General features: G+C 45.2%; 63 protein-coding genes and 1 riboswitch (1 of these 64 only partly in view). Of the genes, 59 read left to right on the forward strand and 4 right to left on the reverse strand.

What is annotated here, in order from left to right; all coding sequences use genetic code 11:
• Positions 1-650 precede the first annotated feature (650 nt).
• The 3 genes from J7I83_RS02385 (at position 651) to J7I83_RS02395 (ending at position 4,024) form a co-directional block, all read left to right on the forward strand.
• The gene (locus J7I83_RS02385) at positions 651-2,180 is read left to right on the forward strand and encodes a nitrate/nitrite transporter (protein WP_215099094.1); all 1,530 of its coding nucleotides are present in this window, start codon (positions 651-653) and stop codon (positions 2,178-2,180) included.
• Between the two features lie 70 nt (positions 2,181-2,250).
• Positions 2,251-3,267, forward strand: a complete 1,017-nt coding sequence (gene moaA / locus J7I83_RS02390; RefSeq protein WP_215099095.1) for a GTP 3',8-cyclase MoaA — start codon at positions 2,251-2,253, stop codon at positions 3,265-3,267.
• Between the two features lie 58 nt (positions 3,268-3,325).
• Positions 3,326-4,024 (forward strand): Crp/Fnr family transcriptional regulator, encoded by a 699-nt coding sequence (locus J7I83_RS02395; RefSeq protein WP_215099096.1) that lies wholly within the window; start codon positions 3,326-3,328, stop codon positions 4,022-4,024.
• Between the two features lie 81 nt (positions 4,025-4,105).
• On the opposite strand, the gene J7I83_RS02400 is transcribed toward J7I83_RS02395, so the two are convergent.
• Complete coding sequence (locus J7I83_RS02400; RefSeq protein ID WP_215099097.1) at positions 4,106-5,008, reverse strand: aldo/keto reductase; 903 nt, start codon at positions 5,006-5,008, stop codon at positions 4,106-4,108.
• Between the two features lie 79 nt (positions 5,009-5,087).
• Here J7I83_RS02400 and J7I83_RS02405 point away from each other — a divergent pair, with 79 nt between their 5' ends.
• The 7 genes from J7I83_RS02405 (at position 5,088) to J7I83_RS02435 (ending at position 12,027) form a co-directional block, all read left to right on the forward strand.
• Complete coding sequence (locus tag J7I83_RS02405; RefSeq protein WP_215099098.1) at positions 5,088-5,639, forward strand: NUDIX domain-containing protein; 552 nt, start codon at positions 5,088-5,090, stop codon at positions 5,637-5,639.
• A gap of 104 nt (positions 5,640-5,743) precedes the next feature.
• Complete coding sequence (gene fur / locus J7I83_RS02410) at positions 5,744-6,205, forward strand: ferric iron uptake transcriptional regulator (protein ID WP_049693200.1); 462 nt, start codon at positions 5,744-5,746, stop codon at positions 6,203-6,205.
• Positions 6,206-6,316: 111 nt separating this feature from the next.
• A complete protein-coding gene (xerD, locus tag J7I83_RS02415) occupies positions 6,317-7,219 on the forward strand; it encodes a site-specific tyrosine recombinase XerD (protein WP_215099099.1) in 903 nt (300 codons plus the stop codon).
• 67 nt (positions 7,220-7,286) lie between these two features.
• Entirely contained in the window at positions 7,287-8,477 is a 1,191-nt protein-coding gene (gene deoB, locus J7I83_RS02420; protein WP_215099100.1) for a phosphopentomutase, read from the forward strand.
• A gap of 314 nt (positions 8,478-8,791) precedes the next feature.
• Positions 8,792-10,096: a pyrimidine-nucleoside phosphorylase gene (locus J7I83_RS02425; protein ID WP_215099101.1), complete on the forward strand. Its 1,305-nt coding sequence runs from the start codon at positions 8,792-8,794 to the stop codon at positions 10,094-10,096.
• A 69-nt stretch (positions 10,097-10,165) separates the two neighbouring features.
• The gene (gene lysA, locus J7I83_RS02430; protein ID WP_215099102.1) at positions 10,166-11,488 is read left to right on the forward strand and encodes a diaminopimelate decarboxylase; all 1,323 of its coding nucleotides are present in this window, start codon (positions 10,166-10,168) and stop codon (positions 11,486-11,488) included.
• 179 nt (positions 11,489-11,667) lie between these two features.
• Positions 11,668-12,027 carry a GNAT family N-acetyltransferase gene (locus J7I83_RS02435; protein WP_215099103.1) on the forward strand — a complete coding sequence of 120 codons (360 nt, stop codon included), beginning with the start codon at positions 11,668-11,670 and terminating at the stop codon, positions 12,025-12,027.
• Position 12,028: 1 nt separating this feature from the next.
• On the opposite strand, the gene J7I83_RS02440 is transcribed toward J7I83_RS02435, so the two are convergent.
• Positions 12,029-12,529 carry a DUF309 domain-containing protein gene (locus J7I83_RS02440; protein ID WP_215099104.1) on the reverse strand — a complete coding sequence of 167 codons (501 nt, stop codon included), beginning with the start codon at positions 12,527-12,529 and terminating at the stop codon, positions 12,029-12,031.
• An 85-nt stretch (positions 12,530-12,614) separates the two neighbouring features.
• On the opposite strand from J7I83_RS02440, the gene J7I83_RS02445 reads away from it, so the two are divergent.
• The 11 genes from J7I83_RS02445 to J7I83_RS02495 all read left to right on the forward strand — a co-directional run bounded on the left by J7I83_RS02445 (position 12,615) and on the right by J7I83_RS02495 (position 23,944).
• Positions 12,615-13,388: a segregation/condensation protein A gene (locus J7I83_RS02445; RefSeq protein WP_215099105.1), complete on the forward strand. Its 774-nt coding sequence runs from the start codon at positions 12,615-12,617 to the stop codon at positions 13,386-13,388.
• Positions 13,366-13,956: an SMC-Scp complex subunit ScpB gene (gene scpB / locus J7I83_RS02450; protein WP_215099106.1), complete on the forward strand. Its 591-nt coding sequence runs from the start codon at positions 13,366-13,368 to the stop codon at positions 13,954-13,956. The genes J7I83_RS02445 and scpB overlap by 23 nt, the downstream gene beginning before the upstream one ends.
• Positions 13,957-14,219: 263 nt before the next feature.
• The gene (locus J7I83_RS02455) at positions 14,220-14,951 is read left to right on the forward strand and encodes a pseudouridine synthase (protein WP_215099107.1); all 732 of its coding nucleotides are present in this window, start codon (positions 14,220-14,222) and stop codon (positions 14,949-14,951) included.
• A gap of 91 nt (positions 14,952-15,042) precedes the next feature.
• Positions 15,043-15,603 carry a thiol-disulfide oxidoreductase ResA gene (gene resA / locus J7I83_RS02460; protein ID WP_215099108.1) on the forward strand — a complete coding sequence of 187 codons (561 nt, stop codon included), beginning with the start codon at positions 15,043-15,045 and terminating at the stop codon, positions 15,601-15,603.
• 13 nt (positions 15,604-15,616) lie between these two features.
• The gene (locus J7I83_RS02465; protein ID WP_215099109.1) at positions 15,617-17,275 is read left to right on the forward strand and encodes a cytochrome c biogenesis ResB family protein; all 1,659 of its coding nucleotides are present in this window, start codon (positions 15,617-15,619) and stop codon (positions 17,273-17,275) included.
• Positions 17,272-18,456 (forward strand): c-type cytochrome biogenesis protein CcsB, encoded by a 1,185-nt coding sequence (ccsB, locus tag J7I83_RS02470; protein WP_215099110.1) that lies wholly within the window; start codon positions 17,272-17,274, stop codon positions 18,454-18,456. The genes J7I83_RS02465 and ccsB overlap by 4 nt, the downstream gene beginning before the upstream one ends.
• 299 nt (positions 18,457-18,755) lie before the next feature.
• A complete protein-coding gene (locus J7I83_RS02475; RefSeq protein WP_215099111.1) occupies positions 18,756-19,472 on the forward strand; it encodes a response regulator transcription factor in 717 nt (238 codons plus the stop codon).
• Complete coding sequence (locus J7I83_RS02480; protein ID WP_215099112.1) at positions 19,465-21,246, forward strand: ATP-binding protein; 1,782 nt, start codon at positions 19,465-19,467, stop codon at positions 21,244-21,246. The genes J7I83_RS02475 and J7I83_RS02480 overlap by 8 nt, the downstream gene beginning before the upstream one ends.
• A 46-nt stretch (positions 21,247-21,292) precedes the next feature.
• The gene (gene sigX / locus J7I83_RS02485) at positions 21,293-21,826 is read left to right on the forward strand and encodes an RNA polymerase sigma factor SigX (protein WP_251047397.1); all 534 of its coding nucleotides are present in this window, start codon (positions 21,293-21,295) and stop codon (positions 21,824-21,826) included.
• Entirely contained in the window at positions 21,816-23,009 is a 1,194-nt protein-coding gene (locus J7I83_RS02490; protein ID WP_215099113.1) for a hypothetical protein, read from the forward strand. Before sigX ends, J7I83_RS02490 begins: the two co-directional genes overlap by 11 nt.
• Positions 23,010-23,084: 75 nt before the next feature.
• Positions 23,085-23,217, forward strand: a riboswitch (FMN riboswitch).
• 145 nt (positions 23,218-23,362) lie between these two features.
• The gene (locus J7I83_RS02495; RefSeq protein WP_215099114.1) at positions 23,363-23,944 is read left to right on the forward strand and encodes an ECF transporter S component; all 582 of its coding nucleotides are present in this window, start codon (positions 23,363-23,365) and stop codon (positions 23,942-23,944) included.
• A gap of 206 nt (positions 23,945-24,150) precedes the next feature.
• Here the strand turns inward: J7I83_RS02495 and J7I83_RS02500 are convergent, their stop codons facing one another.
• On the reverse strand, positions 24,151-24,402 hold the full coding sequence (locus tag J7I83_RS02500; RefSeq protein ID WP_142826477.1) for a ferredoxin: 252 nt from the start codon (positions 24,400-24,402) through the stop codon (positions 24,151-24,153).
• 106 nt (positions 24,403-24,508) lie between these two features.
• On the opposite strand from J7I83_RS02500, the gene J7I83_RS02505 reads away from it, so the two are divergent.
• The 36 genes from J7I83_RS02505 (at position 24,509) to J7I83_RS02680 (ending at position 55,347) form a co-directional block, all read left to right on the forward strand.
• On the forward strand, positions 24,509-25,534 hold the full coding sequence (locus J7I83_RS02505; protein ID WP_215099115.1) for a YpbB family protein: 1,026 nt from the start codon (positions 24,509-24,511) through the stop codon (positions 25,532-25,534).
• Positions 25,531-26,958 (forward strand): RecQ family ATP-dependent DNA helicase, encoded by a 1,428-nt coding sequence (locus J7I83_RS02510; protein ID WP_215099116.1) that lies wholly within the window; start codon positions 25,531-25,533, stop codon positions 26,956-26,958. Before J7I83_RS02505 ends, J7I83_RS02510 begins: the two co-directional genes overlap by 4 nt.
• A 337-nt stretch (positions 26,959-27,295) precedes the next feature.
• Positions 27,296-27,853: a LysM peptidoglycan-binding domain-containing protein gene (locus tag J7I83_RS02515; protein WP_251047398.1), complete on the forward strand. Its 558-nt coding sequence runs from the start codon at positions 27,296-27,298 to the stop codon at positions 27,851-27,853.
• Between the two features lie 70 nt (positions 27,854-27,923).
• Complete coding sequence (locus J7I83_RS02520; protein ID WP_215099118.1) at positions 27,924-28,553, forward strand: CBS domain-containing protein; 630 nt, start codon at positions 27,924-27,926, stop codon at positions 28,551-28,553.
• Positions 28,554-28,621: 68 nt separating this feature from the next.
• The gene (locus tag J7I83_RS02525; RefSeq protein ID WP_215099119.1) at positions 28,622-29,383 is read left to right on the forward strand and encodes a metallophosphoesterase; all 762 of its coding nucleotides are present in this window, start codon (positions 28,622-28,624) and stop codon (positions 29,381-29,383) included.
• Positions 29,384-29,449: 66 nt separating this feature from the next.
• On the forward strand, positions 29,450-30,418 hold the full coding sequence (locus tag J7I83_RS02530) for a YpdA family putative bacillithiol disulfide reductase (protein ID WP_215099120.1): 969 nt from the start codon (positions 29,450-29,452) through the stop codon (positions 30,416-30,418).
• Positions 30,419-30,485: 67 nt separating this feature from the next.
• Positions 30,486-31,454: an asparaginase gene (locus J7I83_RS02535; RefSeq protein WP_215099121.1), complete on the forward strand. Its 969-nt coding sequence runs from the start codon at positions 30,486-30,488 to the stop codon at positions 31,452-31,454.
• 88 nt (positions 31,455-31,542) lie between these two features.
• Positions 31,543-32,232 carry a glutamic-type intramembrane protease PrsW gene (gene prsW / locus J7I83_RS02540; RefSeq protein WP_215099122.1) on the forward strand — a complete coding sequence of 230 codons (690 nt, stop codon included), beginning with the start codon at positions 31,543-31,545 and terminating at the stop codon, positions 32,230-32,232.
• Positions 32,233-32,473: 241 nt separating this feature from the next.
• The gene (gene cmk / locus J7I83_RS02545) at positions 32,474-33,154 is read left to right on the forward strand and encodes a (d)CMP kinase (RefSeq protein WP_215099123.1); all 681 of its coding nucleotides are present in this window, start codon (positions 32,474-32,476) and stop codon (positions 33,152-33,154) included.
• On the forward strand, positions 33,151-33,741 hold the full coding sequence (locus J7I83_RS02550; protein ID WP_215099124.1) for a lysophospholipid acyltransferase family protein: 591 nt from the start codon (positions 33,151-33,153) through the stop codon (positions 33,739-33,741). The genes cmk and J7I83_RS02550 overlap by 4 nt, the downstream gene beginning before the upstream one ends.
• 68 nt (positions 33,742-33,809) lie before the next feature.
• Complete coding sequence (rpsA, locus tag J7I83_RS02555) at positions 33,810-34,955, forward strand: 30S ribosomal protein S1 (RefSeq protein ID WP_215099125.1); 1,146 nt, start codon at positions 33,810-33,812, stop codon at positions 34,953-34,955.
• A gap of 1 nt (position 34,956) precedes the next feature.
• On the forward strand, positions 34,957-36,012 hold the full coding sequence (gene fni / locus J7I83_RS02560) for a type 2 isopentenyl-diphosphate Delta-isomerase (RefSeq protein WP_215099126.1): 1,056 nt from the start codon (positions 34,957-34,959) through the stop codon (positions 36,010-36,012).
• Between the two features lie 93 nt (positions 36,013-36,105).
• Positions 36,106-37,416, forward strand: coding sequence for a ribosome biogenesis GTPase Der (der, locus tag J7I83_RS02565; protein WP_215099127.1), 1,311 nt, complete (start codon positions 36,106-36,108; stop codon positions 37,414-37,416).
• 20 nt (positions 37,417-37,436) lie between these two features.
• Positions 37,437-38,456: an NAD(P)H-dependent glycerol-3-phosphate dehydrogenase gene (locus tag J7I83_RS02570; protein ID WP_215099128.1), complete on the forward strand. Its 1,020-nt coding sequence runs from the start codon at positions 37,437-37,439 to the stop codon at positions 38,454-38,456.
• 87 nt (positions 38,457-38,543) lie between these two features.
• Positions 38,544-38,747, forward strand: coding sequence for a DUF2768 domain-containing protein (locus tag J7I83_RS02575; protein WP_215099129.1), 204 nt, complete (start codon positions 38,544-38,546; stop codon positions 38,745-38,747).
• A gap of 10 nt (positions 38,748-38,757) precedes the next feature.
• Positions 38,758-39,468 carry a hypothetical protein gene (locus J7I83_RS02580; protein ID WP_215099130.1) on the forward strand — a complete coding sequence of 237 codons (711 nt, stop codon included), beginning with the start codon at positions 38,758-38,760 and terminating at the stop codon, positions 39,466-39,468.
• A 171-nt stretch (positions 39,469-39,639) separates the two neighbouring features.
• Complete coding sequence (locus tag J7I83_RS02585) at positions 39,640-39,912, forward strand: HU family DNA-binding protein (RefSeq protein ID WP_006829858.1); 273 nt, start codon at positions 39,640-39,642, stop codon at positions 39,910-39,912.
• Between the two features lie 339 nt (positions 39,913-40,251).
• A complete protein-coding gene (gene folE / locus J7I83_RS02590; protein WP_215099131.1) occupies positions 40,252-40,836 on the forward strand; it encodes a GTP cyclohydrolase I FolE in 585 nt (194 codons plus the stop codon).
• 21 nt (positions 40,837-40,857) lie between these two features.
• Positions 40,858-41,079, forward strand: a complete 222-nt coding sequence (mtrB, locus tag J7I83_RS02595) for a trp RNA-binding attenuation protein MtrB (RefSeq protein WP_142826459.1) — start codon at positions 40,858-40,860, stop codon at positions 41,077-41,079.
• A gap of 77 nt (positions 41,080-41,156) precedes the next feature.
• Positions 41,157-41,933: a heptaprenyl diphosphate synthase component 1 gene (locus J7I83_RS02600; RefSeq protein WP_215099132.1), complete on the forward strand. Its 777-nt coding sequence runs from the start codon at positions 41,157-41,159 to the stop codon at positions 41,931-41,933.
• 5 nt (positions 41,934-41,938) lie between these two features.
• The gene (locus J7I83_RS02605) at positions 41,939-42,643 is read left to right on the forward strand and encodes a demethylmenaquinone methyltransferase (protein WP_215099133.1); all 705 of its coding nucleotides are present in this window, start codon (positions 41,939-41,941) and stop codon (positions 42,641-42,643) included.
• 17 nt (positions 42,644-42,660) lie between these two features.
• Entirely contained in the window at positions 42,661-43,635 is a 975-nt protein-coding gene (hepT, locus tag J7I83_RS02610; RefSeq protein WP_215099134.1) for a heptaprenyl diphosphate synthase component II, read from the forward strand.
• A gap of 85 nt (positions 43,636-43,720) precedes the next feature.
• Entirely contained in the window at positions 43,721-44,167 is a 447-nt protein-coding gene (ndk, locus tag J7I83_RS02615) for a nucleoside-diphosphate kinase (RefSeq protein ID WP_215099135.1), read from the forward strand.
• Between the two features lie 215 nt (positions 44,168-44,382).
• Positions 44,383-45,555, forward strand: a complete 1,173-nt coding sequence (gene aroC / locus J7I83_RS02620) for a chorismate synthase (RefSeq protein ID WP_215099136.1) — start codon at positions 44,383-44,385, stop codon at positions 45,553-45,555.
• A gap of 2 nt (positions 45,556-45,557) precedes the next feature.
• Positions 45,558-46,631 (forward strand): 3-dehydroquinate synthase, encoded by a 1,074-nt coding sequence (gene aroB / locus J7I83_RS02625; RefSeq protein WP_215099137.1) that lies wholly within the window; start codon positions 45,558-45,560, stop codon positions 46,629-46,631.
• Positions 46,631-47,014, forward strand: a complete 384-nt coding sequence (gene aroH / locus J7I83_RS02630; protein ID WP_215099138.1) for a chorismate mutase — start codon at positions 46,631-46,633, stop codon at positions 47,012-47,014. The genes aroB and aroH overlap by 1 nt, the downstream gene beginning before the upstream one ends.
• Positions 47,011-48,099, forward strand: a complete 1,089-nt coding sequence (locus tag J7I83_RS02635; RefSeq protein WP_215099139.1) for a prephenate dehydrogenase — start codon at positions 47,011-47,013, stop codon at positions 48,097-48,099. The genes aroH and J7I83_RS02635 overlap by 4 nt, the downstream gene beginning before the upstream one ends.
• A gap of 15 nt (positions 48,100-48,114) precedes the next feature.
• Entirely contained in the window at positions 48,115-49,407 is a 1,293-nt protein-coding gene (gene aroA / locus J7I83_RS02640) for a 3-phosphoshikimate 1-carboxyvinyltransferase (RefSeq protein WP_215099140.1), read from the forward strand.
• Between the two features lie 76 nt (positions 49,408-49,483).
• Positions 49,484-50,737, forward strand: coding sequence for a tetratricopeptide repeat protein (locus tag J7I83_RS02645; RefSeq protein WP_215099141.1), 1,254 nt, complete (start codon positions 49,484-49,486; stop codon positions 50,735-50,737).
• 14 nt (positions 50,738-50,751) lie between these two features.
• Positions 50,752-51,315, forward strand: a complete 564-nt coding sequence (locus J7I83_RS02650; protein ID WP_215099142.1) for a ReoY family proteolytic degradation factor — start codon at positions 50,752-50,754, stop codon at positions 51,313-51,315.
• Positions 51,316-51,320: 5 nt separating this feature from the next.
• Positions 51,321-51,773: a DUF2487 family protein gene (locus J7I83_RS02655; protein WP_215099143.1), complete on the forward strand. Its 453-nt coding sequence runs from the start codon at positions 51,321-51,323 to the stop codon at positions 51,771-51,773.
• Between the two features lie 140 nt (positions 51,774-51,913).
• Positions 51,914-52,417: a Rieske (2Fe-2S) protein gene (locus J7I83_RS02660; protein ID WP_215099144.1), complete on the forward strand. Its 504-nt coding sequence runs from the start codon at positions 51,914-51,916 to the stop codon at positions 52,415-52,417.
• 22 nt (positions 52,418-52,439) lie between these two features.
• Positions 52,440-53,114 carry a menaquinol-cytochrome c reductase cytochrome b subunit gene (qcrB, locus tag J7I83_RS02665; RefSeq protein ID WP_215099145.1) on the forward strand — a complete coding sequence of 225 codons (675 nt, stop codon included), beginning with the start codon at positions 52,440-52,442 and terminating at the stop codon, positions 53,112-53,114.
• Between the two features lie 38 nt (positions 53,115-53,152).
• Positions 53,153-53,935, forward strand: a complete 783-nt coding sequence (locus tag J7I83_RS02670) for a menaquinol-cytochrome c reductase cytochrome b/c subunit (RefSeq protein ID WP_215099146.1) — start codon at positions 53,153-53,155, stop codon at positions 53,933-53,935.
• 61 nt (positions 53,936-53,996) lie between these two features.
• Positions 53,997-54,608 carry a lipoprotein heptaprenylglyceryl N-acetyltransferase LhaT gene (lhaT, locus tag J7I83_RS02675; protein WP_215099147.1) on the forward strand — a complete coding sequence of 204 codons (612 nt, stop codon included), beginning with the start codon at positions 53,997-53,999 and terminating at the stop codon, positions 54,606-54,608.
• A 55-nt stretch (positions 54,609-54,663) separates the two neighbouring features.
• Entirely contained in the window at positions 54,664-55,347 is a 684-nt protein-coding gene (locus tag J7I83_RS02680) for a zinc metallopeptidase (RefSeq protein ID WP_215099148.1), read from the forward strand.
• A 354-nt stretch (positions 55,348-55,701) separates the two neighbouring features.
• On the opposite strand, the gene J7I83_RS02685 is transcribed toward J7I83_RS02680, so the two are convergent.
• Positions 55,702-56,568 (reverse strand): YitT family protein, encoded by an 867-nt coding sequence (locus tag J7I83_RS02685; protein WP_215099149.1) that lies wholly within the window; start codon positions 56,566-56,568, stop codon positions 55,702-55,704.
• A 107-nt stretch (positions 56,569-56,675) separates the two neighbouring features.
• On the opposite strand from J7I83_RS02685, the gene J7I83_RS02690 reads away from it, so the two are divergent.
• Positions 56,676-57,014 (forward strand): nucleotide pyrophosphohydrolase, encoded by a 339-nt coding sequence (locus J7I83_RS02690; RefSeq protein WP_215099150.1) that lies wholly within the window; start codon positions 56,676-56,678, stop codon positions 57,012-57,014.
• Positions 57,011-57,483: the 5' portion of a 4-hydroxy-tetrahydrodipicolinate reductase gene (gene dapB, locus J7I83_RS02695; protein ID WP_215099151.1), read on the forward strand. It continues 328 nt past the right edge of the window; the window shows 473 of its 801 coding nt (coding positions 1-473); it begins with the start codon at positions 57,011-57,013; the stop codon falls past the right edge of the window. Before J7I83_RS02690 ends, dapB begins: the two co-directional genes overlap by 4 nt.

Below are 57,483 nucleotides of genomic sequence, written 5' to 3' on the forward strand. Positions count from 1 at the left end.
CGCTTCCGCTTTTCTTAATTGTCCAGACTCTAGCGCCCAGATTCTAGGGACATAAGCCACTCTGGCTGTGCGGCTGAAAAAACGCCGCTTCGCCAGATCGTCTTATGCCCGTCGAATCTACACGGGCGCTTCCGCTTTTCTTAATTGTCCAGACTCTAGCGCCCAGATTCTAGGGACATAAGCCACTCTGGCTGTGCGGCTGAAAAAACGCCGCTTCGCCAGATCGTCTTATGCCCGTCGAATCTACACGGACGCTTCCGCTTTTCTTAATTGTCCAGACTCTAGCGCCCTGATTCTAGGGACATAAGCCACTCTGGCTGTGCGGCTGAAAAAACGCCGCTTCGCCAGATCGTCTTATGCCCGTCGAATCTACACGGGCGCTTCCGCTTTTCTTAATTGTCCAGACTCTAGCGCCCAGATTCTAGGGACATAAGCCACTCTGGCTGTGCGGCTGAAAAAATGCCACTTCGCCAGATCGTCTTATGCCCGTCGAATCTACACGGGCGCTTCCGCTTTTCTTAATTTAAGGGTTTCCCCTTGCAGTAGGAGGGTACTCCCCTATTAAAAAGATGGCTTTCTAGAGATACACTGAAGGCAGGGAATCAATATAAAAAAATCGTAAAGAAAACTTAGCGGAAAAGGTGATTTTGATGATCAAGAAACTGCAATTGCCCCTTCAAACAATGAATCTCGTGGTCGGTTTTATGGTGTGGGTGATTATATCTTCTCTTATTCCATTTATTAGCGAAGATATAGCCATAGCTCCGGAAAGATTGGCTATTGTAACGGCTGTACCTGTTGTTCTGGGTTCTATTCTGCGTATTCCACTTGGCTATTATGCCAATGTCTTTGGAGCGCGAATTATTTTTCTAGTAAGTTTTATCCTGCTTTTGTTTCCGGTCTTTTACTTAAGTGAAGCTTCCAGTTTTATAGATCTTATCATCAGTGGATTGTTCCTCGGTATCGGTGGAGCTGTTTTTTCAGTAGGGGTAACCTCGCTGCCGAAATACTATCCGAAGGAAAGACACGGATTCGTCAACGGAATTTATGGTGCTGGTAACATCGGTACAGCCGTCACCACATTTTCAGCTCCGTTGATTGCCACACAGATTGGCTGGTCAGACACTGTTAAACTCTACTTGATCCTGTTGCTGTTTTTTGCAGCTTTGAACTTTTTCATTGGTGACCGCCATGAACCGAAAGTGAAAACCCCTATTCTTGAACAGATTAAGGGCGTCTATAAAAATGAAAAACTATGGTTTTTTTCTTTATTTTATTTCATCACATTCGGTTCTTTTGTAGCATTCACGATTTATCTGCCCAACTTTCTTGTCAGCAATTTTGGGCTGGAAAAAGTGGATGCGGGCATGCGGACTGCCGGCTTTATCGCACTTGCGACTTTTCTCCGGCCGGTAGGCGGATGGCTTGCCGATAAATTGCAGCCTTTGCTGCTGCTGATGGGTACGTTCTTCGTCTATACCATCGCCGCTATTGTGTTGGCATTTTCTCCGACAATCGAGATTTACACAGTCGGTACTCTGGCTATTGCAGTAAGTGCCGGTATCGGCAATGGCGTTATCTTTAAACTTGTACCGTTTTACTTCAATAAGCAGGCAGGTATCGCAAATGGTATTGTCTCAATGATGGGCGGGCTCGGCGGGTTCTTCCCTCCAATCATGCTGTCGGTTATTTTTTCTGTAACTGGGCAATACTCGATCGGCTTCATGCTTCTTTCCCAAGTGGCATTGGCGAGCCTCGTTCTGGTTGTCTGGATGTACTACCAGGACCGCCTGCAGCTGGTGGCAGAAGTTTTCAAGTCTACCGGGCAGGGCATTCTGGTGACGGACATCTCCGGGGAAATCAAAACGGTGAACCCTGCTTTCACTAAACTGACTGGATTTGACGAGATGGATGTCGTCGGACAAAATCCAAGCATCATGAAATCCGACAGACAGCCAAAGGACTTCTATAAAGAAATGTGGCAGGAAATTGAGCAAACCGGTATGTGGCAAGGGGAAATTTGGAACCGGCGCAAAAATGGCGAAGAATATCTCCAATGGTTGAATATCAGTGCCGTAAAGGATGATACGGGTGAAGTCGTCCGTTATGTTGGAACCTTTACTGACATCACTTCTGAATACCAGAAAAAAACCGGCTCGATTCCACTAATGACTACATGAATGAGCGACGATAAATAAAGCGTGAAATTTCGAATAGAATTGAAGATAGCACGTAAGAGAGGAGGATGGGATGATGATGCAACCATTGACGGATCAGCTGGGACGTCCAATGAGGGATTTGCGGATTTCTGTTACAGACCGATGCAATTTCCGATGTTCTTACTGTATGCCGAAAGAGGTCTTCGGTGACGATTATGCTTTCTTGCCCAAACAGGAATTGCTGACCTTTGAAGAAATCCACAGACTCACCAAATTATTTGTGTCAATGGGGGTTAAAAAAATCCGATTAACAGGCGGAGAGCCCCTATTGCGCAGGGGTCTACCGGAATTGATCAAATTGATCTTTTCGGTCGAAGGAGTAGAAGATATCGGATTGACCACTAATGGATTATTGCTTAAACGGCATGGCCAGGCATTGTATGACGCGGGACTCAGAAGGCTGAATATCAGTCTGGATGCTCTTGATCCTGAGTTATTCGGAAGTCTGAACGGGAGAGGGGTCAGCTCCGAAACTATTCTGGAACAAATTGACTATGCAAAAGCTCTTGGTTTTGAGATTAAAGTGAATATGGTGGTTCAAAAAGATGTCAATGATGCTGAAATTATCCCGATGGCAGAATACTTTAAAGAACGGGAAATCACTCTGCGTTACATCGAGTTTATGGATGTCGGAAATGATAATAATTGGAGTTTCAAAAAAGTCGTAACCAAACAGGAAATACTCAAGAAGCTCGAATCGGTTTACACATTAACAGCTGTCGATGAAGATTATTTTGGTGAAGTGGCCAAAAGATATCGCCATGAAGGCAGTAATGCTCAAGTAGGTTTCATCACATCCGTTTCAGAATCGTTCTGCTCCTCGTGCACAAGATCCAGGTTATCTTCCGATGGCAAATTTTATACATGCCTTTTTGCAACAGAAGGGTTTGATATACGGGAACTTCTCCGAAATGACTGGAATGATTCACAGCTTCTCGAAGCAATCGGTGCAGTCTGGAACGGCAGAAAAGACCGCTATTCCGATGAACGAACTGAAGCAAGTGCTAAAAACCGCAAGAAAATTGGCATGTCTTATATTGGTGGTTAATCTTTGGAGCATAATAAAGAAAAGATACAAATGCGTGGATTAATACAGGAGGGAAAGTATGGAGAATAATGGGGTAAAGCAACCATCTTCGCCACATGAACATCTATGTGTATCCATCGTTCCGATATTTAATCATCTTGAACAAGCCGAACTGAAAGAAGTCGCTAAAACCACCAAACGGCGAAACTTGTCAAAAGGCGAAGTCCTGTACCGGGCAGGCGAAAAATCCAATTCTTTGTATATCATCCACAAAGGTAAATTGAAAGTATATCGTCTGACTGAAAATGGCAAAGAACAGGTGATTCGGGTTCTGCAATCAGGTGATTTTACGGGCGAACTGGCTCTTTTTACTGACAATGTCCATGATTCATATGCAGAAGCAATGGAAGCTACAGAACTGTGCACAATAAATAGCCCAGACATAAAAGATTTGTTTTTAAAGTATCCGCAGATATCATTGAAAATTATCAAGGAATTCTCGTTGAGGCTGGATCAGACAGAGCATCAAGTGACCAGTTTTACGACAGAAGATACGGAGACAAGAGTCGCTTTGTATTTACTTCAGCAAGCTGAATCCAGTCAAAGTCCGGAGATTCAATTGCCAATGTCGCGGAAAGATCTTGCATCTTATCTCGGGACTACGCCAGAAACCATCAGCCGAAAATTGGCCAAGTTTGAAGATCAAGGCTGGATACGGCAGTACAATCAACGAGCGATCCGTATTATGGATATTGATGCCTTGACGCTTTATAAATAAAACCCAGCAGCAATTCCGCTAATCAAAAGCGGATTGCTGCTGGGTTTTTATGTTGCTAATCAGCATAAAGTGCATTGTATCTTACTCTCGGTGTTCCTGATAAATGTCCTGTCGAGTCAGCGCTTTTGCTTCTGCAACCTGCTCTGGTGAAACAGGGGTTTCATATGCTTTGATGGTTGCTTTGATCTGGTCTGCTGAACTGGCACCGGCGACAACCGAGCAGATACTGTCATGCTGCAATATGCTCTGCAGCGCCAGTGCGTGGAGATTTTCATGGACAGCCATCAATTTCTGCAGGGTATCCTTTAACTCAGCTTCATTGTAGTTTAGGTAGCCATCCATATTGCCAGCCCGCTGAAGCCCTTCCCCAGTCAATAGCCCTTTTGCCAAAGTGCCGCGTGTAACAACTGATTTCCCTGCTTGTCCGATGCTGTCGAGCAGTTCTTCCGGGCGGCGGTCCAATAAGCTATACTGCATCATAATCGATGCAATATTTCCTTTGTCCAGAAACCGTTGGATGACGTTCGGACGGATGGAGGAGATGCCATATGCGCGAATCAGGCCTTCTTTTTTCAATTCTTCAAAAGCCTCAATGGTTTCTTCTGCATCGTCGGTGATCATACCGCCGTGCAACTGGTACAGGTCGATGTAATCTGTCTGCAGCCGTTTCAGGCTCGCATGGATCTGCTCTTTAATATGCGCTTTGGACGGATTCCATGTGACTTTGTCAGAATCGGCACTCCATTGATTTCCTACTTTGGTGGCTAAAACGATGTCTTTCCGTTGGCGCTTTAATGCTTCGCCGACAACTTCCTCATTTACACCCTTATTGTATAAATCTGCGGTATCGAAATAACTGATGCCTTGTGCAATTGCTTCGTCTACGATGATGCCCGCTTTTTTAGGATCTGACGGCAATGACATGCAGCCTAAAGCAATTTCACTTACCTCGATCCTGCTGTTGCCCAATAAGTTCTTCTTCATTTCTCCACCTCATTTAGTCTGTCGTATCTTATATGGTATACTTTTCCTCAGATAAACCACAAATGAAAAGAGGGCTCCAATGAAGAAGTTTGAAGAAAAGACCATTCATTCAAATCGTTTATACGAAGGAAAAATCATTAATTTAAAAGTTGATGATGTATCGCTGCCCAATGGCCACACATCAAAACGTGAATTGATCGAGCATCCCGGAGCGGTTGCCATTATCGCCATTACCCCTGACAACAAAATCATTTTGGTGGAACAGTACCGGAAAGCGCTGGAGCGATCTTTAGTGGAAATTCCTGCCGGAAAACTCGAGCCCGGAGAAACACCAGAATTTACCGCAATGCGTGAGTTGGAAGAAGAAACCGGGTACACAGCAGAGAGGTTGGTTAAAATACAGACTTTTGCCACTTCCCCTGGATTTGCGGATGAAGTGGTCCATCTTTTTGCAGCTGAGGGCTTAAGCAAAGCAACAAATGGAGCCGTGCTGGATGATGATGAATTTGTAGATTTGATGGAAGTGACGCTTGAAGAAGCAGAGCAAATGGTGATCGATGAAAAAATCTATGACGCAAAAACAGCGTTTGCAGTGCTGTGGGCAAAACAGCGCCTTTCAATTGAGAATTAAAACGATTCTCTCTTTATAACGATTATAATTAAAGGGTAGATAGTATTGTTGTAATTGAGAACTCCCTTTTGATATAATAGAAGCAGTTTGAGGGAGGGCGTCGCATGGAAACCAGGATTGATCGGATTAAAAAGCAGTTACACGCTGCGAGTTACAAATTGACGCCACAGCGTGAAGCGACAGTTCGAATTTTGTTAGACCATGAAGAAGATCATTTGAGTGCAGAGGACGTCTATCTTTTGGTGAAAGATATTGCACCGGAAATCGGATTGGCGACTGTGTACCGGACGCTGGAGCTTTTAACAGAATTGAAAATTGTCGACAAAATAAATTTTGGTGATGGCGTGTCGCGCTACGATTTGCGTCAGGAAGGTGCTGCGCATTTCCATCATCACCTTGTGTGTTTGGAATGTGGAGCAGTGGATGAAATACAGGAAGATCTTTTGGAAGATGTGGAGAATATAGTAGAGAAACGCTGGAATTTTCAAATTAAAGACCACCGTCTTACTTTCCATGGCATCTGCTGGCGCTGCAACGACAGCAGCTCTCAAAATCCATCAGAATAACTGATGCCAAAAGGACGGCCCATACAGGCCGTCCTTTTTTTATGGAAAAACGGATATGCTTACAGCAACAAGAAGATTGTCTTACATGTAAAACAAGAGGGAGGCAGACGCATGAACTTTGGCAAAGATGCACTCGACGATTACGTGCATTTTCTGCGTGTTGAAAGACAACTTGCAGATAATACTCTATCGTCATACCAACGGGATTTGAAAGCTTATCTGCAGTATTTAAAAGAAGTGGAGCAACTGGAGTCCCTCAGTAAAGTTGAACGGGTACATATATTGAATCATTTGCGCCATTTGAAGGAATCGACGAAAACGCCGCGGACTGTTGCGCGCCATATTTCGTCTATCCGTTCTTTTCATCAGTTTCTAATCCGCGAACGCATTGTCGAAAACGATCCGACCGTTCATTTGGAGATGCCGCAAATGGACAAAAAGCTGCCGAACATCTTATCTATCGAAGAAGTAGATGCTTTGATTCAAGCACCTGCTACCAATAAAGCCAATGGTTTGCGGGACCAAGCGATGCTGGAATTATTATATGCCAGCGGAATGAGGATCAGCGAGTGCATCAATCTGGACGTGGAAGATGTCCATTTAACGATGGGCTTTGTCCGCTGTACCGGCAAAGGGGGAAAAGAACGCATCATCCCTTTAGGCAAATCGGCGCTGAATTCCTGCCAGACTTATTTGGAGCAAGGCCGGATGGAGTTGCTGAAAAGTGGAGAAAAAACGGATGCCATGTTCATTAATCAGCGTGGTAAGCGATTGACGCGCCAAGGCTTCTGGAAACTGCTCAAGCAGCACGCCCAAAAAGCGGGAATCCAAAAAGAATTGACGCCACATACACTTCGCCATTCCTTCGCCACGCATTTGCTGGAAAATGGTGCGGATATCCGTGCAGTGCAGGAAATGCTCGGACACGCAGATATCTCTACGACACAAATATACACACATGTCAGCAAAACACGCTTGAAGGATGTTTATTCGCAATTTCACCCTCGCGCCTAAAAGAGGTCTGACTTCCGACGAGGGTGGGACTATGGTAAAATAAAAGCGAAAATAAGGAGGAAGACTTATGACTATCAAACCATTCAAACGCGTTCATTTAGTAGTATTGGATTCAGTGGGCATCGGCGAAGCGCCGGACGCTGAAGCATTCGGAGATACAGGATCAGACACCCTCGGCCATATCGCGGAAGCGGTGGGCGGATTGAACATGCCGAATATGGAAAAGCTGGGACTTGCCAACATCGTTCCGGTGAAAGGGCTTGCAGCCTCTGATACGCCAGCAGCCTTTTACGGCAAATTGCAGGAGGCCTCTGTCGGAAAAGACACCATGACAGGCCATTGGGAGATCATGGGCTTGAATATCGATACACCTTTTAAAGTATATCCAGACGGATTTCCGGAAGAGTTGATCCAACAGCTGGAAGTAAAAACAGGCCGCAAAGTTCTCGGCAATAAACCGGCGAGCGGCACTGAAATTTTGGATGAACTTGGCCAGCAGCATATGGAAACAGGGTCTATTATCGTCTATACATCGGCTGATCCGGTTCTGCAGATTGCAGCTCATGAAGAAATCATTCCGCTGGAAGAGCTTTACCGCATTTGTGAAATTGCACGTGAATTGACATTGGAGCCGGAATATTTAGTCGGCCGTGTCATTGCGCGTCCATTCCTGGGACAGCCTGGTGCATTCAAACGGACTACAAATCGCCACGACTATGCCTTGGCACCATTCGGGCGCACTGTCATGAACGAGCTGAAGGATGGCGGAAAAGACGTTATCGCTATCGGAAAAATCGATGATATCTACAACGGTGCAGGCGTCACGAAATCCTTGCGCACGAAGGATAATATGGATGGCATGGATAAACTGGTGCAAGTTGCCGGGGAAGATTTCCAAGGGTTGAGCTTCCTGAATCTGGTGGACTTTGATGCACTGTATGGTCACCGCAGAGATCCGCAAGGGTATGGAGATGCACTTGAGGCATTTGATGCCCGTTTGCCTGAAGTGTTGGAAAAGATGGAAGAGGATGATTTGTTGATCCTTACAGCCGATCATGGCAACGACCCGACGTTCCGAGGCACTGACCATACGCGCGAATACGTTCCACTTTTAGCTTATTCTCCGCGCTTTACTGGCGGTGAGCAGCTGGAAACCGGAAAAACGTTCTCTGACATCGGTGCAACCATCGCTGAGAATTTTTCAGTGGCGATGCCTAAATTCGGCAAGAGCTTTTTAGCTCGTTTAAACGGTCAGTAAGAATCCCGCCTTTTCAACCCTATTAAGAAGAAGCAGTATGAAGAAATCGTTTCAGTCGGACGCTTTCCGCGGGCGAAGCGATGCAACGACATACAAGAAATCCACTCGGGCGTTAAGCCCGGAGGAAAGATACGGCCGAAGGGAGTTCGGACCGTATCTTTGCGACAAAGCTAGCGCAGCGATGCGGGAGCACCGGGTTTTCAGGAAATGGTTTGCTGAATATTCATAGCAGACTCTTATGGATTTAATTTTCTGAATTAGAAAGATAAGCAACTCAACATACTTTAAACCAAACTAAAAAGGCGGTAGTGTTCATGAGAATGGTAGATTTGATTGAAAAGAAAAGAGACGGCAATGAATTGTCGACAGAAGAAATCAAGTTCGTCATCACCGGCTATACAAATGGCGACATCGCCGATTACCAGATGAGCGCTTTCCTGATGGCCATCTATTTCCAAAATATGACCGAACGCGAACGGGCAGATCTGACAATGGCAATGGCAGAGTCAGGCGATCAGATCGACTTGTCAGCGATTGAAGGCATCAAGGTCGATAAACATTCCACAGGGGGTGTCGGCGATACAACTACTTTGGTGCTTGGGCCCTTAGTGGCTGCTTGCGGTGTTCCTGTTGCAAAAATGAGCGGACGTGGACTTGGCCACACAGGCGGAACAATCGATAAGTTAGAAGCAATCGATGGTTTCCATATTGAACTTTCAACAGAAGATTTCATTAAGCAGGTAAATGACCACAAACTGGCGGTAATTGGCCAAAGCGGAAATTTAACTCCTGCTGATAAGAAAATGTATGCATTGCGTGATGTGACGGGTACGGTCAACAGCATTCCTTTGATTGCGAGTTCCATCATGAGCAAAAAAATCGCAGCCGGGGCTGATGCTATCGTCCTGGATGTAAAGATAGGCGAAGGCGCATTTATGAAGACACCGGAAGATGCTAAGGAATTGGCGCATGCGATGGTTGGCATCGGCAACGCAACAGGAAGAAAAACAATGGCTATCATTTCCGATATGAGCCAGCCTTTGGGATTTGCCATTGGCAATGCACTGGAAGTTAAAGAAGCAATTGAAACCCTACAAGGCAAAGGACCGGAAGATTTGACGGAGTTGTGCATGGTACTCGGCAGTCAGATGGTCGTTGTTGGTGGTAAAGCAGAAACCTTGGAAGAAGCGCGGACCATGCTGGAAAACGTTATTGAGAATGGACAGGCATTGGAATTTTTCAAGCAATTTATAGCGGACCAGGGTGGCAATCCAGCAATAGTGGATGATGTCACATTATTGCCACAGGCTGAATTTGTTACAGAAGTGCCATCCAAACAAGAAGGTTATATTTCATTTATGGAAGCGGACGAAATCGGCACGGCAGCCATGGTGCTGGGAGCAGGCAGAGCAACGAAGGAATCCCAAATCGATTTAGCTGTAGGCATCGTCCTTCACAAGAAGGTGGGAGACTTCGTCAAAGCCGGCGAGTCGATCGCTACCATTTATTCCAACACACAAGAACTCGCAGAATGTTCTAAAATGATATATAATAGTATCGAATATACAAGTGAACCGGTTGAAAAAATCAAGCTGATTTCAGCATTGATAACCGATTGACAAAAAATCTTGCTGGGTAGATGCTCAGCAAGATTTTTCACATACATACATTATCAGGAGGGGCTTTTATTGCATTTATACGGCACACAAACAATCAATGAGCAGGGCCATTTGACGATTGGCGGAATCGATTCAGTGGAATTGGCGAAAACCTACGGTACACCGCTTTACGTTTATGATATTGAGTTATTCCGGGATCGCGCCAGAGCGTTCCAGAAAACCTTTGAAGAAGCAGGGATCGGCTATCAGGTCGCTTATGCCAGCAAAGCATTTTCGACCATCGCGATCTACCAGGTGGCGGCTGAAGAGAACTTGTCACTGGACGTGGTTTCTGCTGGTGAACTATACACAGCTGTCAAAGCGGGATTCCCAGTCGAAAAGATTCATTTCCACGGCAACAACAAAAGCCGTGACGAGTTGCAGATGGCCTTTGAAGTCGGCATCGGCTGCATCGTAGTCGACAACTTCCATGAAATCAATTTATTGAAGAAACTTTCAAAGCAGTCCAAACAACCAATGAATATCCTGTTGCGCGTGACTCCTGGAATTGAGGCTCACACACACGATTACATCACGACTGGACAGGAAGATTCGAAATTCGGATTTGACTTGAAGAATGGCCAAGCTGACAAAGCATTCCAAGAAACCTATAACCATGAGTATTTAGAACTGATGGGCCTTCATTGCCATATCGGTTCTCAAATCTTTGATACAGGCGCATTCCAGTTGGCATCTGAAAAGCTGCTCCAGAAAATGGCTGAATGGAGAGAGGAATTCGACTATACATGTTCGGTATTGAACCTTGGGGGAGGCTTTGGCATCCGTTATACAGAGGAAGACGAGCCGCTTGAACCGGCTGATTATGTAAAACAGATGATTGAAACCGTCAAACAAACCTCTGAAACTTCTGGGTATCCGATTCCTGAAATTTGGATCGAACCGGGCCGGTCGCTGGTTGGTGATGCAGGAACTACGCTTTACACCATCGGCTCCATGAAGGAAGTGCCCGGAACCCGCAAGTATGCCGCGGTTGATGGCGGCATGTCGGACAATATCAGGCCAGCTTTGTACGGAGCAAAATACAGCTCTATCGTGGTCAATAAGGCAGATGCTGAATTGACAGAGCAATACACGATTGCAGGGAAATGCTGCGAATCGGGAGATAAGCTGATCGAACAAGCTGAGCTGCCTTCCTTGGAAGAGGGAGATCTACTCGGTGTTTTCTGTACCGGTGCCTATGGCTATTCAATGGCCAGCAATTACAATCGCCTTGCGCGGCCGGCCGTTGTATTCGTGGAAAACGGAGTGCACCAGCTGGTTGTGAAACGCGAAACGAATGAGGATTTGATCAAACAAGATCTAAGTTATTCCCAAAAGGCTGCTCAGAAATGAAAAAAGAGAACTTGATCTTACTGTTTTTTATCCTGGCGATGGCCATTGCCTGGGGATTTATCTATTGGATCTTTTTTGCAGAAAATGTCACAGGCGGCTAAAAATGCTCTCTTGAGTTATCGGTGGAACTATAGTAGTATGGTAAAAGCCGCTTTTAGACGAAAATGAGGGATTTAATTATGTTATTCAGATATAAGAAATCATTCGAGAAAATCGCTATGGGGCTGATGTCTTTCATGCCCAAAGAGCGAGAGTTGAAAAAACTGCAGCAAACCATGCACATCTATGAAGAAAACCCGGATTGGCAGTTGTTCCTTTGGAAAAAAGGGGATGATTTCGTCGGATTATTAGGTGTGGAAGTTAGCCAAGGGTCTTATACAGTACATCACTTATCGGTAAATCCTTCGCATCGCGGAGAAGGGATCGGCCATGAAATGGTGGAGAAAATACAGGATATCATGCAAGATCGGAAAATGCTTGCGACGGAAGAAACCGAAGCTTTTTTAAAAAAATGCCCAGTAAAAAAAGGCGACCTTTAATTTAAAGGTTTCGCCTTTTTTTTTGTTCGCGCAAACTGATGATGGAAGAACGGTCACGAAGCCTATGCTTATGCATAAGGAAATAAGGATCCTGTTGGACCAGAGGATTTTCGGAATAATAGGATTCAACTGCCTGCTTCAGCTCTTCTGAAACAATCGGGATTTCTTGAACGAAAAACGGCTTGCGTTCTGTGACGGCTTCAATCGAATTGGTTAAAATACCGATCAGTTTTTCATGGTCAAATCCTTCCACCCAAGTTCCGCCCGAAGCCAATTTGACCTTGGCACGGATGAACGAGCGCAACGCTCCTGGATAATTGCTTCTTCGCCAATGATACATGCCGACCGCCAGTTGGATCCAGCCGGTAAGCGGATGCATCTTGTCTTTGGGTGCGATAGCTTTCCAGTATTCTTCGCCAACTTCGTGGCATTCGAAATAATCTTTTTCTTCATTGAAATTAATGATGTATTGAATAAACAGCGGATGGTGAAGTGGATGCATTTTGATCTCCTTTCTACTATAATAAAGTGTAACTGCCCATTTTAATCGGGATGGACGAGTATTTTAACAGTCAGGTGGTACAGTCATGTCATACGAAGTAAAAGTAGAGGCCTTTGAAGGCCCTCTTGATTTATTATTGCATTTAATCCACCGTTTGGAAATTGATATTTACGATATTCCTGTTTCACAGATCACTTCACAGTATATGGAACACATACGTGCGATGCAAGTTCTGGAATTGAACGAAGCAAGTGAATACCTTGTTATGGCCGCCACATTGCTGGCCATTAAAAGCAAAACGCTGCTGCCGGTCCATGAAGGGGAACTGGATGAAGTCGAGTTCGATTTTGAGGAGCAGGACCCGCGGGAAGAGTTGGTGTCGAGGCTTGTTGAATACCGGAAATACAAGGATGCTTCGGAGAATTTAAAGGAGCTGGAAAACAGTCGTTCCTTTATCTTCACGAAAGCGCCTATGGATTTATCGGAAATCCAGGCAGCTATTCCGTACGATCAGGTCGACCTTGAGGTAAATGCCTACGATATGCTTGGAGCGTTCCAAAAAATGCTTCGCCGAAAGCAATTAAAAGCACCCTTATCTGCACGCATTGCAAGACAGGAGATTTCCATCAAACACCAGATGGCCTCAATCGTCGATCAACTGAAATTGTCAAATGGCCGTACGTCTTTCAGCAAGCTGTTCCCATCAAACGACAAGACCGTGCTGGTAGTGTCGTTTTTGTCAATTTTGGAATTGATGAAACGGCAGGTCATTGCGGTAGAGCAGGAAACGAACTTCACCGATTTGATGGTGGAACTCAGAAAGGACAAGTGGGAATATGAAGACGAATCTTTCGAGTAAAATAGAGGCGCTGCTTTTTGTAGCTGGAGACGATGGCCTGACGTTAAAGCAACTTCAATTTTTAACAGAAGCGGACAGTGAAGATCTGCAGTCTGGCCTAAAAGAATTGGAAACACGCTACTGCAACTCGGTCAGCGGCATCTGCCTCAAGGAACTGGCAGGAGTCTTCCAACTGGTGACCAAGCAGGAAGTGGCTGAAACGATTCAAAAGCTGGTGGAAAATCCAACCGTACAGGCATTGTCGCAAGCTTCTCTGGAAGTTTTGGCGATCATCGCCTATAAGCAGCCCATTACGCGGGTGGAAGTTGAAGACCTGCGCGGAGTGAAAAGCGAAAAAGCGCTGCATACCTTGACTGCTAAAGGGCTGGTTCAGGAAGCGGGACGGGTCGAAGGGACAGGGCGAGCCATTCTGTATGGCACAACAAAAGAATTTCTGAATTATTTCGGGTTGAAGAATCTGGGCGAACTTCCGCCCTTGCCTGAAGAAGCTGTAAGCGATTTGGATGACGATGCAGATCTTTTTATGACCAATTTTCAACAAACCTTTAAAGAAGAAGTAAAAGTGTAGAGGGTTTCTTACGGAAGGCTGTGCCATTGACAGTCTTCTTTTCTTTTGAGCTTAGCGCTTCCGCTTTTGGGGGAAATGTGACATAATTCCGAGAGGAACGAACGGCATATCGAGTTATTGTAATACATTTGCAGTGCTTGGCGGGAGACATCCGAAAATACGCATTTGCGCTTTTCGGTTGGCCTTCTGCTGCTGTGTCCAGCTCTTCGGGTTGAACAGGCGCGTACGCTTTTCGAAAAAATACTAATGAGGTGAACTTATTTATGGAAAGATTACAGAAAGTACTTGCACATGCAGGCGTAGCATCACGACGTAAGTCGGAACAATTGATTTTGGACGGCAAAGTGAGAGTCAATGGAAAAACGATCAAAGAATTAGGAGTTAAAGTTTCGAGCACAGATAAGATTGAAGTTGAAGGTGTTCAGCTTGAAAAAGAACAGAAGGTCTATTACTTATTGTATAAGCCGCGCGGCGTCATTTCCGCTGTTTCGGATGATAAAAACCGCAAAGTCGTGACAGACTTTTTTACAGACATTGAAAAACGGATTTATCCGGTTGGACGATTGGATTATGATACGTCCGGTTTGCTGATTATGACGAATGATGGCGAATTCGCCAATATGCTGACACATCCAAAATTTGAAATTGATAAAACCTACGTAGCCCGCTTAAAAGGAATTCCGGAAAGGGACGACCTGAAAAAGTTGGAACGGGGCATCAAGCTCGAAGATGGTATGACAGCTCCAGCTAGAGTAAAGCTCCTATCGGGAGATAAAAAGACAGGTAAAGCGATCGTACAGATCACGATTCATGAAGGAAGAAACCGTCAAGTCCGGAGAATGTTTGAAGCAATCGGCTACCCGGTCCAGAAGCTGAGCCGTGAGCAGTTTGCGTTTCTAACACTGCATGGTTTGAACGCTGGCGAATCACGAGAGCTTTCTGCTCATGAAGTCAAACTTTTACGTGTTCTCGCTGAAACGGGCAAGCGCGTCTAACGTTCACAAACACTTCAAAACTCCAGACTTGCGACTGAACAAACTTTGTTATAATTAAGTTTGCATAATATCCCTCGAAGGAGGAACAAGGATGGATGAACGAGCAGTTCCACAAAAGAACGACAAAAAGAAAAAAAGAGCAGTAATTAGAACCGTTATTTTGGCGATTTTGGTAGCCGCCGTCGGTTACACCATCTACAACAGTGCTACCGCCGAGGAAGTCAGCCTCCTTGAAGTAGGTGACAAAGCGCCTGATTTCACATTGGTGGATCTTGAAGGCAATAATCATAAATTATCGGATTATGAAGGCCAAGGAGTCTTTTTGAATTTCTGGGGTACATGGTGTAAACCATGCGTGAAAGAAATGCCAGCCATGGACCGGCAGTACGAAACCTTTTCAAACGAAGGTGTTCAAGTGCTCGCAATAAACATCGCTCAATCAGATTTTGAAGTCCAATCTTTCGCTGATCAATATGGCTTGTCTTTTCCAATAGTGATCGATAAAACCAAAAGTGTGATGACTGCCTACAGCATCAGGCCATTGCCGACCACAGTACTTGTGAATCCGGAAGGAAACATTCAACGCATCATTACAGGTGAAATGACGGAACAGGATATTGAAGGGTTTATGGAAGAAATCAAACCTGAATAAGGAGATTTTTTGGATGGAAAATTTACAATGTCAATGTGGTCATATGAATCCGCCTGGTACGAATCTATGTGAATCGTGCGGACGGTCTTTGACTGAAAAAGAACAAAACAGCAAATTGGTGGATATGCGCTACGAAGGAACAGCTAGACGTTCGCAAACCTATAATAAATCCATCATCGATAAAATCTGGAACTTTTTTTCAAGTGTCAAAGTGGGTGTCAGTATTATTATCGTCCTGCTGGTTGCCGCAGCTATCGGGACAATCCTGCCGCAGCAAGCGTTTGTTCCAGCGACTACAGAAGCGACAATCAAGGATTATTATGCCGATACTTATGGCAGCATTGGGCGCGTCTATCATTATCTAGGTTTTCATGATTTGTACAGTTCCTTTTGGTTTATCGCTTTAGTAGGAATGCTGGCTATTTCATTGATAATTGCGAGCTTAGATCGCTTTGTCCCTCTTTATAAATCGTTGAAAAACCAGCGGGTCTTGCGCCATCCGAGCTTTATGGACAAGCAGCGCATCTACGGCAGCGGTGCTGGGGCTGAAGATACGCTGGAAAAAGCAGAAGTGAAATTAAAAGAATTGAAATACAATATCCGGACGGATAAAAATGGGCTATTGGCTGAAAAAGGCCGCTTTTCCAGATGGGGTCCGTACGTCAACCATATCGGTTTGATCATCTTCCTTTTTGGTGTCATGCTGCGCATGATGCCAGGATTCTATGTAGATGAAAGCCTATGGCTGCGTGAAGGTGAAACGAGAGCGATTCCTGAAGTGCCGGGCTATTATCTGGAGAGCAAAGGATTTGAGCTCGAAAACTATACGGGTGAAGGCGGAGAAGAAGTATTCGGTGAAGCCTTGGACCGTGTCGGTACAGTAGCGAAAAATTATCAGACAGATGTTGTCCTGTATCAAAAAGCGGAAGATGCCTTGCCGGGTGCAGCTGATGGCCAGGAAATGGTCAAGGAATATCCAATTCGTGTCAACCAGCCGCTAAAATTCGACGGTTATGCCATTTATCAGATGGATTACCGTTTGGATGAGCTAAAAGCGATGACGTTCGCATTGACCAACAAAGAAACGGAAGAATCGCTCGGTGAGTTGACCATCGATTTAATTGATCCGGTAGATACTTATGAACTTGAAAATGGTGCAACTGTTGAATTGCTCGGTTATTATCCGGATTTTTCAGGATTTGAAGATGGGGAACCGCAAACGGCAACCCCATTGCCAAACAATCCCGGTTTCCTGGTAAAACTGATTACTCCTGAAACACCAGAAGGAGAAACAAGCTTTATCACGATTCAAAACACAGTAGAGCCTTTAGGGGATAATGACTTTAAACTAACTTTCCTAAGTGCAGATACACGGGATGTTTCAGGCCTTACCGTACGGAAAGACAGCACCTTGCCGATTCTTGGCCTTGGCGGTTTAATCTTTATGATTGGTGTAGCGCAAGGGATGTACTTTAACCATCGCCGTTTCTGGATTCAGCAGAAGGCGGACGGCACAATATTATTAGCCGGGCATACCAATAAAAACTGGTTCGGTTTGAAGAAAGATCTTGATCAAGTTGTTGAATATGCGTCATTGCCCGCTTACACAGATCAACAAGATGAAATCGACAAAGCAGAGAAAGCGGAAAAGGAAGGTGAAGCATTGTCATGAATTTAGCCGATTTAAGTTCAAATCTTCTATATGTGGCGTTTGTCGCCTACCTGATTGCAACATTTGTATTCGGTGGAGCAGTCAAAGGCAATAAAGAAGGCACATTTAACTCAGAAAAACGGTGGGGCAGAGTTGCAATCACTATCACCCTTATCGGGTTTATCGCCAATCTTGGTTATTTCTTTACCAGATGGGGCGCAACTGGCCATGCTCCACTCAGCAATATGTTCGAATTTACGACAGCCTTCGGCATGACATTAGTCGGCGGATTCATTATTTTGTATTTCCTTTACAAAACGCCGGTTCTGGGCATGATCGTATTGCCTGTTGCTTTATTGATCATCGCATTTGCGAGTATGTTCCCGAGTGAAGTCAGTCCGCTTATTCCAGCGCTTCAGACAAACTGGTTGGCAATTCACGTCAGCACAGTAGTCATTGCAGAAGGAATTCTAGCTATCAGTGCTGCTGCAGGCTTGATTTACCTATTGAAAGTAGTGGACCCTACAAAAAAATCCAAGCAGCGTTTTTGGCTGGAAGCCATCATGTACTCCTTAGTACTAGTTGTCGGCTTTGTCGTAGCTAGCTCGTTCTTCTCATTGACTGGCTATGAAGCGGAATTCACGTATGTGGATAAAGAAGACAAAGAAGCCGCTATCACTTACGCCATGCCTCCTATTTTCGGCATGAATGAGTATGTAGCTTTAACAGACGAAGCCATGGCGCCTCTTATCGAAACACCGGCGCTTGTCCATGCCGGGAAGTTGACTACCGTCGTCTGGTCCGTTATTGTCGGAACAATCATTTACTGGTTGATTCGCCTGATCTTCAGAAAACGCATTGCGGCACTCTTGAAACCATTTGTCAAAAATGTCAATTTGCAGTTGATGGATGAAATCGGTTATCGTGCCATTATTATCGGCTTCCCGATTTTTACATTGGGTGCGTTGATTTTCGCCATGATTTGGGCACAAATTGCCTGGTCCCGTTTCTGGGGCTGGGACCCGAAAGAAGTATGGGCATTGATCACCTGGTTATTTTATGCCGCTTACCTGCATTTGCGTCTGGGTAAAGGATGGCAAGGTGAAAAATCCGCATGGCTGGCAGTTATCGGCTTTGTGATCATCATGTTCAATTTGGTTGTTGTTAACTTAATAATCGCCGGATTGCATTCTTACGCGTAGAAAGACGGGCCTTTTCCGGTAACGGAAAAGGCTTTTTATTGTTTTTTAGGCTCCAGCGCCCAAATTTCGGGATCTTAATCCACTTTGGCTTTCCAGCTGCAAGTGCTTAGCTCTTCGGGAAATGAGGCAGAGCTAACCAGTTATTTTCACTTTTTTTCTAAGCGGCTAAAACCATACCGCTTCGTCAGAAACTCGCGTTTTTAGGGCGGCTTCTACTTTTGGACGCTTGCGCTTTTCTTTATTTTTGTCAGGGTTATCGGTACAATGAAACATAACAGAAGAAAGTTGGAGGGGTTAATATGTCTGAAGAGATTACGGTATTGGTAGTGGATGACGAGGAACGGATTCGGCGATTGCTGAAAATGTATCTGGAGCGCGAAGGCTACTTAGTAGAAGAAGCTGAAAATGGTGTCCAGGCATTGGAAATGGCAATGGAAAAAGATTATCACTGCATCCTGCTGGATCTGATGATGCCTGAAAAAGATGGTGTAGAAGTGGCTACCGAATTGCGTGAAACCAAAATGACGCCAATCATCATGCTTACCGCCAAGGGGGAAGAAGCCAATCGAGTCGAAGGCTTTGAATCCGGAGCGGATGATTATATCGTCAAGCCGTTTAGTCCAAGAGAAGTAGTGTTGCGTGTCAAAGCAATTTTGCGGCGTTCTTCGGCTTATTCTCCAGTCTCCAATTCAACCGTCTCGAAAGACCTGGTTGTTTTTCCACATCTGACTATAGACCATGATGCTCATCGTGTAACTGCTGATGGCGTGGAAGTGAATTTAACGCCAAAAGAATATGAATTACTGTACTTTTTAGCAAAAGCGCCAGATAAAGTTTTCGACCGTGAGCATTTGCTGAAAGAAGTTTGGCATTATGACTTTTTCGGTGATTTACGGACAGTCGATACGCACGTCAAGCGTTTGCGTGAAAAATTAAACCGCGTCTCGGAATCTGCAGCGAAGATGATTGTCACTGTATGGGGCGTAGGTTATAAATTTGAGGTCGGCAATGAATAGAATATGGAATAGTGTCGTCGGGAAGCTTTGGATTACGATCCTGCTTCTCGTTTCTTTTGTCCTTTTTATTGTGACAGTTCTGCTTTTGGAGTTTCTTGGAAACTATCATAGCGAAACCGTGGAAGAAGCATTGAACAGCGAAGCGAATATGATCGCAAATATCTTCAACGACCATGCTGAAGTGGCAAGCTCGCTGGAGATCATCGAAGACGTCATTGGAACGGAAACCAATGCGGTAATTGCCGAAGAACCTTATGACGGCAGGTATTATATCCATGATGGCTTAAATGGCTCTGAAACGCGCGAAAAAATATTAAATGAGCCGTCCTTTCAACAAGTATTCGAATCGGATGAGACAGTGATGAAGGAAATGCTCCTGCCCTCCTTGACAGAACCGAATCGGCTGGAATCTTACATTGTCCTGGCAAGTCCGCTGCAGACAAGGGAAGAGCAGCATGGCGTTGTATTTATCTACCAATCATTAGAAGTGATGGACCGTACCGCGGAGCGGACAACCAATATCGTATTCCTATCGGCATTTATCGCCCTTTTATTGACTACATTTTTTGCATTCTTTTTATCATCACGAATAACGTCGCCGCTCCGAAAAATGCGGGAAGGCGCATTTGAACTGGCCAAAGGCAATTTTGATACAAAAGTCAGAGCAACTTCCAATGACGAAATTGGGCAATTGGCTACTGCCTTTAATCAAATGGGCCGTCAATTAAAGCATCACGTTGAAGTGATCAATCAGGAAAAAGAACAATTATCAAGCATACTGACGTCAATGGCGGATACCGTCATCACCTTTAATCAGGATAAAACTATTTTATTGAGCAATCCTCCAGCAGAGAAATTACTGCAGCAATGGGTCTTTAAGAATGGTTCTACTGAAGCCCAGCCGCTGCCTGCAGAAATGCTTCATATGCTTGACCATGTACTGAGTTTTGAAGAAGAAATCGAAGAGGAACTGGAAATTGAAGGTGCTTATTATGCCATTAATTTCAGCCCTTTATACAGTGGGGAATCCATTCGGGGAGCGGTCGCTGTCTTGCACAATATGACCGAGCAGCATCGTCTGGAAAAATTGAGGGAAGACTTTATCGCCAATGTTTCGCACGAATTGCGGACCCCGATTGCGATGCTTCAAGGCTACAGCGAAGCAATCTTGGATGATGTTGGTGCAACGGAAGAAGAGCGCCGTGAAATGACGAAAATTATCTATGAGGAATCACAGCGGATGGGCCGGCTGGTCACGGATTTATTGAATCTGGCACGGATGGAATCTGGCCATATGCGAATCTACAAGGAAATTGTCCAGTTGAACAGTGCCATTGAGCGCATGACCCTCAAGTTTTCGCAAATTGCCAAAGAAAGTGGCGTTCAATTGTCGTTCGAAACGACAATTGATGATTGGGCGGCCAGTGAAATTGACCAAGATCGGATAGAACAGGTCATGACTAATCTGATAGATAACGCAATTCGGCATACGCCTGGAGAAGGGCAAGTGGTGGTCCGTGTCGAACAACAACAGGAGTACGCAAAAATTTCAATCAACGATAACGGAGTGGGAATCTCAGAAAAAGACCTGGAATTTGTCTTTGAGCGGTTCTATAAAGCAGATAAGGCCAGAACGCTCGGCAAAGGTGGGACAGGCCTTGGCCTGGCGATCGCCAGCAATATCATCAAAGCGCATGAAGGTGAAATTTATGCGGAAAGTACTGTGGGGCAAGGGACTTCGTTCGTCTTTTTGCTGCCCTTAAAGAAGATGTAACTTTCCAAAGACAAAGACGACTAATCCTAAGAACGGGGGGAGTATATTGAATGACTCCGTTTTCCATCGGCTGTACGAAGAATATCATCAGGATGTTTTTCAGTTTTTAATTTATCTGGTTAAAAACAGGCATTTGTCGGAAGATTTGATGCATGAAGTGTATATTCGTGCTTTTCGGGCTTATGACCGTTTTGAAGGGAAAAGCTCTGAAAAGACATGGCTTTTTTCGATTGCCAAAAACGTGGCAATCGATCATTTTCGAAAAACAGCAGTACGCAAAAAGCATTCGATGGAATATTTTGATTGGGAAACACAGCAATTGGTTTCGTCTGAGCGGATTCCTGAAGAAGTTTCATTATTGAATGAAGATAAAGTTCTTTTGTACAAGACTTTAGATACCTGCACAGGAGACCAAAAAATGGTTATCATCATGCGGTTTTTTCAAGACTTGTCGATAGCGGAAACCGCAGATGTTCTGGGCTGGACAGAAGGAAAAGTGAAAACGACTCAACACCGAGCAATCAAAGCTTTGCGCGAAAAATTAATAGCGAAGGAAGGGGGAGATGAAAATGCCAAATGACAAATGGACCGATGAATCCATCGAAGATTTGTTAAAAGGTTTCCCCGCAATCAAAGATAACCGGACAAAAGAAGAAGTCTACAGTCGGCTGGCCCAAAAACAGCAGGTTCAAAAACGGCCGAAAAAGTGGCTGCCATTGCTGGTGGCCGCGTTGGCATTTATTACAGTCGGTATATTGGTTGCCTCGATCATCAGCCAAAATGGCATTGATACCGCTCAAAACAAGCAAGGTTCAAGTGGAGAATCAGCGACAACAACTGATGATCAGGCGCAGGAAGAAGCGGCAGGCTTGCCTGAGGCTGAAGAATCCGCATCTGAAGAGACGGGCCAGTTCTCGACAGCACAGGTTGAAGGGCCAGTTCGGACAGCGGTTTATGAAGAGACTATCGGTGATCAGACATTGATGACCATCGGATTGACCGAAAATGCCTTTGTGGTCCCCGTCTCTTTCCTGATCCCCTATCAGCAGGTGGCAGTTGCATTTGGAGATGAAACTCCATCATCACTCGATCTCTATCAGGAGTATGCTGACAAGATTGACGAAACGCAACTCGGTTTTGATGAGTACCATCCGTATATTGGAACTTTGGAGAAAACGGCGGGAGGGATTCGCCACCTGTTGCCACAGGATCACCAATACGACCTGGCTTCTGCCAGTGTCGGAGTTTATTTCAATACTCTGTCAGAGACATTTTCTGATGCGCCAAAAATTGAAGTGGTCAATGAAGGTGGTTCAGCTGCGGAGTTTTCTGAAATCGGTCCTGTAGAACCTATTGTTCCAATGCAGGAAAACATCGCCTACTATTCCTTTGAATCTTCAAATGGTAAGGTTTACCTTGTACCCGGATACGATATGCCATTCGCTGAAGTGAGCGAGGCAATTGGAGCACTTACAGAAAGCCCGAACGATTTTTACGGGGCGACCGTACCGCAAAATGTAGAGATCCAAGTGTCAGAGGCGGAGGACCTTGTCCAGGTTGAATTTCAGGATTCTTTGGACTTGAATTCACTGGATCCTCTGGAAGCTGTTCGAATGCTTGAAAGCTTTGCGTTAACCGCTGATGCATTCGGGAAAAGCATAGAAGTGGAAGGGGTGCAGCCGAAAACCTGGAATGGATTCGACTTCAGCCAGCCACTGCCAATTCCAGTGGCACCTAATCTGCTGGAATGGCCAATACAGTAAGAAAGAAAGCGTTGTGAACAAATGTGTTTACAACGCTTTTTTTATATAATAAGATTAGAGCATAACAAAATATCGATTCATCTTCGGGGCAGGGTGCAAGTCCCTACCGGCGGTAATTGAACTCTGTTCATAAGCCCGCGAGCCGTAAAACGCAGGATTTGGTGAGACTCCAAAGCCGACAGTATAGTCTGGATGGGAGAAGATGAAGGTGCGGACGTTTGTCGTTTACATGTAGACGGAACGCTTATTAAGTGTGCCTTTTCTCCCTTAAGTGTTTTTTGCTTAAGGGTTTTTACATGGAAATGCAGGGTCTAAGCCTTTCTTCTGGTGAATCACGACAAGGAGAGAGGAATATGAAGAACAAGAAGTTGCAAAAAATGATCGTTATTGGAATGTTGAGCAGCATTTCGTTTATTTTAATGCTTTTCAACTTTCCACTACCCGCTTTACCTGCTTTTTTGAAAGTGGATTTCAGTGATGTGCCTGCGCTGATCGCAGCCGTTACAATGGGTCCGGTAGCAGGGATTTTAGTGGCATTTTTCAAGAACGTATTGGATTGGCTTTTTGCAGGAAGTCCTACAGGGGTTCCGGTTGGCCATATGGCGAATTTTGTGACGAGCCTGCTATTCATCTTGCCGGTATATTTCATCTACCACAAAATAGCAACTAAAAAGGGAATGGCCTTCGGCTTGGCTGCTGGTACATTTTCCATGGCAATCGGCATGAGTATTTTAAATTACTTTGTTTTCCTGCCGATGTACAGTTATTTCCTCAACATGCCAGCTGAAACAGGCAGTGTGTTGTTCGGCACCATCGTTCTGGGAATCTTACCGTTTAACTTAATCAAAGGACTGCTCTTGACTGCGGTCGTCTTGCTGATGTTCAGCAGCATGCACACGTGGATTGAAAAGCAGCGTTCCTATTATTTATCATAGATAGAAAAGCGTAAGCGCCCGTGTAGCTCTGCCGGGCATAAGTCAGACCAGTAGAGTGGCGCTCTTTGCCACGGCGCTGGGTTGGCTTATGACCCAAAGAGCTGGGCGCTGGAGTCTGGACAACAAGAAAAACATAACACTTTACATCAAAATAAAAAAAGAGGCGTTCGGCAGTTTAACACTGCTGAACGCCTTTTCTATTTGGATCAGTCTTCGTATTTTAAAGGGTCGCCTTCAAAAGATGAATCTGCAACTTTGATGGAATCTGTTGGACAGCCTTCAAATGCATCTTCCATGTCTTCCTCGAGTTCGTCTGGAACTTGTTCTGTCCCCATGTTATTATCTAAAATAACAAAAGCGATTCCTTCGTCATCGTAATCGTAAATATCAGGTGCAGCTGCACCACAAGCACCACAAGCGATACAAGTATCCTTGTCGACAATGGTATACTTAGCCATATTGTTTTCCTCTCCTTTATCTCCGAACAAGTTCAGTTATGCTATCGTATTTATTCTAAAGGTGTTTGAGCAGTTTTTCAACCCAAAACCGCTAGGGGGCGCAAGCTTGTTATTTTCCGAACTCATTCTGGTTATCATGAAAGCCGTTAATCGACAGCGGACTATCTCTTCTCCTTATCATTTGATCAAAGGAAAGAAGTCTGGACAAACTATACAGGATATCGGCTATTTTGGCCTGTATCCTTATTTTGGCGTGCTGCCAAAATTGGATAAGAAAGCCTACGACCAAGCGGTTCAACGCTTATTTTCAGAAGGCTATCTACTGGTCAATGAACAGGTGGTCGACCTGTCTCAAAAAGCCTTGGAGTCAGACATTGCCGCTTCACCGCTGAACGGCTGGAAATACCGGGGCAAAGAGAATCTTTTTTTCAACCGCTTGTCACTAATTGTTCAAACTTTTTCCCATACCAGCCAGCAAATAAAAATCTTTGATCCCATTGTCAGCAACGAAGACGTACAGAGTTGGGTGAAAAAATACCTGAAACGGATAGGGTTTCGTGATTTGGCGGTAGCGCGAGCGTTTAAAGAAGAACTTTTAATTACATTAACCGAAACGGAGATTTCTGAAACACACAAAATGATTGTCATGGAACGGTTGACGGGATCTGGGTTGAGCGGATTAACATGGCGGCAGATTGCAGATTCAAAAAACTTATCCCTACTGGATGTTCAATTGATGGCTGTAGAAGCTTTGCATGGCTGGATGGCAGCCATCGAGCGGTCCAAACCGCCGCTCTTGATCGGCCTGATGGATGGCATCATTCAGCAGTCCTCCTTGACAGAAACTGCACAGCGCACAGAAAAACTTTTCGGCCAGGGATTTTCACTGGAACAGATTGCTTCGCTGCGCCAGTTAAAGACCAGCACCATCGAGGATCATTTTGTGGAACTGGCAATGAACGATCCGCATTTCAACTATATGCCGTTTATAAATCCAACCTTGTACAAGGCAATCATTGCTGAAGGCCGGCGGCAGGAAACAAAGAGGTTGCGAGAAATCAAAGAGCATCTGCCAGAAGCCAGTTATTTTCAAATTCGTCTGGCTCTTGCAATCAGGGGGAAACAAGGATGAATCTAGAAAAATTGCTACAGTCCACGTATGGATTTTCTTCGTTCCGCCCAGGGCAGCGGGAGATCATCGAGCGGGTATTGGCCGGTGAAGATGTCATTGCGCTGCTGCCGACAGGAATGGGGAAATCAATCTGCTATCAGCTGCCAGCGAAAGTTCTGCCGGATAGTGTCTTGATAGTTTCCCCGCTGCTGTCGTTGATGCAGGACCAAGTGGCCCAATTGAAAAAGATGGGTGAGAAATCGGTAGTCGCCATTAACTCATTTTTAAAGCCGGAAGACAAAGAAAAAATTTGGAACACGCTCAGTTCCTATAAGTTTATTTTTATTTCGCCGGAAATGCTTGTCCAGCCCTTCGTCAAACGAAAGTTGGGGCAGATACGGATATCTTTGCTGGTGGCTGATGAAGCCCACTGCATTTCTCAATGGGGATTTGATTTCAGGCCGGATTATCTGCGGATTTCTGAAATCCTGCCTGCCTTGAACTTCCCGCAGGTGTTGGCGTTGACTGCCACGGCAACCGATAAGGTCACGGAAGAAATAAAAAAATACCTAGGGCTGAAAGAACCTTATGTTTACACGCATCCGATGGATCGCAAAAACATTGTCTATGATATAAAGAAGTTTGAGGACGGCCGGGATAAAGTTGAGTTTATAAAAGAATTTGTTCGAAAATTCAATGGTCCTGGAATTATTTATGCAGGTACCAGAAAAAAGTCCCAGGAACTCTCTGTGCTATTAACGGAGCAAGGGATTTCGGCAGCATTTTATCATGGTGGAATGGAACATCAGGACCGTATTTTTGTCCAGCAGCAATTTCAAAACGGTGAGCTACAATGGATCTGTTCAACAAACGCTTTTGGCATGGGTGTCCATATTCCAAATATCCGCCACGTCATCCACTTCCAGCTTCCGACTTCCATTGAAGGCTATGTCCAGGAAGTGGGGAGAGCCGGCCGGGATGGCCAGCCGTCTTTAGCTACGCTGCTGTATGCACAAGGGGATGAAGTGCTGCTTGAAAGCTTGGTGATGGACGATTTGCCGAACGAGCACGAAATCAAAGCTGTGAACCGCCATGGTGTTGGTGCAACGCATCTCATTGACCAGGGAATCGTCCGGGAGACCGCGTTCAGGGTAATTTCCTACTGGATGACCCAATTGCCTATTGAAGGCGTCATCAGCCAGATAGAGCTTTTGAGGAGCGGCAAAAGACTGCAAGTATCAAAAATCCGTGAATTGATCGGGCTCGAAGGCTGTTTGCGCAGCTATATTATCCAGTGCTTCGATCAGCAGCTCAATGACAAGCCAGACAATTGCTGTGCTAACGATAGGATCAATTATGATGTCTTTGAAGCTTTTTCATATTCCAAAGAAAAGCAGTTTTCCCTTGAATGGCAGGACCGCTTAGGTGCAATATTACCTATATAAGAATCTCATTAACTGTCATTTACAAATGAGCCTTTTTTCGTCATAATAGATATATTAGTACAGATAGGGGTAGTCATGTATGGGTAATCATAGTTATCATGAGTCGATCGAGAAGAATCGACAAGAAATATCGGTGGATAAAAGTTCGGCGTTGTCCAGAGCAGCTCAGAGACAGGCACAAAAGCCTAAGTCTAAAAAAAGCAAAAGCCTCCTGATGCCTGCGTTATTTTTTATATTCATATTAATACCGGTTTCTTTACTGATTTATGTAGCTTTTTTATTTGAACCCGATGATTCTTTGACAGCCAAACCCGCGGAAAACGAAGTGAGTTTCGAGATGAATTCCCAACCATCCACGACTTCAGTTGCTGCGGCCGATGAAGAAAAAGAACAGCAAGAACAACAAGCACTAGCAGAAAAAGACAAAGCAGCTGCAGAAAAAGAAGCGGCTGATGCAAAAGCAGCTGAAAAAGCGGACGCCGATGCTGCTAAGGCTGAAGCCGAAGCTAAAGCGGAAGCAGAGGCCAAAACAAAAGCCGATGCAGAAGCCAAAGCTGCAGCTGAAGCAGAGGCCAAAGCGAAAGCTGATGCAGAAGCTAAGGCTTCAGCTGAAGCAGAGGCCAAAGCGAAAGCTGATGCAGAAGCTAAGGCTTCAGCGGATGCCCAGGCCAAAAAAACAGCAGAAGCCAAAGCGAAAGCGGAAGCCAAGAAAAAAGAGGAAACACCAAGCACTTCCGGCAAAACCTATGTCGTGAAATCCAGTGAAACGCTCTATCGCATCGCCGTCAATAATTACGGAGCAGCCGGAGCAGCAGCGGCGGTGGAAAAAATCAAACAGGCTAATGGCTTGACTTCAAATAGCATCAGTCCTGGACAAACTTTGATTTTGCCATAGATTGTTATGCTGATTAGCGGGTAAAGAAACAGGGAATATACATGAAAGATCAGAAAGTAGGGACGAACGGATGTTTGTTAAAAGTGCGATGGTCAAAAGAGAAAAATGTTTCACGGTTAAAATGGAGGATTCTGTACAAGTAGGTTTTGATCTGTTGGAAAAACACTCAATCGATGCTTTACCGGTAGTTAATGGAACGGAGTACAAAGGAATCTTCACTTGGTACCATGCATACCGCGCGTTTTTCTATTCTGGAAAATCGAATGAAGAATTTATCAGTTCGACTAAGATCAGCGACGTGATGGTAAATGAGAAAGTTTATTTGAACATTGACGATGTTTACGAAAAAGCGCTGGTTGAACTGAATGATTTCCCGATTATTGCAGTCGTCGAAGACCACCAATTTCTGGGGATCGTCACCCGCTTTGATATCGTCAACCAATTGCAAAGTGCTTTTGGAATGAACAAACCGGGATACCGTATCACGTTCACTTCGGTGGAATCCGAAGGGCGTATTGGCCGGCTGGGAGAAATCATCGAAAAATACAAGGAATCCGTAGTCTCTCTTGTCACTTTTGATGAAACCAATAAAATGGTTCGCCGGATTGTCCTGAAGATCAAAAAGAAGGATAATGTCAACCGGTTCGTGAAAGAGCTTGAGAAATCCGGCTTCCGTGTATTGGACATCGCAGAAGATTAATAGCAGAATAAGACGGAAAAGCATAAGCCTCGCTTATGTTTTTTTCTTCTTTTGGAAGGAAGCTCTACATGAAATATTTAATTCGTATCATCCTGGCAGCAGTGGCGCTGCTTCTTTTTATGACCCGAAACGCCTTTTCGGAAAAACTCATTCAGGAAACGATTGAACTCCCTGCAGACAAGCCGTTTCAACCGTTTAAACTACTGTTTATTGCTGATGTACACCGTAGAGCCATTCGAGCCGACTTGATCGATTTTCCCGTCGATATCATCGTAATCGGGGGCGATCTAGTGGAGAAGGGTGTGCCGCTCGAACGGGTCGCAGAAAATGTCAAAAGACTGACGGCTCAGGCCCCCGTCTATTTTGTGTGGGGCAATAATGACCGGGAAGTGGATGAAGCTTCACTCAGGAAAATTTTCAGTCAATACGGTGTGATTGTGTTGGATGACCAATCAGCGCCGCTATTCGGCAATGAGCAATTGAAGTTGGTCGGGCTTGACCATTTCGCCTATAAGCCCGACGGTTTCGAAAATGCTTTTAAAGAAGTCAACGACCATGATACAGTTTTGTTTGTGTCACATACTCCTTTTGATTTCTGGAAAGTAAAAGAGCATTACTTTGCCGACTTGCTGCTTGCCGGCCATACTCACGGTGGGCAAATTCGCATCGGACCTTTTGGTTTATTCAGTAAAGGGTCCATGAAAGTGAAAGAAGGAAGGATTGAACTCATCAGCAACGGCTTCGGCACGACGACTTTGCATTTGAGGCTCGGCGCTCAGGCAGAATACCATGTGCTGACAATCTGCCCCAAAACCAAAACGGACAACTAATATTTGTCATGAGTTGGATAAATCCATTATGCTTAGAGAAGGATCAAGTACAGGAGATGTTTGAGAATGGAATATGTAGATGCATTAATTATTGGAGGCGGTCCCTGCGGCTTGTCGGCTGCCATCGAGTTAAAAAAACTTGGCCTCCGTCCGGTAGTGGTCGAAAAAGGAAATGTCGTCAATGCGATTTTTAATTACCCGACGCATCAAACCTTTTTCAGCACCAGTGAAAAACTGTCGATTGGCGATGTGCCCTTCATCATAGAAGGACGTAAACCTAAGCGCAATCAGGCTTTGGTCTATTACCGCGAAGTCGTCAAACGGAGCGGTGTCGACGTACGCCCTTTTGAAACGGTAGAGCGTGTGGAAAAGGACGGCCTGTTTACCGTGACCACATCAAAAGCCGAATACCAGGCCAAGTACGTAATTGCTGCGACTGGTTACTACGACCAGCCCAACAAACTTGAAGTAGAGGGCGCAGGTTTGCCGAAAGTGATGCATTATTTCAAGGAGGGCCATCCTTATTTCGATCAGGATGTCTTGATCATCGGTGGAAAGAACTCTGCTGTCGATGCTGCTCTTGAATTGCATAAGGCAGGCAGCCGCGTAACGGTGTCCTATCATGGCACGAGTTACTCCAAGAGCATCAAGCCCTGGATCCTCCCGGAGTTTGACGGCTTGGTGAGAAAAGGGGAAATCACGATGCTGTTCGATTCGATGGTCGACAAGATTGCAGAAGGCACAGTAGAGCTGACAGTCAACGATCAAACGGCAACAATCCCCAATCAGTTTGTCTTTGCGATGATCGGTTATCATCCCGACCATCAGTTTTTACAATCAATGGGCATTTCCATCGATTCGGTTTCCGGACGGCCATCCTTCGATGAACAAACGATGGAGACCGATGTGGACAATCTTTATATTGCCGGTGTTATTGCGGCAGGAAATAATGCCAATGAAATCTTTATTGAAAATGGGCGCTTTCATGGACAGCAAATTGCGGAAGCTATTGCAAAAAAAGAAAGCACAGTTTGATTGTGCTTTCTTTTTTGTGGCTTTGAAATGAATGTGAAAAACCTTGAATAGGAAAGGGATTTTGAATATGAAAAAGAAAGTATCATTGATCACCACAGGCGGTACCATCGCCAGCAGAGAAATTTCAAACGGGCTATTGCAGTCGGGCGCGATTTCTGGAAAAGAGCTGGCTGAGCTCTGCCAGCTTCCGGAAGAAATCGAAGTGAAAGTGATCGACGTTTTCCAATTGCCGAGCATGCATATCGGCTTCGAACAGATGCTGACAGTCAGAGAAGCGATTCTCCAGGAATTGAAGGACCCGGAAGTGGAAGGCATTGTTGTTACACATGGTACAGACACACTGGAGGAAACTGCCTATTTTTTGGGTCTGACAATTGGTGATGACCGGACAGTGGTCATCACAGGCTCACAGCGTTCTCCTGAGGAAGTTGGAACCGACGTCTACTCCAATCTGCGCAATTCCATCTATGTAGCTGTAGATCATAGCTTGAGAGGGATAGGAGCGGTTGTCGTCTTTAACGAACGGATTTACAGTGCCAAATACGTCAAAAAAGTGCATTCCAGCAACTTGCAGGGCTTTGATTCGTTTGGGCATGGCTATCTTGGAATTATTGACAACGACACAGTGCGGGTCTACCAAAAGCCTGTAATGCATGAAGTGCTTGCAGTCAATGGGCCATTGCCGCGAGTGGATATCATCAAATGCCATTCAGGGCAGGATGGTTATTTGGTCGATATGCTGGTTTCTGGCCCTTCTAAAGGGATTGTTCTGGAAGCGGCAGGCAGAGGGCAAGTATCTCCACATATGATGGAAGCGATTGATCACGCAGTAAGGCAGGGAATTCCGGTCGTCCTGACGACAAGCGCTGAAGAAGGCAATACTTATCCAGCCTACAGCTATCCAGGCAGTGCACATGACCTGTTGACCCGCGGCGTTGTTCTCGGCAGTGACTACGACAGCAAAAAAGCGCGCATTAAACTTTCGGTTTTGTTATGTGCCAATGAAGCCATACAGGCAGATGCTTTTGACAGATAGGAAATTTCAGGAAACTGTTCTGGAAAGCCGAAAAGTCATGCAGGTAAACATGATATAATAACTGTAATCCAAACAAAGGGGTAGGCATATGATCATTCTATTAACTGTAGCAATTGCCCCGAGTCTAGCGCTTTTCAGTTATTTGTATTTGCGCGACCAATTTGCCAGTGAACCATCCAGGCTGCTGTTCCAAACTTTTTTGTATGGAGTCGCTTTGACATTCCCGATTCTTTTTGTCCAATATGTATTTGATGCGGAAGGCGTTTTTACCAATAGTTTTGCACAGAATATCCTTTTTTCCAGTGTCATAGAAGAGTTTTTCAAATGGCTGGTGCTATTGATTGCGGTATACCGCCATGTCGACTTTGAAGATCCGTACGATGGCATCCTTTATGGTGCCAGCGTTTCTTTAGGGTTTGCGACTGTCGAGAATATTTTGTATTTGTTGGAGTTCGGCCTGCAGACGGCATTCATCCGTGCTTTCCTGCCAGTATCAAGCCATGCCTTATTCGGCGTCGTCATGGGCTATTATTTTGGCAAGGCGAAATTCAGCAGGAGCAGCAAACGCTGGCGGTGGATCGGCTGGGCATTTGTCAGTTCAGTGGTTCTCCACCTTGCTTATAACTCCAGTCTGTACGTATACGACAACATCATGTATGGAGCCATTCCATTCATGCTGTTCCTTTGGTGGTTCGGCCTCCGGAAAGTCAAGCAGGCCCATCAACTTTCCCTGTCGCATTACCATGACTACAATTCTTCAGCTCAATCAGGTGAATGAAATGAATATCCAAAGAAAAAGTCTTATACATGAAGGCTTTTTTTTGTATAAAAAAGTATAGCTTTTAGATTTTTATACAATGTCCGGTCTTCAGCGCACCGATTCTAGGGTCGTAAGCTACTCTGGTTGTGCGGCAGAAAAAGCCGCTTCAACAGAGCATCTTTCGCCCGTCGAATCCACAAAGGCGCTTGCGCTTTTCTTATGTTAAAATATGATGAATACATAAGATGAGGTGACTATTTTGACGAAACCGATACAAATAGCGATCGATGGGCCGGCAGCTGCGGGCAAAAGTACAATAGCGAAAATCGTGGCAGAAAAACTGGGCTATGTTTACATCGATACCGGTGCTATGTACCGTGCTATTACATTAAAAGCTTTAACAAAAGAGATCAATATGGCCAGCAATGAAGAAGCGGGCCAATTATTATCGGAAACAGAAATTGACCTCCAGCCGTCCGGAGACGGTCAGTTGGTCTTCCTAGATGAAAAAAATGTGACAGACGCAATCCGTTCCCAGCATGTGACAAAAGCCGTATCTGAAATGGCGGCTCACGAACTGGTGCGGCTTCGGATGGTTGAGCTGCAGCAGCAACTGGCTGAAGGGCGAGGGGTAGTTATGGATGGCCGAGATATTGGAACCCATGTCCTTCCGGATGCTGCATTGAAAGTATTTATGTCGGCATCGGTCGAAGAACGAGCGAGAAGAAGGTTCGAGGAAAATAAAAAAAGAGACATCCTGACGCCGTTGGAGGAACTTCAGGCTGAAATCGCCAAACGGGATAAAATGGACAGCGAACGCGAAGTTGCTCCGCTGCGCCAGGCAGATGATGCAGTTTATTTGGATACTACAGACCTGACTATTGCTCAGGCGGCACAGGAAATTCAGAAATTGGCTGAAGAGAGGTTGGGGGTAAAGTGAACTTATATGCATTTGGCAAAGGACTTGTAAAAACTGTATTGAGCCCTTTATATCGCTTTGAAATAATCGGGTCTGAAAACTTTCCGAAAGAAGGCGGGATTCTTCTTTGCTCTAACCACATACACGCACTTGATCCGCCTGTTGTTGGAATGACAGCTCCCAGAACCGTCCATTTCATGGCAAAAGAAGAACTGTTCAAGGCACCGATTCTCGGGCCGATCCTGCCGAAGTTAAATGCTTTTCCTGTAAAGCGGGGGATGAGCGATCGCGAAGCTCTCCGTATGGCATTGAAGATATTGAAAAGCGGGGAAGTGGTCGGACTGTTTCCAGAGGGAACACGGTCTACCGATGGCGTTTTGAAAAAAGGCCTCAGCGGAGCAGGTTTTTTTGCACTTCGCGGTAATGCAGATGTCATGCCTTGTGCGATCATCGGACCATATAAGGCGTTTCGCAAAGTAAAAGTGGTCTACGGTGAACCGATCCGAATGGAGCCATACCGTGAAAGAAAGGCCTCAGCCGACGAAGTGACCGGAGCCATTATGTCCAGCATCCAGAAAATTCTTGATGACTACACCGTCAATAAGTGATAATTTTTGTTTTTATTAGAGAATTCGAATAAAATAGAAGATGGATAGTTTGTGAAGGAGGGCTACTTATGTCAGAGGAAACGAACATGATGGAAAACCGTGACTTCCAAACAGGAGATCGCGTAAAAGGGATAGTTGCCAAAATAGAAGAAAAAGCTGTTACTGTAACAATTGAAGGGGCGCCTTTTGATGGCATCATACCCATTAGTGAGTTATCAAGCCTGCATATCGAAAAAGCATCAGATTCCGTTGAAGTTGGAGATGAACTGGATCTGATTATTACGAAAGTGGAAGATGAGAATTTTGTTTTATCCAAACGCAAAGTGGATGCCGAACAGGCATGGGACGAATTGGAGAAAAAATTCGAATCGGGCGAAATTATCGAAGCTGAAGTAAAAGACGTCGTAAAAGGCGGTCTGGTAGTTGATCTGGGTGTCCGCGGATTTGTTCCCGCTTCTTTAGTGGAAGATTACTTTGTCGAGTCTTTTGAAGATTACAAAGGCAAAGTGCTGACCTTTAAGATTGTCGAAATGGAAAAAGAGAATAATCGCCTGATCCTTTCTCATCGAGCAGTCATCGAGAAGGAAAAAGAATCCCAAAAAGTGCAAGTAATGGAGAAAATCCATGCTGGAGATGAGATGAAAGGCAAAGTGCAGCGCATCGCTTCTTTCGGAGCTTTTGTGGATATCGGCGGGGTGGATGGCTTGGTCCATATTTCTCAGCTGTCGCATGAACATGTGGAAAAGGTTTCTGATGTCGTGACGGAAGGCCAGGAAGTTACGGTCAAAATACTTTCTGTTGACCGCGATTCAGAACGTATTTCACTGTCCATCAAAGATACACTTCCTGGGCCATGGGATTCCATAGACGAAAAGGCGCCGAAAGGCTCTGTTCATACCGGAACGGTCAAGCGCCTCGTAAGCTACGGTGCATTTGTGGAGGTCCTGCCTGGAGTGGAAGGGCTCGTTCACATTTCTCAAATTGCGCACAAGCATATCGCAACACCGAACGAGGTATTGACGGAAGGCGAGGAAGTGCAAGTCAAAGTGCTGGAAGTCAATAAAGCCGATAAGCGCCTGTCACTCAGCATCAAGGAATTGCAGGAAAAAGAAGGCGACCAGGATTTCTCGAGTTACGATATGCCTGAAGAGTCTACTGGATTCTCCATCAGCGATGTGATCGGCGATAAACTAAAAGGGTTTAAGTCCGAATAATATGTCGAGAGCTGAGCGCAAAATGGATCATATACAATATGCTTTGTCCACAGGACAGAGCAGAAGGAACATGTTCGACGATATTCGGTTTGTCCATCAGGCATTGCCTGATTCAGCGGTTTCTGATATCAGCATAAAACCAAAAACAGGTGATTTGAACTTAAAATCACCTGTTTTTATTAATGCAATGACCGGTGGCGGGGGCAAGGAAACTGAACATTTGAATGGCCTGCTGGCTCGGGTTGCAAGAGAGACGGGGGCAGCCATGGCTGTCGGATCGCAGATGGCGGCGCTTAAAGACCGGAGTGAGCGGCAGTCCTATGCTATCGTCAGGAAGGAAAATCCGGATGGCATCCTGTTCGCCAACCTTGGCAGCGAGGCAACGGTCCGTCAGGCGCAGGAAGCAGTCGAGATGATTGAGGCCAACGCATTGCAGATCCATCTGAATGTTGTACAGGAACTGACTATGCCTGAAGGAGATCGGGATTTCCGCGGAGCGCTGGAACGCATAGGGACGATTGCGGAGCAGCTCAACGTACCTGTAATCATCAAAGAGACCGGCTTTGGCGTGTCACGCGAGGCTGCGGAGAAATTGAAGCATACAGGTATCTCTGCAATCGACGTCAGCGGCTTTGGCGGAACGAATTTCGCTTTAATTGAAAATGAACGCCGCAGAAGAAAGCTGGCGTATTTTGAAGACTGGGGCATTCCGACAGCAGCGGCGATTGTGGAAGTGAAGAGTGTTTTCAGCAAAACGGTGCTGGCTTCAGGCGGCATACAGGATGCCCAGGACATGATCAAAGCATTTTTGCTGGGAGCTGACGCAGTGGGGCTTGCCGGATCATTTTTGAAGACAGCAATGCAAGAAGGTGAGAAACAGCTGATCAATGATGTTCATGCGCTCCATGAGGATCTTGCGATGATGATGACGGCGCTGGGAGCTAAAAACCTTGCGGAACTGCCGAAATGTCCGGCAGTCATCACGGGTGAACTGGCGCAATATTTAAGCGCGAGAGGTTTCAGTCCAGCATCTTATGCAAATCCTGGGAAAAACTGAATATTGCAGATTTAAAGGGGATGGACATTTAACAGATGCCATCGCCTTTTTCGTGTATAATAGGCATATCAGAAGTGGAAGGATGAATTAATTATGTCAAAACCGGTAGTAGCAATAGTTGGCCGGCCGAACGTTGGTAAGTCCACGATATTCAATCGCGTGGTAGGAGAACGGGTTTCCATAGTGGAAGATATTCCTGGAGTGACGCGTGACCGTATTTACAGTTCGGCAGATTGGCTGACACATGAATTTAATATTATAGATACAGGAGGCATCGATCTTCGTGACGAGCCATTCCTTGAACAGATCCGCCAGCAGGCAGAAATCGCCATGGACGAAGCGGATGTCATCATCTTTCTTGTCAATGGACGCGATGGTGTCACTGCACAGGATGAACAAGTAGCAAAAATTTTATACCGTACGAAAAAACCGGTCATTTTGGCCGTCAATAAAATTGACAATCCCGATATGCGCCACATGATCTATGATTTTTACACACTGGGAATGGGCGAACCTTACCCGCTTTCAGGATCTCACGGTTTGGGATTAGGGGATCTTTTGGATGAAGTGGCCAAAAACTTCCCGAAAGACGATGACGAGGAGTATCCGGACGATGTCATTAAATTCTCATTGATCGGCCGTCCGAACGTCGGCAAATCCTCCCTCGTAAACTCTTTTCTGGGGGAAGAACGTGTTATTGTTAGCGAAGTAGCGGGAACCACGCGCGACGCCATAGATACTCAGTATGAATATAACGATCAGCCCTATGTCATCATCGATACAGCCGGAATGCGCAAAAAAGGGAAGGTCTACGAAACGACCGAAAAGTATAGTGTTTTGCGGGCGTTGCGTGCTATTGAACGCTCTGACGTTGTTTTAGTGATTCTGAATGCAGAAGAAGGCATTCAGGAGCAGGACAAAAAAATCGCTGGATATGCACATGAAGCCGGCAAAGCAATCATCATTATCGTCAATAAATGGGATGCTATCGAAAAAGATGAAAAAACAATGAACGTAATGACACGCAAAATCCGCGAACATTTCTTATTCCTGGACTATGCACCGATCATGTTTGTTTCGGCAATCAGCGGCAAGCGCGTACACAGCATTTTAGAAATCGTCAATAAAGTGAACGACAACCATTCAAGACGTATTCAATCGAGTATCCTGAACGAAGTCATTGAAGATGCCGTTGCGATGAATCCAGCGCCGTCGGATAAAGGCCGTCGTCTGCGTCTTTATTATGCGACTCAAGTGGCAATCAAGCCGCCAACATTCGTTGTTTTTGTCAATGAACCGGAGTTGATGCATTTCAGCTATGAACGCTTCTTACAGAACCGAATTCGCGATAGCTTCGATTTTGAAGGAACTCCTCTTCGTCTTATAACGAGAGCGCGTACTTAAGGTAAAGGTGGTTTTAGCTTATGGAAAAAGTTTCTGTTTTTGGGGCAGGAAGCTGGGGGACCGCACTGAGTTATGTACTGGCTCAAAACGGCCATGATTTATTGCTTTGGACACATCGCCAGGAACAGGCTGATGAAATCAACCAGCATACAAACAAGCGCTATTTAAAGGATGTACAACTGCCGGAAAGCCTGAAAGCGACAAGCAATCTGGCTCAGGCTGTTGAACATGGTGATATTTACGTGTTGGCTGTTCCGACAAAAGCCATCCGGGAAGTCTGTCAGGATATCAAAAAAGTCCTTGATCGGAAAATTCTGTTCGTCCACGTTTCCAAAGGGATTGAACCGGATTCCTTGAAACGGATCAGTGAAATGATCCGGGAAGAAATTCCGGAACAGTGGATTGAAGACGTCGTCGTGTTGTCTGGACCAAGCCATGCGGAAGAAGTGGTGCAGGAACATCCAACGACTGTTACAGCGGCTTGCGAGAATACTGCAGCAGCTAACCGGATCCAGGATCTGTTCATGAACCATTATTTCCGTGTCTACACGAATACGGATGTAATCGGTGTGGAGATTGGCGGCGCTTTGAAGAATATCATTGCCTTGGCTGTCGGCATCACTGACGGTTTAGGGTTTGGCGATAATGCAAAAGCCGCCATCATGACGCGCGGGCTGGCAGAGATTGCTCGGCTTGGCGTGAAAATGGGAGCAACGCCTTTAACTTTCTCCGGGTTGACCGGAGTGGGTGATTTGATCGTGACCTGCACCAGTATTCATTCACGCAATTGGCGCGCAGGAAACATGCTAGGAAAAGGAAAATCCCTGGACGAAGTGCTGGAAGAAATGGGCATGGTTGTCGAAGGGATTCGGACCACAAAAGCGGCTTATCAATTGTCACAGGCGTATGATGTGCCTATGCCGATAACGGCGGCACTTTATTCGGTTCTCTTTGACGATGTGTCGACCGATGAAGCAGTCGGAAAGCTGATGGGGCGCATGAAAAAGAATGAAATGGAAGATTTGATCAATTTACTTTAATTGTCACAAAAGAAGAGGGTGCTACAAGCTGCCTCTTCTTTTTTTATGCTATACTATTGACTGAAACACTATGAAAGGCGGGCAATTATGAGTGCTTTAGATAAAATGTGGGTATCATTTGCTGGGATTGCTTTTTTGATGATTTCGATGGGTTTTATCTACTTGAGCAGATACAAACTGAAAAACGGCATCCTTAAGTTTCTTTTCGCGCTAGTTGCATACATTTTGCTGATTCTTGGATTTTTTATCATGATATTCACAGTATTCAGCGGCCCTACCGGCGGCACATGAGGTGAAAAAAATGAAAAAAACTTTATTATTTATGTTGCTCCTGCTGATTGTTGGATTTCTGGCTGCCTGCGGATATCCACAAAGCGAGAGAGCAGAAAACCAAATTCCCTATGAAGACCAATTGATCACTGTGCAAAATGCGGTAAATCAGTATAGAGGTGCGTCTGGTGGACTGGTGCCGATCAAAACCCGGGATATGGATGTGGACCAATACATCAAATATCCAATCGATTTCTCGTTGATTGTTCCGGAATATACGGCAGAAGTTCCCACAAATGCATTTGAGTCAGGCGGTATTTTTCAATACGTTCTGATGGATGTTGAAGAAAATCCGACTGTCAAACTGGTTGATTTGCAGGCGGCAGAAGCAATCAGATCTGTTAATGTGCGAAAAAGCGCTAACGGCGGACGTGCTCCAATCGCTGAAATATTGGCTGATAATGTCTATAAGTTCAACCATGAAGCAATGGGGTTCTCCGAGGAACCGACTGTTGTCAGCCCATACAGCGGAAGAAATTTGCCTATGGTGATCACTGGCAGCGGTGAGGTCTATATCGATTACGCAATGGACCTTTATTCTGTGCTTCAAGAGTACGAAGGAGAGTTGGAAGCTGGTCAGGATATCCGTTTCATTCTGTACGAAGATCATCCTGTTGTCCCTGCCTATTCGCTTCCTTACACAATAAATGAAGAAAACGAACCGATATTTTTAATGGAGTAAAAACATTGATTTAACGCGTTTTAATAGAAATGACCTCTTTTTAGAAAATTTTGTTAGTATTTGGTGGTTTTATTGAAAAAGCGGGCTGTTTGTTGTTGCTATGCGATTTTCGATGTGATACTCTTTTTACAGGATTGATGGTTGCATCCCCTTTGAGAGGAGGTGAATAGCATGAACAAAACAGAATTAGTGAACTCTGTTGCTGAAGCAGCTGAACTTTCTCGTAAAGATGCTGCCAAAGCAGTTGACGCTGCATTTGAGACGATTCAAGACGCTCTAACTAAAGGTGAAAAAGTACAGTTAATCGGTTTCGGTAACTTTGAAGTACGCGAACGCGCGGCCCGCAAAGGACGTAACCCACAAACTGGTGCTGAAATCGAAATCGCTGCAAGCAAAGTTCCTGCCTTTAAGCCAGGTAAAGCACTTAAAGACGCAGTGAAGTAAGATTTAGCCTCTGTACATAGGATGACTTTTGCGAGACACAATCTTGCAAAAGTCATTCTTTTTTTGAGCCAACAATTTTGCGAAACACCTGTGCGTATGCTACGATTCATGAGAGAAAAGCGGAAGCGATTGAGCAAAATCCGATGGGCATAAGACAGGCTGCCGAAGTGGCATTCTTTGCCACACAGGCGGAGTGGCTTATGATCCCGAGGGGTTGATCGCTGAAGCTGTGAATGAAAAAGTAAGCGCATTACATAAAAACCCTGAATCATAAAAAACTACCGGTAGCCATCCTGCTGCCAAAAAATAACCGATTCGTCTTCAACAGGAGGAAGCAGAATGATAGATGTGAAAACACACAAAGTAGACCTTGATAAGATAGAAAAAGCTGTCTCGATGATTTTAGAGGCGGTTGGGGAAGACGTAAACCGAGAAGGATTGAAGGATACGCCTAAAAGGGTAGCTAAGATGTATGCCGAAGTATTTTCCGGATTGAAGGAAGATCCAAAAGAATATTTTAAAACTGTTTTTCATGAAGGACATGAAGAATTAGTGCTCGTCAAAGATATTCCTTTCTACTCGATGTGCGAACATCACCTCGTTCCATTTTTCGGAAAGGCGCATATCGCCTATATTCCTCGCGACGGAATCGTTACAGGATTAAGCAAGTTGGCTCGTTCTGTAGAAACGGTCGCTAAACGGCCACAACTTCAGGAACGCATCACTTCGACGATTGCAGATTCGCTGATGGAAACATTAAATCCGCATGGTGTCTACGTCATGATTGAAGCGGAACATATGTGCATGACCATGAGAGGCATCAAGAAGCCAGGTTCCAAAACGGTGACAGCTGTTTCACGCGGAATTCTCGAAACAGACGACATCAAGCGTTCGGAAGTAATCACATACATCAATATGGACTAATACGGAAAAGTAGGTGTGAAAATGGCTCAGACAGAATACATTGTTATTCGTGCACAAGAAGATGGCGTGAACGTAATAGGGTTAACTCGTGGCAACGACACAAAATTTCACCATACTGAAAAATTGGATAAAGGCGAAGTGATGATTGCTCAATTTACCGAGCACACTTCAGCCATGAAAATCCGCGGAAAAGCGGAAATTCATTCTGCCCACGGTATCGTTGAAAGCGACGCTAAAAAATAAACGATATTGGATGAAGGCTAGGCTTTGCCTGTGATATACTATTGTAGTATGGCTAAATCATGAATGGAGCAAGCAGTATGAAGGGACATCAAATACAATCGAAAATTATATCCATGGAAATCGAGGTCTTGAATGCTGTGCAACAGCGGACCTTGGCCCAATTTACAGAAGGTCCATCCGTCAAAGAGTCCCGTTTGTTTTTTTTGTTATTGCCTTTTTTCGACGGGAAAAACTGGTCGGTGGAAATTGAGTCTTCTGCAAAAACGGTTTCCATCGTCTATGCCGCTTTGCATGCCCATGATCAAATAAAAGAAGACATACCCATCATCAAAGAGCAACAGCTGACTGTATTGGCTGGAGATTTATACAGTGGGATCTATTATCAGATGCTGGTCAACTCCAAGAATATCGCCATGGTCCAGCAATTGGCATCAGCAATTATTCAAGTGAGCGAAAAGAAGACTTCTTTTTTTGAGGAAGCAATCCGGCCTTTAGAAGCAATAGAAGAAGCGATTACCACTATCGAAACTGAATTATTACTGTCATTTTATAGGTTCTATGGCTTTTCTGAATACACATCACTCGCGGAACAGGCATTGCTTTATTTACGCTACGCCGATGAGCTGAAGAATTTGCAATCTAAAAATTATACGCATTTCCTGCATGAGCTGAATTCAAACCTTGTTCATGAAATCTATACGGAACATTGGTTATTGGAAAAAATGGATAGCCTGCATGGACGGATTTTGGCGTCCATTGCCGAACTTTCACTAGATTATGAACTGGCACAATTTTTGCTCCAACAAATAACCCCGCACCAGCATAGAGCTGAGCAGCTGACCCGAGAAGGATGACTGATATGCCTAAAACGAAAGAACAAAAAGTCCACGAAGTATTTGAAAAAATATCCGAGAACTATGATCAGATGAATTCGGTCATCAGCTTCCAGCAGCACAATAAATGGCGTGAAGATACAATGCACAAGATGCAGGTCCCTAAAGGGGCTGCCGCTATTGATGTTTGCTGCGGAACCGCTGATTGGACCATTGCACTCGGAAAAGCTGTCGGCGAAACCGGACAGGTTGTCGGACTCGACTTCAGCCAGAATATGCTGAATGTCGGACACGAAAAAACCAAGGATATGCCCCAGATCAAGTTGATCCAGGGAAATGCCATGTCATTGCCGTATCCCGATAACTCTTTTGATTTTGCAACAATCGGCTTTGGTTTGCGCAACGTACCTGATTATCGCCAAGTCCTTTCTGAAATGCATCGCGTATTGAAGCCAGGTGGAATGATCGCCTGTCTGGAAACGTCACAGCCGGAAAATATTGTTTTCAAACCATTCTTCAGAATGTATTTCCGTTTCATCATGCCGGCCTTCGGTAAGCTATTCGCTAAAAGCTACAAAGAGTACTCATGGCTTCAGGAATCGGCTAAATCATTCCCAGGCATGAAACAGCTGGCGAAGCTGTTCACGGAAGTCGGATTCGAGAAAGTGAAATACAAGCCCTATACAGGAGGCGCCGCAGCCCTCCATCTGGGAATAAAAAAAGTAAATTAGCGGGAGAAGGATTTTAAGTGGAAAAGATGAAGTTGAAATTGCTCTATTCCGACCTTAGACCGGAACTGGAAATGATCGAGAAGGAATTGGAACAGGCAGTGGATTCGCAATCTCTCCTTTTAAATGATGCATCTCTTCATTTATTACAGGCCGGAGGGAAAAGAATCCGACCTGTTTTTGTTTTGCTTGCAGGAAAGTTTGGCGATTATAACATCGATGTTATGAAACGTGTGGCTGTTCCGCTTGAACTGATCCATATGGCTTCATTGGTTCATGATGACGTCATTGATGACTCGGAAATCCGCAGAGGCCGACCGACTGTCAAAGCACAATGGAACAACAGTGTGGCGATGTATACCGGCGATTTTATATTGGCGCGAGCGCTGGAACAGATCACTGAAATTGAATCACCGCGGGTTCACGAAATCTTATCAAAAACCTTGATTGAGGTGTGCCGAGGCGAAATTATTCAAATAAAAGACAAATACAAGCTAGATCAGAATTTACGGGATTATTTCCGGCGCATCAAACGGAAGACGGCATTGCTGATTTCCTCGAGTTGTGAATTGGGTGCGCTTGTTTCCGGAACTGATGAGAAGACGGCTGCACATTTACGCCGCTTCGGCTATTTTATCGGTATGTCATTCCAGATTATTGACGACATCCTTGATTTTACTTCCACGGATGAAGAGTTAGGTAAACCGGCAGGCAGCGATTTTATCCAAGGGAATATTACTTTGCCCATTTTATGTGCACGAAAAGACCCTGAAATCTATGCCATGCTGAAGGCCAATTTAAACAGGAAACTGTCCAATGAAGAACGCTTGATGGTTGTCCGTACAATCCGCAACAGTTCTGCCATTGACGAAGCGAAAGTGGTAAGCGAGCGCTACCTGGAAAAAGCCTTACGCGAACTTTCCTTCCTGCCAAAAGGGCAAGCGGTGAAAACGATGCGCAAAATCGCATTCTTTATCGGCAAGCGTAATTTTTAAGTTGGCAGTTGACAAATGATGCGACAATGATAGTATTTTTTAAGGTGGGCAAAAAGCCCGAGCTTTTAATAGAGGAGTGTTTACAATGGAAAAAACATTTTTAATGGTTAAACCAGATGGCGTTCAACGCAACGTAATCGGAGAAATCGTCGCACGTTTCGAGAAAAAAGGATATCATTTAGCAGGTGCTAAATTGATGCAGATTCCTACTGAATTGGCTGAAGAGCATTACGGCGAACACAAAGAGCGCCCATTCTTCGGTGAATTGGTTGAATTCATCACTTCAAGCCCTGTATTCGCAATGGTTTGGGAAGGCGAAAACGTTATTTTGACTGCGCGTCAAATGATGGGCGCTACAAACCCTAAAGATGCAGCTCCAGGAACTATCCGCGGCGACTTCGCAGTCACTGTCGGTAAAAACATGATTCACGGATCGGATTCTGCTGAAAGCGCAGAACGCGAAATCGGCCTATTTTTCAAAGAAGAAGAATTGGTATCATACGAAAAAACAATGAACAGCTGGGTTAACTAACCCACCCTGTGAAAAAGCAGCCCAGCTGCTTTTTTTGTTATCGAGCCGTCCCGATTGTGGGGCGGCTTTTTTCATTGGAAATGAACAATTTATGAAGTGAGTTATTCTCAATTGATTGAAGTTTCACTTTATCTGAATTTCATATAGAATTGAAGAAATGCCTTATGGTATAGTGGTACATAAATACTTTAGCACGTTGAAGGGAGAAAGCGTAAATGCGTTATTTAACAGCAGGAGAATCACACGGTCCGCAATTGACTGCCATCATAGAGGGGTTGCCGGCGCAATTGCCTTTGACGGCAGAATTGGTTAATAAAGAGTTGAAAAGACGCCAAGGCGGACATGGCCGCGGAAGACGGATGCAGATCGAGAAAGATACGGTTGAAATCGTTTCTGGCGTTCGGCATGGCAAGACACTCGGTTCTCCTGTCGCTTTAGTCGTCACTAATGACGATTGGAAACACTGGACTTCCATTATGGGCATCGAACCGATCGAAGATACAGAAGAAGTAAAGCGCCAACTTTCACGCCCTCGCCCCGGACATGCCGACTTGAACGGCGGCATTAAATATGGCCATCGGGATCTTAGAAACGTACTGGAGCGGTCTTCAGCGCGCGAAACGACGGTGCGTGTGGCAGTTGGCGCAGTTGCAAAGCAATTGCTTGCTGAATTGGGCATCAAAATCGTTTCCCATGTGACCGAAATCGGTGGCATCAAAGTAAACCCTGAAAGCTACCTTGGAAAGTCAGCTGATGAAATTCGTGAAATCGTTGAAAACGATGCAGTTTATTGTGCGGATCCATCTGTTACAAAGCAAATGACGGATTTGATTGATCAAACGAAAAAAAATGGAGATTCTATCGGCGGGACAGTGGAAGTGATTGTGGAAGGCATGCCTGCAGGAATCGGCAGCTATGTCCATTATGATCGGAAATTGGATGCCAAACTGGCAGCAGCAATCATGAGCATCAATGCCTTCAAAGGTGTGGAATTCGGCTTAGGATTCGAAATGGCCAGAAAACCCGGCAGTGAAGTCCATGATGAAATTCTTTGGGATGAAGAAAACGGCTATACACGCAAAACCAACAACCTTGGTGGATTCGAAGGCGGAATGACAACGGGGATGCCAATTATTGTAAGAGGTGTAATGAAGCCGATTCCTACCTTATATAAGCCACTCAAAAGTGTGGACATCGAAACAAAAGAACCCTTCCAGGCGAGCATTGAGCGCTCTGACAGCTGTGCAGTTCCAGCCGCTTCGATTGTGGCTGAGCATGTAGTGGCTTGGGAAGTGGCAAACGCGCTACTGGATCAGTTTGATGCAGATCAAATGCCGCGCTTGGTAGATAACCTGAAGAACTATATGAAGTACGCGAAGGAGTTTTAAGCATGAAGCAATTGCGGGTCGAAGCTGATCATCCATATACAGTTCATATTGGTGCCGGTGCATTCGATTTGTTTGCTGATGTTTACCGCTCCCTGCTGGATGCAGCAGACAGGATTGTGGTCATTGCAGATGAGCAGGTAGCGGCACTTCATTTGCCGTACTTATTGGATTTTTTGACTGACTGGGAAGTCCATGTGTTGACGATTCCTGCTGGGGAAAGCGCGAAATCTGTGGAAACCTTTATGGCATGCCACAGTTTTCTGCTATCCGAAAACTGTTCGAGAGATTCCTTGCTGTTGGCTTTTGGCGGTGGGGCTACAGGAGATGTAGCGGGATTTGTCGCTTCAACTTTCATGCGCGGAATTCCGTTCGTCCAGCTTCCGACCACCATTTTAGCTCATGACAGTGCAGTCGGGGGAAAAACCGCTATCAACCATGAATTGGGAAAAAATATGATCGGCACCTTTTACCAGCCACAAGCTGTTTTATATGACAGCAAGCTGCTGGCCACTTTGCCGCCGGGAGAAGTTCGTTCCGGTATGGCTGAAGTGATCAAACACGCCTTTATATCCAATGAAGAATGGCTGGAGGAACTATTGGCCATCCATGACTTTTCAGTGATGACAGAAGAAGACCTGAACCGCCATTTGGAAAAAGGCATTGCTGTCAAAGCGGCGATCGTCGAAGAAGACGAATTCGAAGGCGGCGTGAGGAAATATTTGAATTTTGGCCATACCTTGGCGCACGCACTAGAGGGGCATCTCGGCTATGGAAAAATTACTCATGGTGAAGCTGTTGTGCTTGGCATGTCTTATGCCCTGCTATTATCCGAACACGAAAAACTGGATAGATTTATTGAATGGTCCAGCGCCAATGGATACCCGCTTCATGTATTGCAGGAAATTCAATTTGAAGCCTTATTGCCTTATATGAAAAAAGATAAAAAATCATCACGAGGAGCGCTGAATTTCGTTTTGCTCGAACGGACAGGAATGCCGTTTGTCGAAAAGGTAGAAGAGCAGCATGCAAGTGAAGCATACGAAAAATTAGTTTTACAGATAGGAGAAGTGATTTGATGATACGCGGTGTAAGAGGTGCAATTACGGTTTCTGCAGATCAGCCGGATGAGATTCTGAAGGAAACAAAGCGGTTGGTATTGGAAATGGCCAAAGAAAATGAAATCGAGCCGGACCATGTCGCATCTGTCATCATCTCGACGACAACAGACATTTCATCCACTTTTCCAGCGAAAGCCGTTCGGACAATCGAGGAATGGACTTATGTGCCAGTCATGTGCACGCATGAAATGGATGTTCCCGGCAGTATGCCGTTATGCATCCGTGTCATGATGCACGTCAATACCGAGCTAAGCCAGCAGGAGATCCATCATGTTTATTTAAATGAAGCTATAAAGCTGCGTCCGGACCTGACAGCTAGAAGCCAGGTGAGTTCGACGTGACAACGCATATTTTAATTATTGGATTGGGTTTGATTGGGGGGTCGCTTGCAAAAGCACTTCAGCGCAACAGTGATGTTCATGTGGCGGGTTACGATGCTGATCCATTAACTGCCAGAAAAGCTTTTAAGATGGGCATCATACATAGCTCGCCTCCATCGCTTGAACAGGCTGCCTCTGAAGCAGATGTCATTGTTTTTGCTACGCCGGTAGGTGCTACGATCAAGTTGATGGAGCAAAGCAAATATTGGAGTTTAAAAGACGACGTCATTTTGACAGATACGGGAAGCACTAAATTGCAGATCATGGAAGCGGCGAAAACTCTCAACCATTTATTTATTGGTGGACACCCAATGGCGGGTTCGCATAAAAGTGGTGTCGAGGCTGCAAAAGATGTCTTATTTGAAAATGCCTTTTATATTTTAACGCCGGGTGACAGCACGGATGAAAAACGCCTTCAGTTTCTAAAGGATTTGTTGGTGGTTACAAAAGCTAAAGTGGAAGTATTGCCGGCCGAAGAGCATGATCATATGACAGCTATCGTCAGCCATTTTCCTCATCTGATTGCGGCATCCTTGGTCCACCAACTGGATCAGGAGGAAAAGTTTCCTTTTGCCCGGCAATTGGCGGCTGGTGGTTTCCGCGATACCACGCGTATTGCCTCGGCAAATCCAGAAATGTGGCGTGATATCACCACGCAGAATAACGCCATGATCGTCCAGCAACTGAGCAACTGGATGGAACAGATGGATCAATTGAAAGACATGCTCGTGAAAAACGATCCGGAACCAATCCAGCAATTCTTTTCGCATGCCAAAATGGTGCGGGACAAACTTCCGATTGCAGGACACGGAGCAATGTTTTCCGTTTTTGATCTATACATTGATATACCGGATGTACCAGGCAGCATTTCGGAACTGACGGGCTATTTGGCAGAAGAAGGGATCAGCATCGTCAACCTCCGGATTCTGGAAACGCGGGAAGATGTATTCGGTATTCTGGTCATTAGTTTCCAGACAGCTGAAGACCGCGCCCGTGCACAAAAATGCATCTCAGCACGGACAGTTTACGATTCGTATATTTCCTGAAAGGACGGATAAGCCATGGCATTATCGTTGAAATATGAAAAACCATCCCTGAAGGGAAGCATTCAAGTGCCAGGGGATAAATCGATTTCCCACCGGGCCATCATGTTTGGATCCATGGCAACAGGCACGACAACAGTAGAAGGATTCCTGATGGGGGACGATTGCTTAAGCACCATTTCCTGCTTCAAGAAACTGGGAGTGAAAATCGATATTACAGATCAGCTGGTGACCATCCAAAGCGATGGGGAGGATTCCTGGGAAGAGCCTTCTGAAGTATTGGACACCGGCAACTCAGGAACCACAACACGCCTGATGCTCGGTTTATTGGCAGGGACAGGCTTTCACTCGGTTTTGGCGGGTGACGAATCGATCGCCAAGCGTCCGATGAAGCGCATCATCAATCCGCTTCGTGAGATGGGTGCGGATATTCGCGGGCGCCAGGATGGACAGTACACACCATTGGCAGTTCAAGGAACCAGGCTGAAGGCGATTGACTATACGTTGCCAGTGGCAAGTGCCCAAGTGAAATCTGCTATTTTATTAGCTGCCTTAAAAGCAGAGGGCAAGACGGTCATCCACGAGCCGATTGCTTCACGTGACCATACAGAAATCATGCTGGAACATTTTGGTGCGACGATCACGCGGGAAGACCACTTGATCAAACTGGAAGGCGGCCAAAAACTGACTGCTACCCATGTACAGGTGCCTGGTGATATTTCGTCTGCTGCGTTTATGATCGGTGCTGCCTTGATTACGGAAGGCAGCAAAGTGACCTTGGAAAATGTCGGCGTAAATCCGACGCGGACGGGCATTTTGGATGTTGTCGAAAAAATGGGCGGTATTATCGAGAAAGAAGAAATCGATACGCAGGGAGAACGCTCGGCTGATTTGATCATCTCTTCGGGCAGATTGAAAGGAATCGAAATCGGCGGGGATCTGATTCCGAGGTTAATCGACGAAATTCCTTTGATCGCCCTCATTGCGACGCAGGCAGAGGGAACGACCATAATCAAAGACGCTGAAGAGTTGCGGGTTAAGGAAACGGACCGCATTGCTGCAGTCGTCAAGGAATTATCGAAAATGGGCGCAGACATCGAAGCGACAGAAGACGGTATGATCATACATGGACCGACGGCCTTGACCGGTGCTGAAATGACTTCCTACGGCGATCACCGCCTCGGCATGATGGCGGCAATCGGTGCTTTGGCAGCATCTGGAGAAATCGTGATCGACGATCCGGACTGCATCTCAATCTCTTATCCGAACTTCTTTGAACAACTGAATTTACTGACAAATGGACTCTCCTGATGGAGAGTTTTTTATTATGATAAAGCAGATCTTTCGTGTAGGATGAGAGTAAGAATGTGAAGGAAAAGGTGATAGGATGGCTAACTTGCAAGAGATACAAAAAGCGGTGGAACAAGGAGATCCAAATCTTCTGAACACCTTATTGGACAGCTATTTGCTGCAGGGAGATCCCGATGAGCAATACGGTTTGTCGGAATGGCTGGCGGAAATCGGCTTTGTGGAAGAAGCAATCAAAGTGCTCGAGCATCTACAGTACATTTTTCCTGAAGAAGCGCAGCTGACAATCGATCGGGCCAATCTGCTGATTGACGCCGACCGGGAAGACGATGCATTGAATGCATTAATGGAAGTACCTAAAGACGATGAGCTATATGCTCAGGCACTTGTGACACTGGCAGACCTGTTCCAGCTGCAGGGCTTGCTTGAAGCTGCTGAGAACCGCTTAAACGAAGCAATTGAACTGATGCCGGAGGAACCGCTGCTGCAGCAGGCGAAAGCGGAATTGCTGCTGGATTCCGGACGCTACCTGGAATCGGCGAAAATTTATCAGGAGCTTGAAGCGCAGCAGATCGTGATTGAAGGCGTCAATCTTTCTGAACGGCTGGCCGAGGTTTACAGTGCGGGTGCTGCATATGAAGAAGCTTTACCTTATTACGAGAAAGTCCTTGAAGATCAGGCTGCTCCGGATGTTCTGTTTGGAGCAGCATTTGCGGCTTTCCAGACGCGCCAATATGAAATGGCCGTCCGCCGACTCGACGAATTGATTGGAATCGATCCAGATTACTTCTCCGCATATTTATTGAAATCGCAAAGCCTAAACATGACGGAAGATTATGAGGCTGCCTATCAGGCGATAAGCGAAGGCATCGCCAGAGACGAATTCGACAAGGAATTATACTTGTTTGCCGGCAAGTTGGCCATGAAGCTCGGTAAGGCAGAAGAAGGCGTCGGCCACCTGCGCCAAGCAATCGCTTTGGATCCGGAATACATGGAGGCCATCTACACACTGGTATCCTATTTCCATGCCGAAGAGCGGGATGAAGAAGTTCTGGAACTTGCAGATATGGTGATTGAAAGCGGTGATGATTGGGCAGGCCTTTATCCAATGATTGCCGAAGCCTATGAACGTGCTGAAGACTACAAGCAGGCTACCGTCTATTATGAGAAAGCTTACCCGGCTTTTAAAGACGACGCTACTTTCCTTAGAAAATATGCCTTATTTTTAATAGAAGAAGGAAAACGTGGAACCGCCCTCGAAATTATTAAAGAACTGCAGGTATTGGAACCGGAAAATCCAGAATGGTTCGACTGGCAGCAGTCGTTTGAATGAAAGGAGGAATTTTCATGACCGCTTCAGTGTCGATAGGTGAAAAAAAGCAATTCGTCCGTTGGTTTCTGCAATCATACAAGATGAAAAGACGCGAGTGCATTTGGATTCTTAATTACATGTTGAGCAACGAAGATCTGCTTGAAAAAACCCATTTTGTTGAAGAAGCGCATTATTGTCCGCGTGCCATGGTCATGTCCTCAACTGAATCGAAGGAAATACCGTTTCGTTTCTACAAAGGAAATCTGATGACAGCAGATGCGGAAAAGTCGTTTCACGACTTGCGCTTAAATCCTGATGATGATCTGTATGTGCAATTGAATTTCCCGAACATTCCTCCACCAGCCCTTTATTTATCGGTGCTGGAAGAAAATCCGCATATGCCCAAAAATGCTTCAGTCAATGAACAGGACCGACTGATTGCTGAAAAGATTCTCGAAGAAAGCATGTCAACCTTCCAGGAAGAAACGATCTATAAGCAAATTGATGAGGCGCTGGATGCCAATGATCGCGACCGGTTCTTTGAACTGTCAGCGATGCTCCAAGCGTTTAAAACCATAAAAAAGACGGAGAGTGAATAAGGGTTATGCATTTTATCGGAAAAGAAATGGATCAATACCTAAACCAGCAGGACTATGTAGATACAGCTGTAGTGCCGCTTCTTCAATTGGATTTAAGCGCGAATGGGATGAAGCCAAGTGCTGGAGCTTCCGAATACCTTCAAACCTTAACTGCATTATTGGAAAAGCAATTCAAAGGGCGGATACTTTTGCTTCCGCCCGTTTCTTATGCCAAAATAGCGAATCGGCAGCGAATTGCCGATGAACTTTCAGAGGAACTGAAACAGACGAAGTTCAAACACGTGTTTTATTTGACGACTGATTCGGAATGGCGGACCATCGACAGCCTAAAAAATGTTTTATGGCTGCCTGCAATTCCAATCGAAGATATGGACCAATCTTTCAAGAAATCGGTCATGGAAGACCAGTTGAGACAGGTATTGCCGCTATTTACGAAAGAATGGTCACATCATTCATGAAATGTTCACAAACTGTGTGAATACGCTGATTGCGATATTGACCTAAAGATTTGATTGATATATCATTAGGTTGTCCTAGTAATTATATTTGATTGAGTATGTCCATTGGACTGACCTTGAATGTTAGAGGGGGGAAAAGGATGAGTAATAATCGTGTATCACGACGTCAATTTTTAGGCTACACATTAACTGGTGTAGGCGGCTTTATGGCAGCAGGAATGTTGATGCCAATGGTTCGTTTTGCGGTAGACCCGATACTTCAGCAAAAAGAAGGCGGAGATTTCGTTTTAACTGATCAAGCTGTAGCTGATATCACTGAAGAACCGGTACGTGTCGACTTTTCATATGAACAAACAGACGCGTGGTATGTATCTGAAGTGACGAATTCGGCTTGGGTGTATAAAGAAGGCGATAAGTTAATCGCGCTTTCACCTGTATGCAAACATTTAGGATGTACAGTGAACTGGGCGGGAGATCCAGAACAACCGACACAATTCTTCTGTCCATGCCACGCAGGCCGTTATGAGAAAAACGGACAGAACATCGCAGGAACACCACCGCTTGGCCCACTGGACGAGTACGAAGTACAAGAACAGGATGGCTTTGTAGCTATCGGTGCAGTAAGACAAAACACATTAGTTTAATAGTTAAGGGGGTACGACACCAGTGCTAAACAAGTTATATGATTGGGTTGATGAGCGATTAGACATCACGCCTATCTGGCGTGATATTGCTGACCATGAAGTACCTGAGCACGTAAACCCCGCACACCACTTTTCAGCATTTGTTTATTGTTTTGGAGGACTGACATTTTTCATTACAGTGATTCAGATTTTATCCGGTATGTTCTTAACCATGTATTATGTACCAGATATTGAAAATGCTTGGCAGTCGGTTTATTATCTTCAAAACGAAGTCGCTTTTGGAGAAATTGTGCGTGGGATGCACCACTGGGGAGCTTCTCTTGTAGTTGTTATGATTTTCCTTCATACACTGCGGGTATTCTTTACAGGTTCTTATAAGAAGCCTCGTGAATTGAACTGGGTCGTTGGAGTTCTGTTATTCGGCGTTATCCTTGGCTTAAGTTTCACAGGCTACTTGCTTCCTTGGGATATGAAAGCTCTATTTGCAACAAAAGTTGGGATTGAAATTGCAGCATCTGTACCGGTTATCGGTGGTATGATCAAAGTTTTATTGGCTGGGGATTCAACAATTCTTGGTGCACAGACTTTGACGCGCTTCTTCGCTATCCATGTCTTCTTCTTGCCTGCAGCTTTGCTTGGGTTGCTAGCTGCTCACTTTATCATGATCAGAAGACAGGGTATTTCAGGACCGCTATAATTTAGTCCGCAACACGGATTTATTAAGGAGGGAACACTATGCATCGCGGAAAAGGGATGAAATTTGTAGGGGATTCGCGTGTTCCAGGTATGGAATTCCGTAAGCCGAATGTTCCTAAAGATTACTCCGAATACCCTGGTAAAACTGAAGCCTTCTGGCCAAACTTCCTTTTGAAAGAATGGATGATTGGTTCAGTCTTCTTGATTGGATATTTGCTTTTGACTGCCGCTCATCCGTCGCCTCTTGAAGGCCAGGCTGATCCGACTGATACAGCTTATATTCCTTTGCCAGACTGGTATTTCTTGTTCTTATATCAATTACTGAAATACGAATTCGCTTCCGGACCATTCAACGTAGTGGGCGCTATCATAATGCCGGGTCTAGCTTTCGGAGCACTTATGTTAGCTCCATTCTTGGATCGCGGACCGGAAAGACGTCCTTCGAAACGTCCATTGCCTACAGGATTCATGATTCTTGCCATCGCTTCTATCATATTCCTGACATGGGAATCGGTAGCAAACCATGACTGGGAAGCTGCTGAAGCGCAAGGGCAGATCACGCAGGAAGTTGAAATTGATACAACTGATCCAGGATATGAAATTTACTCTGCTTCAGCATGTATCAGTTGCCACGGTGATAATCTTGAAGGGGCAGTTGGTCCGACACTTGTTGGTACCGGATTGTCGCCTGAAGAAATCGCTGAAATTGCTGTCAACGGCATTCAAGCAGGCGGAGCACAAACTATGCCGCCTTCATGGGACGGAACAGATGAAGATCTGCAAGTCTTAGCTGAATTTATTTCAGGCCTTGAAGCTGAATAATAAAAGTAGAAAAGAGCCGGGAAACCGGCTCTTTTTTTCTACCCTGAAAGGAAGAAAAACAATGCTTTCCTTCGCAATTAAGATTTCTGCTTGGCTCATGTACCGCCCATTTTTAATTATGCTTTTCTTTATAAATCTGGGCGGTACGATTTATGGATACATATGGTATGGCTGGCAGATGAAAATAACCGAACCGATCTTTTTGATTTTTGTTCCAGATAGTCCGACGGCAAGCCTTTTTTTTACCATTGTTCTGGGATTATGGATTTTTGGCAAACGGAGCCGGCTGTTTGAAGCATTGGCATTCGTGACTCTGATCAAATACGGCTTATGGGCAGTCGTCATGAATTTGCTGACGCTGTGGGAGACCGGTTCAATCGGTTGGATTGGCTGGATGCTGATCGGTTCGCATTTCGCCATGGCACTGCAGGCTATTCTATATATTGAACATTTTCGTTTTGGCTGGCTGTCCGTGGCATTGGCTGCAGTTTGGACCTTGCATAACGACGTAATCGATTATGTCTTCGGGCAAATGCCAATTTACAGTACTTTGAGTGAGTATAGCAGCCAAATCGGTTATTTTACATTCTGGCTGTCGATTGCCTGTGTGATTTTCGCCTTTTATGTCGCTCATCTGAACAAAGCACAATCCGTTTTAGTTGACCAAAGTTGACTAACACAAGTAAAATAAGGGTAACAAGCAGGAAGAAAGAGGTGTTCATTTATACATGGATATGGGTGGTTATATCTTATATTTTATCCTTTTGCTGATTATCCCAATTTGGGCTCAATTCAAACTGAAAAGAACGTATGGTAAATATTCGAAAATCCGTTCTACATCCGGACATACTGGGGCAGAGGTAGCACGCATCATTTTGGATGGTAATGGTCTTCAAGATGTGAAAATTGTGGAGAGTCGCGGCATGTTGAGTGATCACTACAATCCGTTAACGAAAGTCGTTGCCCTCAGCAGCCATAATTACCATGAAGCCTCAGTCGCTGGAACCGCGGTTGCAGCTCACGAAGTCGGACATGCGATCCAGGATGCGGAAGCCTATTCGTTCCTTCGCCTTCGCCATCGTCTAGTGCCGATTGTCAATATCTCTTCGAACATGTCGTGGATTTTCATCATGATTGGTTTCTTTTCTGCATGGAGCGGGGCATTGTTGATCGGAATTATCCTTTTGGCAGCCGGTGTGATCTTCCAATTGGTGACGTTGCCGGTTGAGTTTAACGCTTCGAGCCGGGCAATGGACCAATTGCTGTCGCATAACATCATCCGAAATGAAGAAGAACGCGATGCAAAAAAAGTATTGAGTGCAGCAGCGATGACTTATGTAGCTGCCACTGCAGTTGCAGTGCTTGAACTGGCACGATTGATACTGATCTACACAAGCATGAACCGTTCATAAAAAAACGGCCCGATAAACGGGCCGTTGAGCTTGTAGACAAAAGAATATTTATGGTATTCAAAGAATGAATACTCATTTTATCGCGTTTATACTGGATTCTCCGCTCCAGGTGGACGCTTTCCGCGGACGAAGCGCTGAGCCTCCTCGTCGCAAGCTCCTGCGGGGTCTCATCACTCCGTTCTACCGCAGGAGTCGCCGCCTTGCGCTCCAAATCCTTGAGTGAAGGGATTACTAGGCTTGTTGGGGTTATACACCGCTATTCGTTTTTATTAGACTTTGTCTACAGCCTGAACGGCCCGATAAATGGGCCGTTTTTTCTATGTTCGATTTTGTAAGGCTTGCACTTTTCTACAATCAACCAATTGGCTTTTTTTCTTCATCCAGAGTAAATCCTTCGCCCATCACATCGTGGACTTCCATTAAGGAAACAAATGCGTGAGGATCCACTGAATTGATGATGTTCTTCAAGCGCACGATTTCGTTTCTTGCTACAACACAATACAGGACTTCGCGTTCTTCTTTTGTGAAGTGGCCATAGCCGCGAAGAATTGTGATGCCTCGGTCCATTTCGACGGCAATCCGGCTGGCGATTTCTTCCTGTGAGTTTGAGATGATCAATGCGCCTCGCCCTGCGTAGGCACCTTCCTGCACAAAATCAATAACACGTGCGCCAACAAAAACAGCAACCAATGTATACATCATCGAACGATGGTCGAGGAACGTCAGCCAGGATAGCATGATGACTGCTGCATCGAACATGAACATCGTTTTTCCCATGCTCCAGCCGATGTACTTTTGTGCCAGGCGCGCGAGAATATCGACTCCTCCTGTCGTCCCGCCATAACGGAAAATAATTCCTAGCCCGATCCCGACAAAAACACCGGCAAACAAAGCTGCCAAGAATAAGTCATCCTGCAAATTGATTTGAATTTCGTAGACCAGGAAAATCTTCAGGAATACGGAAACTGCTACCGTTCCGATGATGGTGTAAAAAAATACTTTCCTGCCGAGCAGTTTCCAGCCAACAAAAAACAAAGGAATGTTCAGCAGCAGATTCATCAATGCCGGATCCCAATGGAAGATGAAATACAAAATTAACGTAATTCCGGCAAATCCGCCTTCGCCCAATTCATTTTGAATATTAAAGTGAACAAAGCCGAAACTGTAAATAGCAGCACCCAGCAGAATAAAAAATATGTTTTTGATTTTAAGTTCTTTCAATTTAACTAAGCCCCTTTCTTGAATATCAACTTCTGTATTATCGTTTAATTATAGTATTTTGACAACATCGTTAGTTTTCTTTACGATTGACTGAGGAGTGTGATGATATGAACGGAGAAAAAACCATGAAACAGCTTCAGCAGGACGTTGATGAGTATATCGGACAATTCAAGGAAGGCTATTTTAGGCCGATGGAAATGATGGCCCGCATGACCGAGGAACTGGGGGAACTTTCCAGAGAAGTGATGCACGAATACGGACCTAAGAAAAAGAAGAACTCCGAGACTGAAAACAGCATCGAAGAAGAAATGGGAGATGTCTTGTTTGTCCTGATTTGTATGGCGAATTCGATGGATATCGATCTGGCACATGCTCATGACCGTGTAATAGAAAAATTCACCAGCAGAGACAAAGACCGTTGGACAAGAAAGGATGAAGACCAATGACGATTCGCGTGACAATTGCAGGAGCAAGAGGAAAGATGGGCAAGGAAGCCGTACATACAGTTATGAACAACCCGGAAATGGAGCTGGTCTCTGTTCTGGATTATAAAGAAGTAGGCAAAACATTGGCAGATACCAACTTATTTCCCTCTGCTTATACTGCACCGGTTTACGTCGATTTAAAAAAACTCTACTTGGAAACGAAACCGGATGTGCTGGTTGATCTGACCACACCGGAATTTGTTTACGAGCATACAAAACAGGCTTTGGAATTGAACATACGTCCAGTTGTTGGAACGACGGGCTTTTCGGATGAGCAGCTTGAAGAGCTGACAGCTCTATCAAAAAACTCGAAAGTCGGCTGCATCATCGCACCCAATTTTGCGGTTGGCGCGGTATTGATGATGAAGTTTGCGGAACAGGCAGCCAAGTATTTGCCAGATATCGAAATTATCGAGATGCACCATGATCA

The sequence above is a fragment of the Planococcus sp. ISL-110 genome, assembly GCF_018613575.1.
Classification (GTDB): Bacteria; Bacillota; Bacilli; order Bacillales_A; family Planococcaceae; genus Planococcus.

Bases quoted from the DNA above. Each gene is read 5' to 3' on its own strand.
- J7I83_RS02660 (WP_215099144.1), top strand. From the start codon at position 51,914: ATGAGTAATAATCGTGTATCACGACGTCAATTTTTAGGCTACACATTA.
- J7I83_RS02515 (WP_251047398.1), top strand. From the start codon at position 27,296: ATGAATTCCCAACCATCCACGACTTCAGTTGCTGCGGCCGATGAAGAA.
- der (WP_215099127.1), top strand. From the start codon at position 36,106: ATGTCAAAACCGGTAGTAGCAATAGTTGGCCGGCCGAACGTTGGTAAG.
- folE (WP_215099131.1), top strand. From the start codon at position 40,252: ATGATAGATGTGAAAACACACAAAGTAGACCTTGATAAGATAGAAAAA.
- aroC (WP_215099136.1), top strand. From the start codon at position 44,383: ATGCGTTATTTAACAGCAGGAGAATCACACGGTCCGCAATTGACTGCC.
- J7I83_RS02510 (WP_215099116.1), top strand. From the start codon at position 25,531: ATGAATCTAGAAAAATTGCTACAGTCCACGTATGGATTTTCTTCGTTC.
- J7I83_RS02690 (WP_215099150.1), top strand. From the start codon at position 56,676: ATGAACGGAGAAAAAACCATGAAACAGCTTCAGCAGGACGTTGATGAG.
- aroH (WP_215099138.1), top strand. From the start codon at position 46,631: ATGATACGCGGTGTAAGAGGTGCAATTACGGTTTCTGCAGATCAGCCG.
- J7I83_RS02580 (WP_215099130.1), top strand. From the start codon at position 38,758: ATGAAAAAAACTTTATTATTTATGTTGCTCCTGCTGATTGTTGGATTT.
- J7I83_RS02405 (WP_215099098.1), top strand. From the start codon at position 5,088: ATGAAGAAGTTTGAAGAAAAGACCATTCATTCAAATCGTTTATACGAA.
- J7I83_RS02400 (WP_215099097.1), bottom strand. From the start codon at position 5,008: ATGAAGAAGAACTTATTGGGCAACAGCAGGATCGAGGTAAGTGAAATT.
- J7I83_RS02650 (WP_215099142.1), top strand. From the start codon at position 50,752: ATGACCGCTTCAGTGTCGATAGGTGAAAAAAAGCAATTCGTCCGTTGG.
- J7I83_RS02520 (WP_215099118.1), top strand. From the start codon at position 27,924: ATGTTTGTTAAAAGTGCGATGGTCAAAAGAGAAAAATGTTTCACGGTT.
- ccsB (WP_215099110.1), top strand. From the start codon at position 17,272: ATGAATTTAGCCGATTTAAGTTCAAATCTTCTATATGTGGCGTTTGTC.
- J7I83_RS02500 (WP_142826477.1), bottom strand. From the start codon at position 24,402: ATGGCTAAGTATACCATTGTCGACAAGGATACTTGTATCGCTTGTGGT.
- aroB (WP_215099137.1), top strand. From the start codon at position 45,558: ATGAAGCAATTGCGGGTCGAAGCTGATCATCCATATACAGTTCATATT.
- deoB (WP_215099100.1), top strand. From the start codon at position 7,287: ATGACTATCAAACCATTCAAACGCGTTCATTTAGTAGTATTGGATTCA.
- J7I83_RS02465 (WP_215099109.1), top strand. From the start codon at position 15,617: ATGGAAAATTTACAATGTCAATGTGGTCATATGAATCCGCCTGGTACG.
- xerD (WP_215099099.1), top strand. From the start codon at position 6,317: ATGAACTTTGGCAAAGATGCACTCGACGATTACGTGCATTTTCTGCGT.
- rpsA (WP_215099125.1), top strand. From the start codon at position 33,810: ATGTCAGAGGAAACGAACATGATGGAAAACCGTGACTTCCAAACAGGA.
- J7I83_RS02575 (WP_215099129.1), top strand. From the start codon at position 38,544: ATGAGTGCTTTAGATAAAATGTGGGTATCATTTGCTGGGATTGCTTTT.
- J7I83_RS02570 (WP_215099128.1), top strand. From the start codon at position 37,437: ATGGAAAAAGTTTCTGTTTTTGGGGCAGGAAGCTGGGGGACCGCACTG.
- moaA (WP_215099095.1), top strand. From the start codon at position 2,251: ATGATGATGCAACCATTGACGGATCAGCTGGGACGTCCAATGAGGGAT.
- J7I83_RS02525 (WP_215099119.1), top strand. From the start codon at position 28,622: ATGAAATATTTAATTCGTATCATCCTGGCAGCAGTGGCGCTGCTTCTT.
- mtrB (WP_142826459.1), top strand. From the start codon at position 40,858: ATGGCTCAGACAGAATACATTGTTATTCGTGCACAAGAAGATGGCGTG.
- prsW (WP_215099122.1), top strand. From the start codon at position 31,543: ATGATCATTCTATTAACTGTAGCAATTGCCCCGAGTCTAGCGCTTTTC.
- J7I83_RS02605 (WP_215099133.1), top strand. From the start codon at position 41,939: ATGCCTAAAACGAAAGAACAAAAAGTCCACGAAGTATTTGAAAAAATA.
- J7I83_RS02490 (WP_215099113.1), top strand. From the start codon at position 21,816: ATGCCAAATGACAAATGGACCGATGAATCCATCGAAGATTTGTTAAAA.
- fni (WP_215099126.1), top strand. From the start codon at position 34,957: ATGTCGAGAGCTGAGCGCAAAATGGATCATATACAATATGCTTTGTCC.
- scpB (WP_215099106.1), top strand. From the start codon at position 13,366: ATGAAGACGAATCTTTCGAGTAAAATAGAGGCGCTGCTTTTTGTAGCT.
- J7I83_RS02445 (WP_215099105.1), top strand. From the start codon at position 12,615: ATGTCATACGAAGTAAAAGTAGAGGCCTTTGAAGGCCCTCTTGATTTA.
- J7I83_RS02435 (WP_215099103.1), top strand. From the start codon at position 11,668: ATGTTATTCAGATATAAGAAATCATTCGAGAAAATCGCTATGGGGCTG.
- J7I83_RS02530 (WP_215099120.1), top strand. From the start codon at position 29,450: ATGGAATATGTAGATGCATTAATTATTGGAGGCGGTCCCTGCGGCTTG.
- J7I83_RS02480 (WP_215099112.1), top strand. From the start codon at position 19,465: ATGAATAGAATATGGAATAGTGTCGTCGGGAAGCTTTGGATTACGATC.
- J7I83_RS02670 (WP_215099146.1), top strand. From the start codon at position 53,153: ATGCATCGCGGAAAAGGGATGAAATTTGTAGGGGATTCGCGTGTTCCA.
- J7I83_RS02585 (WP_006829858.1), top strand. From the start codon at position 39,640: ATGAACAAAACAGAATTAGTGAACTCTGTTGCTGAAGCAGCTGAACTT.
- ndk (WP_215099135.1), top strand. From the start codon at position 43,721: ATGGAAAAAACATTTTTAATGGTTAAACCAGATGGCGTTCAACGCAAC.
- J7I83_RS02385 (WP_215099094.1), top strand. From the start codon at position 651: ATGATCAAGAAACTGCAATTGCCCCTTCAAACAATGAATCTCGTGGTC.
- J7I83_RS02495 (WP_215099114.1), top strand. From the start codon at position 23,363: ATGAAGAACAAGAAGTTGCAAAAAATGATCGTTATTGGAATGTTGAGC.
- lhaT (WP_215099147.1), top strand. From the start codon at position 53,997: ATGCTTTCCTTCGCAATTAAGATTTCTGCTTGGCTCATGTACCGCCCA.
- J7I83_RS02440 (WP_215099104.1), bottom strand. From the start codon at position 12,529: ATGCATCCACTTCACCATCCGCTGTTTATTCAATACATCATTAATTTC.
- J7I83_RS02680 (WP_215099148.1), top strand. From the start codon at position 54,664: ATGGATATGGGTGGTTATATCTTATATTTTATCCTTTTGCTGATTATC.
- fur (WP_049693200.1), top strand. From the start codon at position 5,744: ATGGAAACCAGGATTGATCGGATTAAAAAGCAGTTACACGCTGCGAGT.
- aroA (WP_215099140.1), top strand. From the start codon at position 48,115: ATGGCATTATCGTTGAAATATGAAAAACCATCCCTGAAGGGAAGCATT.
- J7I83_RS02535 (WP_215099121.1), top strand. From the start codon at position 30,486: ATGAAAAAGAAAGTATCATTGATCACCACAGGCGGTACCATCGCCAGC.
- resA (WP_215099108.1), top strand. From the start codon at position 15,043: ATGGATGAACGAGCAGTTCCACAAAAGAACGACAAAAAGAAAAAAAGA.
- J7I83_RS02645 (WP_215099141.1), top strand. From the start codon at position 49,484: ATGGCTAACTTGCAAGAGATACAAAAAGCGGTGGAACAAGGAGATCCA.
- J7I83_RS02600 (WP_215099132.1), top strand. From the start codon at position 41,157: ATGAAGGGACATCAAATACAATCGAAAATTATATCCATGGAAATCGAG.
- J7I83_RS02475 (WP_215099111.1), top strand. From the start codon at position 18,756: ATGTCTGAAGAGATTACGGTATTGGTAGTGGATGACGAGGAACGGATT.
- J7I83_RS02455 (WP_215099107.1), top strand. From the start codon at position 14,220: ATGGAAAGATTACAGAAAGTACTTGCACATGCAGGCGTAGCATCACGA.
- J7I83_RS02395 (WP_215099096.1), top strand. From the start codon at position 3,326: ATGGAGAATAATGGGGTAAAGCAACCATCTTCGCCACATGAACATCTA.
- J7I83_RS02425 (WP_215099101.1), top strand. From the start codon at position 8,792: ATGAGAATGGTAGATTTGATTGAAAAGAAAAGAGACGGCAATGAATTG.
- J7I83_RS02655 (WP_215099143.1), top strand. From the start codon at position 51,321: ATGCATTTTATCGGAAAAGAAATGGATCAATACCTAAACCAGCAGGAC.